Below are 56,037 nucleotides of genomic sequence, written 5' to 3'. Positions count from 1 at the left end.
GCGATTTGGGTTCGCGTTGTGCCTATCCCTTGCATTTGGGTTTGACCGAAGCAGGCATGGGCAGCAAAGGGATTGTGGCTTCAACCGCCGCGCTGTCTGTGTTGTTGCAAGAAGGCATTGGTGACACGATTCGCATTTCATTGACGCCTGAACCGGGGTCTTCGCGTACGCAAGAAGTGGTGGTGGGACAAGAAATCTTGCAAACGATGGGTTTGCGCTCGTTCACGCCGATGGTAACGGCTTGCCCTGGCTGTGGTCGAACTACCAGCACCGTTTTCCAAGAATTAGCGCGCGATATTCAGCAATATTTGCGCGAACAAATGACGGTATGGCGTTGGCAATACCCCGGTGTGGAAAGTTTAAACGTGGCGGTGATGGGCTGTGTGGTGAATGGTCCTGGTGAAAGCAAATTGGCAGACATCGGCATTTCATTGCCTGGTACAGGTGAAACGCCAGTTGCGCCCGTTTATGTAGATGGAGAGAGAAAAGTAACGCTCAAGGGAGACAATATGGCACAGGAATTTTTAGCCATTGTGAAAGAATACGTAGAAGAAAACTACGGGGTAGGCGGTAAAAAACGCAGCACAGCTAAAATCATTCCTATTAATCAAATCTAAGAACCTGTATTCACAAAAATGATAAAATATCTTTATGACTAGAAAATCCTACCCAACAGACTTAACAGATGCCCAATGGCAAGCGATTGAGCCACATTTTAACCAGCTACGCCACTACAAATGGGATAAACGTCAATTAGTGAATGCCGTTTTGTACATCACCAAAACAGGTTGCCAATGGCGTATGCTGCCCAATGATTTTCCACCTTATTCAACCGTATGGAGTTTCTATCGCAGAGCCAATCAATCAGGCTTATGGGATAGAATTCTTTTGGCATTGGTTCAAAAAAACGTTTAATCCATCAAAAACAAGCAATGCCAACTTATGCCATTCTTGATTCACAAAGTGTCAAAACAGCTTCTAGCGCACATGATAAAGGTTTTGATGGAGGTAAAAAAATCAAAGGTCGTAAGCGACATATAGCTGTTGATACGTTGGGTAATCTATTGTCTGTTGTGGTTCATGCAGCCAATATTCATGACACAAAAGCAGGTATTTTTGTAGCAAAAAAAGCGTTTGAGACCTATCCGAGTTTAAAAGGTTTCTGTGCGGACGCAGGTTATCGGAATACATTTGAGCGTGAAGTATCAGAGCAATTGGGTTTAACTGTTGAGATTTCAAAGAGAATTCAAGATATTTCTTGGCATATTCTGCCCAAACGTTGGATTGTAGAACGAACGTTTGCATGGTTAGGTTGGTCTCGACGTTTAGCAAAAGATTTTGAGCAGACGAATTTATCTGCTGAAAATTTTGTTAAACTAGGGTATATTTCACAAATATTAAAATTTATCAAATAGTTGTTTGTGAATACGGGTTCTAATTTTCAGGCTGCCTGATAAATTGACGCACACATCAAGGAAAATATATGGCACTACTAAAACCTAAAGAAAAAGACGCTAAACCCAAGCCTCATTCTCACGTTCATGAGTTATCTCATTTATTATTCCAGCTTTATTTAGCCAACAATAACCGTTTAGAACATAAAGTGTTTATCTATTCGTATCGCGGTATTTTGGGGGTGGAAACCAACCCGTTTCATTATGTAAGCGGCACACTACCGCCAAGCGTAAAGAAAACCTTGATTGTGCAAAATTTACCCGTCAGCGAAATGATACAAGCATTCATCACCCCGTTTGAATTAAACGGGGAAAAGATGTTTCAGCTTGATAACACCATTATTTACGGTAATAAAAACGGTTTACTGACGGAAATTAATCTAGCAGCCACCACCAATATAGAGAAATCTGAAAAGTATCAGCAATTTACTAAACTAGTGAAAGGTTTATTGCTGCAATTTCAACAATCTTGATTTTCCACAAAAAAATCGCTTGTTTGGATTGACAAACAAGCGATTTTTTTCAGGCTGCATTTTCATCAAAAATAAATTTTACTAACACTATTGACAAGTATTTTATTATCATAAATTTATGATTTAAAATGATTTTATAAAAATTGCCTATTTTTTAATCAAAAAAATATAACCTGTGATTTGATAAAGGTTTTCTCAATAAAAGCCAACTAAATTGCCCCTTTATCCACAGAGTTTGTGCATAAGTTTTGCAGCAAATTCGCCAACGGTTTCGGCATACCAAACGCCGCAAAATCACGCGGTAACACCCAAATCCCATTATTCACGCAGCCTGAAAACGTATTCGCACGATACGGAATAATTTCCAGCAAACGATGCGTTAAACGATGTGTCAGCGCAGGCAATTCTTCCAGCTCGTCAACCGTCACCCCTTCCCCCATTTGTGCCAACGAATCAAAAGTTGGCACACAATACAGCCCAGCCCAAATGCCACGCTGCGGACGTTTGTGCAACCAAATTGCCCCATCTTCGCGCTGCGCAATCAGCCAAAACAACGTTTGCTGCTGCACCGCCACCGCCGCTTTTTTGCGCGGCAATTCCGCCGTTAAATCCTGTGCCAACGCCTGACACATTTTGTTCATCGGACACACCTCACAACGCGGCTTGCTGCGCGTGCAAACTGTCGCGCCCAAATCCATTAAACCTTGCGTGTACGCAGGCATATCCGCCCGATTTTCAGGCAGCAATGATTCCGCTTTTGCCCACAAATCACGTTCAAATGCCTTATCGCTTGGATCGCCGTCCAATGCAAAAACGCGGCATAAAACCCGTTTCACATTGCCGTCCAAAATCGTTTCAGGCAGCCTGAAAGCAAAAGCGCAAATCGCGGCGGCAGTGCTACGCCCTACCCCTTTGAGCGATTCCAACTGCACGCGATTGGCAGGAAACGTGCCACCAAAATCGTTCACCACTTGCTGCGCGGCAAAATGCAAATTTCGCGCACGGCTGTAATAACCCAAGCCAGCCCAAAGCTGCAACACATCATCTTGCGGCGCGGCAGCCAAATCTTGCACCGTGGGAAACCGCGCCACAAAACGCGGATAGTAGTCCAGCACGGTAATCACTTGCGTTTGCTGCAACATGATTTCAGACAGCCAAACGCGATACGGGTCAGACACTTGCCAAGGTAAATGATGCCGCCCGTGCTGTTTTTGCCAAGTAATCAAGAGAGAAGAAAAATTCATTGTTATCCTATAAAAATGCAGCCTGAAAATTTGTTTTCAGGCTGCAATCACATCATCAATCCGCCAACTGCAACTGCTCTTCAACGTCCACACGAACCTGCTGCAACAACGTCAAATCATCAGCCAAACTCAGTCCCAAAGACGGCATCATCTCACGCAATTTTTCGTCCAACCCGTTCAGGCTGCCTGAAAAACATTTCTGCAACACTTCCACCATCGCATGAACCGAAGTAGAAGCCCCTGGGGACGCGCCCAACAATGCCGCCAGCGAACCGTCCGCCGCGCAAACCACTTCTGTACCAAACTGCAATTCGCCCGAACCTTGTGCGTTATTTTTGATGATTTGCACGCGTTGCCCAGCCGTAATCAATTCCCAATCTTCATCACGCGCATCAGGCACAAACTCACGCAAATCTGCCATGCGTTGCTCTTTGGTCAGCAGCACTTGTTCCATCAAATATTTGGTTAAAGCGACATTTTTACTCGCCGCCGTCAGCATGGTACACAAATTATTCGGGCGCACAGAAAGCGGCAAATCCAACAGCGAACCTTCTTTCAGAAACTTCGGCGTGAAACCTGCAAATGGACCAAACAACAGCGTTTTCTTACCATCCACAAAACGCGTATCCAAATGCGGCACAGACATCGGCGGCGCACCCACTTTCGCTTTGCCATAAACTTTCGCGTGATGTTTCGCTGCCACTTCATCGTTTTTACATTTTAAAAACAAGCCGCTAACAGGAAAACCGCCAATGTGTTCACTCTCAGGAATATGCGATTTTTGCAGCAAACTCAAGCTGCCGCCGCCGCAACCAATAAACACAAATTTCGCCAAATGCACACGCATTTCGCCCGTGTTTTCATCCACCACCGTCAGCGACCATCTGCCGTCTTGTAAGCGGTTCAACGCTTTAATACTTTGCGAATAATTCAGCGAAACGCCATTATTCGTTAAATAATCAAACAGTTTGCGCGTTAATGCGCCAAAATTCATATCCGTACCAGTGAGAATGCGTGTTGCCGCAATCGGCTGCGAATCCGTGCGCTGGTTCATCATCAACGGAATCCATTGCTGCAACGTTTCCGCGTCTTCTGCAAATTCCATGCCTGCAAACAATGGGTGTTGCGACAAAGCCGCGTGGCGTGTTTTCAAAAACTGCACGTCTTTTACGCCTGTTACAAAGCTCATGTGCGGCAAGCGGCGGATAAATTCGCGCGGCTCTTGCAGCTTGCCTTGTTTTACCCAATGAGCCCACGCTTGCAGAGACAAGTGAAATTTCTCGTTAATGCCCACGGCACGGTTAATGGTTACGCTACCATCGGATTGTTCGGGCGTGTAATTCAGTTCACACAGCGCGGCGTGTCCCGTGCCTGCGTTGTTCAGTTCGTGCGAACTTTCCAACGCTGGCGCAGACAGTTTTTCAAATACGGCAATGCTTTTTTCTGGTGCAAGTTCTTTGAGAAGTGTGCCTAACGTGGCACTCATAATGCCTGCGCCAATTAGCGCGATGTCGGTTTCTTGTGGGGTCATGGTTCGTCCTTTGAAGATGATGATTTTTTCAGGCTGCGATTGGTTTATGCAGCCTGAAAACTTATCTTAAAAAATCAATGTGCCATTTTCAGGCTGCATTTATTTCGCAATTTGCGTGTGAAAAATTGAAGTTTACCCCAAAATCTGTTTCAACGCCCGAAAATGCAGCCTGAAAACGCTTTTCCAAACTTTCAGGCTGCCTGAAATTCATTTAAAATACACGTTTACAAAATTTAGCACAGAACAGAAACACCGCATGAATCACGAAACCTTAGATTTAGCCCCCTATGCCGAACGCGCCTACCTAGAATACGCCATGAGCGTGGTCAAAGGACGCGCCTTACCAGCCGTGCAAGACGGACAAAAACCCGTGCAACGCCGCATTTTATTTGCCATGAAAGACATGGGTTTGGCGCACGGTGCAAAACCCGTGAAATCGGCGCGTGTGGTCGGCGAAATCTTGGGTAAATACCACCCACACGGCGACAGTTCCGCCTACGAAGCCATGGTTCGCATGGCGCAAGATTTCACATTGCGCTATCCGCTCATTGATGGCATCGGCAATTTCGGCTCACGAGACGGCGACGGCGCGGCGGCAATGCGTTACACCGAAGCGCGTTTGACCCCGATTGCGGAATTGTTGCTGTCTGAAATCAATCAAGGCACGGTGGATTTTGTGCCGAATTATGACGGCGCATTTGATGAACCCGTGTCGTTGCCAGCGCGTTTGCCAATGGTTTTGTTGAATGGCGCAAGCGGTATTGCGGTGGGCATGGCGACTGAAATTCCGTCTCACAATTTGAATGAAGTAACCCAAGCGGCGATTGTGTTGTTGAAAAAGCCGAATTTGGAAGTAGCTGATTTAATGAAATATTGCCCTGCGCCCGATTTTGCTGGAGGCGGACACATCATCACATCAGCGAAAGATTTGCAAAACATTTACCAGTCGGGCAAAGGCTCGGTGCGTGTTCGTGCGCGTTACGAGATTGACAAAATGGCGCGTGGACAATGGCGCGTGATTGTGTCGGAATTGCCACCGAATACGTCTGCCGCGAAAATTTTGGCGGAAATTGAAGAGCAAACCAATCCCAAACCCAAAGCGGGCAAAAAACAACTCAATCAAGACCAACTGAACACGAAAAAATTGATGTTGGATTTGATTGAAAAAGTGCGCGATGAAAGCGACAGCGAACACCCCGTACGCCTTGTTTTTGAACCGAAATCCAGCCGCGTTGAGCCTGAACATTTCATTAACACACTGATGGCGCAAACCAGTTTGGAAGGCAATGTGTCTATCAACCTTGTGATGATGGGCATGGACAATCGCCCAGCACAAAAAAATCTGAAAACGATTTTGCAAGAATGGCTGGATTATCGCGTGGCGACGGTTACGCGCCGTTTGCAACACCGTTTGGACGCGGTGGAAAAGCGCATTCACATTTTGGAAGGGCGCATGATTGCGTTTTTGCATATTGATGAAATTATTAAAGTTATTCGCGAATCGGACGAGCCGAAAGCGGATTTAATCGCTAAATTTAATTTGACGGAAATTCAAGCGGAAGACATTTTGGAAATTCGTTTGCGCCAGCTTGCGCGTTTGGAAGGGATTAAATTAGAAAGCGAATTGAACGCGTTGCGCGATGAACAAAGCAGCCTGCAACATTTGTTAGCCGATGAAAATGATAAGAAAAAATTGATTATCAAGGAAATGCAGGCAGACGCGAAACAATTTAGCGATGAACGCCGCACATTGGTGGAAGCCGCTGAACGCGCCACGCTGACGCAAACCACAGCCGATGAACCAATTACGCTGATTTTGTCGCAAAAAGGTTGGATTCGCGCTCGTGCTGGGCATGATGTGGATTTGTCGCAAATCGCGTTTAAGGAAGGCGATGATTTGCAACAAGTTTTGGAAACGCGCACGGTGCAGCCTGTGATTGTGTTGGACACGTTGGGGCGCAGCTATACGATTGACCCTGCCGATGTGCCGAAAGGGCGCGGTGATGGTGTGCCCGTGGGTTCGTTGATTGATGTGCAACACAATGCGAATGTGTTGGCGATGTTGGTTGGCGATGATAACGATAATGTGCTGCTGGCTAATTCGGGTGGCTATGGTTTTATCTGCAAAATGGCAGATTTGCATACGCGTGTGAAAGCGGGTAAGGCGGTGATGTCTTTAGAAGCGAATGAACACGTTTTGCAGCCTGAAAAACTGGATAATGCGGTTTTAATGCAGCCTGAAAGTTATATTGTAGTGGCGAGCGCGCAAAATCGTTTATTGGCGATTAGCATGGCGGAAATGAAATTGATGGCGAAAGGGCGTGGCTTGCAGTTGATGAATTTGCAGGACGATGATTCGCTGCTGCTGGCAAGCTGTGTGCAAACGGAAAGTTTCACGGCGCAAATTGTGGGCAAACGTGGCGGTTTGTCGTCTGAGCGTTTGAAAGTGGCGTATATTGTGGGCAAGCGTGGTCGCAAAGGGAAATTGCTTGATGTTTCAGGCAGCCTGAAAACGATTACTGCCTATGTTATGGAATAAGCGATGAAAAAGACAAAGCAACAATCTGCCAGCGAAAGTTGGCACGAGCAAAGCACTAGGCTGGTTAATCTGCTGAATATTGCGCGTGTATCCATCTTATTTTCCATGATGGTGCTGATTGTGATTATTCACAATTTGCGCGATTTGCCGATTCCGCACATAACCTCTACCTACACACCACTAGTCGAAAATGCCTTTGCGCTGGAAATTTGGTGTGCTGCTTATGGCTTTTTGATTGTGATGAGCGCCATTCGTCCGATGTGGCAAATCCAAGAAAACCGTGATATACCCAATGTCAGCTCAGTGATAGACATCACTTTTATGGTGGCATTAACGGCAATCGCAGGTGGTGTGTCATCTGGTTTTGGCATTTTGATTTTGCCGTTTTTAGCAACCGCTTGTATTTTAAGCTACGGCAAATTTCCCATCACATATGGCAGCTATGCTGTGTTGCTGGTGATGTCTGAAGCTATTTGGCGGCTGTATCCGTTTAACGATTTGGCTGACCGCGACAATCTGTCCATGCTCACAGGGCAAGGCTTGCTGATGATTGCCTGCTTTATCGTGCCAACTTTAACCTCTATCTGGGCGAAATACCTTTTCAGCGCGGACGATTCTTTGCAGTTTCACCGTTCCGCTTATGCCCGATTGAGCGATTTGAACAAACTGGTACTAAACCGCGTGCAAGAAGCCGTGATTGTGTTGGATAAAGGCGGACAAATTTGGTTACACAATCGCCAAGCCACACGTTATTTTCCAGACATCAAATCAGGCACAGAAGCCAAATTCTTGCAGCCATTGGTCAAACGCTGGCAAGCGAAACCCAAAACCACTTATGAAACCAATTTGGAAATCAACGAAGTATTGATGCACGTCCGCGCCGTTCCCGTTATCCGAGAAAATACCGAACTACTCACCCTCTTTATCCGTTCCGACAAAGAGCTCCAAATTGAAGCGCAAACCGTAAAACTCACCTCGCTCGGTTTACTCACTGCCAACTTAGCGCACGAAATCCGCAATCCCTTATCCGCTATGCGTCAATCCAATGGTTTGCTGCTGGAAATGGGGCAAGAAGAAGACAATCTGATGATTGAACGACTCAGCGGCATCATCGAAAAAAACATCGCACGCATTGATAAAATGATTGAAGACGTTTCCGCGTTGAACAAAAGCGATAGATTAAATCCAGAGCCCATTCACCTAATGAAGTTCTGGATGGGATTTGTGCAAGAGTTTCAACTCACCCGCCCAGAAGCCAAAGGCTGCCTGAAAATAGACATGGCAGGCGAAAGAATCGACGTAATTTTCGACCCTATGCACTTGCAGCAAATTATCTGGAATTTGTGTAACAACGCATGGCGACACAGCCAGCAACAAAAAGACAGCGTGGTAGTGAGCGTGCGACTCATGGGCACACAAACTGTATCCATTCGCGTGTGGGACGACGGGCCAGGTGTTGCGCCAGAAATGCAAGAACACCTATTTGAGCCATTCAACACCAACCAAGCCACAGGCACAGGATTAGGCTTATACGTTGCCCGAGAACTCGCCCACGCCAACCGTGGCGATTTAAGTTACCTACCACAAGTTAAATCATTTGAACTAATTTTACCGAGAAAAACAAAATGAGCCTAAATAGCCCTGTTTTAGTAATCGATGACGAAACCGACATCCGCGATTTAATGGAAATGACCCTCATGAAAATGGGGCTGCACGTAGACACCGCCGCAGGTGTAAAAGAAGCCATCAGCAAACTCGACACCAAACGCTATTCCCTAGTTTTAACCGACATGCGCATGCCAGACGGCTTCGGCTTAGAAGTGGTGGAACACATCACCAAGAAAAATTTAGACGTACCCATTGCCGTGATTACCGCCTTTGGCAACGCAGACCAAGCCGTGCAAGCCCTAAAAGTGGGCGCGTTTGACTATCTGCAAAAGCCGATTACGCTTTCACAACTGCGTACACTGGTAAAATCCGCCATTAAAGTGCAAGATGAAAACGTAGACATCAAGCCCGTTATTCAAGCCAAAGCCGCACCCAAAGCACCAGCCAAAACGCAGCCTGAAACCGAAGTCAGCACATTTGATTTTGACGTACCAGATTTGCCAGCCGCCGCGCCTGCACCAGCCGCGCCAAAACGCACCGCGCCCGTTCAGGCTGCCAAACCCATCGCGCCAGCAGCAGAAGCCCCCGTTTTACCCGTAACCATGCCAAACGAGCCACTGCTGAAAACCGAAGCCGATTTACCACGCCTACTCGGTTCATCGCCACAAATTGAAACCGTGCGCGGCTTAATCCGCAAACTCGCCCCAGCCAATGTGCCCGTGTACATTTCAGGCGAAAGCGGTTCAGGTAAAGAACAAGCCGCACGCAGCATTCACGAATTATCGCCACGCCGCGACAAACCATTCATCGCCGTAAACTGCGGCGCAATCCCCGAAAACTTAATGGAAAGCGAATTTTTCGGTTACAAAAAAGGCAGCTTCACAGGCGCAGACCAAGATAGACTCGGCTTCTTCCAACACGCTCACGGCGGCACACTCTTTTTGGACGAAGTTGCCGATTTACCGCTTGCCATGCAAGTGAAACTGCTTCGCGCCATACAAGAAAAAGCCGTGCGCCGAATTGGCGATGCGCAAGAAGTGAAAGTTGATGTACGCATTGTTTCCGCCACGCATAAAAACCTAGCCGCGCTCGTGGAAAGCGGCGCATTCCGCCAAGACTTGTTTTACCGCCTAAACGTGGTAACGCTCAACATGCCCGCCCTGCGCGAAATGCACGAAGACCTAGCAAACCTAATCCAACACCTGCTGCGTAAACACCATTCAGGCGAAATCAGCATGACCTCAGCCGCACGCGAAGCCCTGTTGCGCTACAACTACCCCGGTAACTTCCGCGAACTGGAAAACATTTTGGAACGCGCCGTCGCCCTATCCAGCGGCAACATGATTGACGTGGACGACCTACAAATCAACATCGCCCCACTTAACGCCGAAGCCGCCGACATTCCAGAAGGCAGCAATCAGCATCAAGTAATAAACGGCTTGCCCAATTTCCACATGGGCAGCACCCAAATTCAAGACTATCTTGATGATATTGAAAAACAAATTTTGGAATACGCGCTGCGTCTCACACAAGGCAACCGCACACAAGCCGCCAAAGTGTTAGGGATTAGCTTCCGTTCCATGCGCTATCGTTTAGAACGCTTGAATATTGATGTGGAATAAAGATCGCAGCCTGAAAAATAATTTTCAGGCTGCATTCTTGTTGAAAAACACCGTAGGTTGGGTTGGCAACCCGACATTTTCGGGCTGCATTTTTTGAAGTTTGCAGCCTGAAAATTCATTTTGCCAAATTTAAAGAAACATGGCGTTGCGCCGCCATACCCACGCTTCAGATTCGTGAAGCCCCACCTATTGCAGCCTGAAAAATATACTCGCCGACACCCACCGTTAAATTTTGAGAAAATAAACCATTACTTCAGTCGGCAAGCCGCCGACGCTCCATCACAACATTCGCAGCCTGAAAAATGCCCCAACTAATCCAAATCCTCCACCAAACCCCAAACCTCATCGCCGTAAACAAACCCGCAGGCATGCTCGTCCACCGCACATGGCTAGACCGCCACGAAACCCAGTTTCTCATGCAAACCCTGCGCGACCAAATCGGACAACACGTCTTCCCCGTCCATCGCCTAGACCGCCCCACTTCAGGCGTGATGCTCTTTGCTCTCAACCGTGAAACCGCCCACGCCCTCTCACAGCAGTTTGAGCAACACCAAATCCACAAAACCTATTGGGCAATCGTGCGCGGCTGGACAGACCCAAGCGGCACAATCGACCACCCACTCAAAGAACAACTAGACGACATCGCCGACTGCCACGCCAATCCCGACAAAGCCGCCCAGTCCGCCATTACGCACTACCAAACCCTAGCCCAAACCGAGCAGCCATTCAGCAGCAACAAAAAATTTCCCACTTCGCGCTATTCATGGCTCGCGCTCCACCCCCAAACAGGCAGAAAACACCAACTGCACCGCCACCTAAAACACATTTTTCACCCCATTATCGGCGACACCACCCACGGCGATTTAAAGCAAAACAAAGCCGTGCAACAATTTTGCGGCAACACACGCTTATTGCTACACGCCCGTTCACTCACGTTTTTGCAGCCTGAAAACCAGCGAATTATCGAAATTACCGCCCCTGTTGATGAACAATGGGCGCAAGTGCAACACGCATTTGGTTGGCAAACGATTGAACCACAACCGTAGGGTGTGCCCTGCGCACCAAACAATCAGGCAGCCTGAAAATAGTGCTGGTACACCCTACTCACATTGAAAAGCTGCCCAAAACCCCGTTTTACGCTAAACTATGCAGCCTGAAAATTTCTGAAAGACACCCCAATGACCCACCCATTCCGCCGTTCCCGATTCTTCCGCAACACCCTGCCCGAAGCCAACATTTCCGAACTCGGCAATATCCGCTCGCTGCACCTTGGCACGTCCACCATACAAAGCTCCATGAACGTAAACAATCCGCCCGAACTGGTTTTATCCTACAGCCGCGCCATGATGAGCTGGATGCTATTCGCCGAAGACGTGCCAGCGCACATTCTGCAAATCGGTTTAGGCGGCGGTTCGTTCGCCCGTTGGCTGGCAGAATATCTGCCTGAAAGCCCTCAAGTTTGCATAGAAATTAACCCACGCGTGATTGACATCGCCCGCACATCATTCTGCCTGCCGCCCGAAAATGACCAATTCCAAATCATCGAAGCAGACGGCGCGGAATATGTGCAAATCCTCAACCGCAGCACCGATTTAATCATGGTGGACGGCTTTGACGGTGTACAAATCATTGACGAACTCGTAGGCGAACCGTTTTTCCACGATTGCAGCCAAGCCCTCACTGAACGCGGCATTTTCGTCACCAACTGGTGGAGCGGCGACAAACGCTATCCGCTGTTCATGCAACGCTTGCGCACCATTTTTAGCAACCGCGTGTTGGAAGTGCCAGCCGCCACGCATGGCAATATTGCCGTGTTAGCGTTCAACAGCAAACCTGAATTGAATTTAGACAAACTGAAAAAACGCGCCAATCATCTGTCCGACCGTTTCGACTTGGATTTCGTCCGCATGCTGGCAGACGCAAAAGCGAGCAATGCACACAATGGCAAAGCGTTTCAATTTTAATTTTCAGGCAGCCTGAAAACGTAGGTCGGATACTTGTATCCGATAATCGCTGAAATTTAAAAATGTTGGATTCAAGAATCCAACCTACGAAACTTTCAGGCTGCAATCAATAAAACCATGCACGAAATCCCCATTCACAACCGCATACTCAAACCCCTTTTGCTGTTTAGCATTGCCCTCGCCTTCGTAGCAACCAGCGCATTTCTCGCCATAAACACCCCAAACTTATGGCGACACCTGTTTGCCGCCCTATTTTTCGGCATCGGCACAATCAGTTTCGCATGGAAACTCTTTAACCGCCGCCCCCAACTCGTTCTCAACGAAAAAGGATTGCAAATGAACGCCCTGTTTAACCAAATCCCCAGCCCCAAATTCATGCGGCTGCATCGCAACCAATTTTTCACATGGGACGAACTCGACATGAAAAAAACGTCCCAATACGACCAACAAGTATTATTACTGGCATTGGCACAAGGCAACCTAACCGTCCCCATTACCATGCCGCAACACAACCAAAAATTTCTCAAATGGGTTTACCAGCTTATTTATGCCGACACAGAAACCCAACGCATTCAAATCATTACACAGATAAAAACGGAAATTAGCCAATGATTACCCTAACCACCCTAAACAAAATGAAAGCCAACGGCGAAAAAATCACCATGCTCACCTGCTACGAAGCCAGTTTCGCCGCCCTAATGAACCGCGCAGGTGTAGAAATGCTGCTGATTGGCGACTCACTCGGCATGACCGTACAAGGACACAGCAGCACTCTCCCCGTAACCCTCGCCGACATGGTTTACCACACCGCCTGCGTTGCCCGCGCCAACACCAACGCCATGATAGTCGCCGACCTCCCCTTTGGCGCGTACCAACAAAGCAAAGAACAAGCCTTTGCCGCCGCCGTGCAGCTCATGCAAGCAGGCGCACATATGGTCAAACTAGAAGGCGGCGAATTTATGGCAGAAACCACCGCATTCCTGCAACAGCGCGGCATACCCGTTTGCGCCCACATCGGCTTAACTCCCCAATCCGTCAACGCACTCGGTGGCTACAAAGTGCAAGGCAAAGGCGAAGCTGCCGCGCAAGTGATGAAAGATGCCAAAGCCCACGAAGCCGCAGGTGCAGCGATTGTGTTGCTCGAATGCGTCCCCAGTGAATTAGGCAAAGCCGTTACCGAAGCCCTGTCCTGCCCCACCATCGGCATCGGCGCAGGCGTAGACACAGACGGGCAAGTGCTGGTTATGCACGACATGCTCGGCGTATACCACGGCAAAACTGCTAAATTCGTCAAAAATTTCATGGACGGGCAACCCAGCATTCAGGCTGCCGTGGAGGCCTATGTGCGCGAAGTGAAAGCGAAAACCTTTCCTGCTGCAGAGCATACATTTAGCGCGTAAAATTTTCAGGCTGCGTTCAGTAGGGTATGCCACGCGCACCAAAAAATGTAGCCTGAAACACATCACGCTAATTTTAACGGTAGCGTGGCATTGCGCCGCCACACCCACGCTTCAGGTTTGTGAAATACCCTTTTTTTGCGACCTGAAAATCAAATACCGTATAAACAAACACATCAAATCAACGTAGCCTGAAAGCCCCAAAAAATGCCCCAAGTCCTCGTTATCCAAGCCCAAAATTTAGCCACAATCTCCCTACCCCAAACCCAACAACACTTCACGCAGCCTGAAAAACCCACAGGCAGCACATGGCGCATACCCGTTCCCAACGATTTCAGGCTGCCCAAACACATCGCCGCAGAACTGCAAGCCGCCCAATGCGATTTCGCCGTGCTGCCTGATTTGCCGTTCAGCCATATCAAACTCATCGTCAGCGACATGGACAGCACACTCATCACGATTGAGTGCATTGACGAAATCGCCGCGCAAGCAGGTTTAAAAGACCAAGTTGCTGCTATCACCGAACGAGCCATGCAAGGCGAACTGGACTTTGAACAATCCCTACGCAGCCGCGTCGCCCTACTCAAAGGGCTGCCTGAAAGCGTGTTGCAAACTGTGTATGACCACGCGCTCAAACTCACAGACGGCGCAGAATATCTGCTGCAACAATGCCAACAAAACGGTGTGCGCTTTGTGCTAGTTTCAGGCGGCTTCACGTTTTTTACTGACCAACTGAAAGCGCGCTTGGGCTTTGAACACGCCTATGCCAACCAGTTTGAAATTGAAAATGGTTTGCTGACTGGGCGAGTGTTGAGGCGCGTAGTTGATGCACAAATGAAAGCAGAAGTTTTGGCGCAACACGCGGCGGAGTTGGGTTGCGAACCGTCCCAAATCATCGCGGTTGGCGATGGCGCGAATGATATTCCGATGATTCAAGTTGCAGGTTTTGGTGTGGCGTTTCATGCGAAACCGAAAACACAAGCGGCGGCGAAATTGGCGATTAACCATAATGGTTTGGAAGCTCTGCGCGGTTGGTTTGCATAAAGAAAAAGCAGCCTGAAAGTGTTTTTCAGGCTGCTTTTTTATGGAATGACGGATTAGCAAGCAGCGATAAACAGTGCAATAATGCACAAATAGCCCAAGCCCCAAATAATTGAGCGCAAAGTAGATTTATCGTTGGCATACGCCCAAATAAATGCCACACGCAACGCTAAAAAGGCAAACGCCCAAAAGTTAATCGCGTCTTGTCTAGCTTCGCCTGTGGCGTGAGCGATAATCACGGCGGCGGCGTAGATTGGCAGCACTTCGTAGCCGTTATTTTGTGCGGCGTTTAGGCGAGCGGCTTTGCCTGTGGCTTTCGCCATGAAATCGCGTGGGTAATGGTTGTTGGCTGGCGTAAAGTGGGCTAATTTTTTCGCGTATGCCGCGCAGAAAGCGTTGAGCAACGATAGGATTAGAATGCTGAAATAGGCGAATGTCATGGGTTGGTTTCCTTATAGATTCTACTTAAATTTAGTTGAAATTTAATATTTTAAAACCTAATTGCATATTAAATTTGAAATAATTTATTGATTTTTATTAAAATTTTTGTGGCTATCCTAGATAACTAGGATAAACTCGATTTTACTAACTGTTTTAAAATGGAACAAGAACTTTTATCTTACTGTTGTTAAAACACCATTCGCACTCCTTTAAATACAGCTCAAAATGCTCTTTAGGAATGCCGTTAAACTTGCGTAAATGACGTTTTGCTTGATTCCAAAAGTTCTCAATTCCGTTGATATGATTTTGTCGTTCAGCAAAATGTGTGCTGTGATTGATACGAAAACGAAGTTTCAGCGAAGCTAAAATGGCTTTGTCGCTTACATCTAATACATCATAGCTACGATAACAATCCGTATAAATCTTGCCATTTCGCTTCAAAAACCCAAATACAGCGACTTTTCCAGCAGCCCCGCGACCGCGTTTACCTTTTCGTTGTCCACCAAAATAACTTTCATCTGCTTCTACTTCGCCATCAAACATTTCTAAATGTGGACTGTTTTGATAGATAAGTAATCGTAAACGATGAAAATAATAGGCTGCGGTATTTTTATTAACACCTACTAACTCTGCTGCTGTTCTTGCGGTTACACCTGCGAAAAATAGCTCAATGAGTTTATTTTGTTTGTACTGACTTAGACGACTTTTTCGCATAGGGATAATTCTAACTTATAGTTGATTAAAATAAAAATGAGACAAGGCGACAACGCCCGCCGTGTGCGCGTGGCACATAAGAGCGTTGGAAACGCAGTATCATTGCGATTTTAGAACCTGTATTCACAAAAATGATAAAATATCTTTATGACTAGAAAATCCTACCCAACAGACTTAACAGATGCCCAATGGCAAGCGATTGAGCCACATTTTAACCAGCTACGCCACTACAAATGGGATAAACGTCAATTAGTGAATGCCGTTTTGTACATCACCAAAACAGGTTGCCAATGGCGTATGCTGCCCAATGATTTTCCACCTTATTCAACCGTATGGAGTTTCTATCGCAGAGCCAATCAATCAGGCTTATGGGATAGAATTCTTTTGGCATTGGTTCAAAAAAACGTTTAATCCATCAAAAACAAGCAATGCCAACTTATGCCATTCTTGATTCACAAAGTGTCAAAACAGCTTCTAGCGCACATGATAAAGGTTTTGATGGAGGTAAAAAAATCAAAGGTCGTAAGCGACATATAGCTGTTGATACGTTGGGTAATCTATTGTCTGTTGTGGTTCATGCAGCCAATATTCATGACACAAAAGCAGGTATTTTTGTAGCAAAAAAAGCGTTTGAGACCTATCCGAGTTTAAAAGGTTTCTGTGCGGACGCAGGTTATCGGAATACATTTGAGCGTGAAGTATCAGAGCAATTGGGTTTAACTGTTGAGATTTCAAAGAGAATTCAAGATATTTCTTGGCATATTCTGCCCAAACGTTGGATTGTAGAACGAACGTTTGCATGGTTAGGTTGGTCTCGACGTTTAGCAAAAGATTTTGAGCAGACGAATTTATCTGCTGAAAATTTTGTTAAACTAGGGTATATTTCACAAATATTAAAATTTATCAAATAGTTGTTTGTGAATACAGGTTCTTAATCCACTATAATTTGAATTTCCCTAGTTATCTAGGACAGCCCCTTATTTTTTCTCAAAGATATTAAAGGCAGCCTGAAAACATATTTCACACATTTTCAGGCTGCCTTTTAATCGTTATTTACTATGCGACTTCTTCGCGCTCACTTGGCGTTTTTTCGTTTTACCGCCACTATTCCGCGCTTTTTCATCTTTACGATTTTCACGTTTTGCAATCCGATTACTCAACGACACACGACGCAACGGTTTATTCTTCGTTTGTTCCGCCACTTCATCATACGGATTCTCCGACACATTATATTGAATCCGCAACGGCGTACCCTGCAAATTAAACGCCTTACGGAACGTCTGCGTCAGATAGCGCGTGTAGCTGTCGCCAATCGCGTGCAAGGAATTGCCGTGAATCACAATCACAGGCGGATTGCTGCCGCCTTGGTGCGCGTAACGCATTTTCGGGCGCACCAAACCAGCGCGCGGTGGCTGTTGGCGTTCCACTGCGCTTTGCAATACGCGCGTGATTTTCGGTGTTGGCATTTTGATAAACGCCGCATTATAGGCAGCCTGAATACTGTCAAACAAACCGTCAATACCCTTTTCTTTCAACGCAGAAATAAAATGAAGTTTCGCAAAATCAAGGAAATACAATTTCCGTGCAATATCGCGTTTTACTTGCTCGCGGCGTTCATCGGAAATGCCGTCCCATTTGTTCACGGCAATCACGAGCGCACGCCCAGCTTCCAATGCAAAACCCGCAATCGTCGCATCTTGGTCAGCAATATCCTGTTGCGCGTCCAACACCAAAACAGCCACATTCGCCGCCTCCACCGCTTGCATCGCCTTGATAACAGAGAATTTTTCTACCGCTTCATCAACCTTACCGCGGCGACGCACACCAGCCGTATCAATAATCGTAAACGGCTTATTATCGCGTTCAAAATCAATGTGAATACTGTCGCGCGTCGTGCCAGCCATATCAAACGCAATCACGCGCTCTTCGCCCAAAATCGCATTGACCAGCGTGGATTTGCCGACATTCGGACGACCAATCACAGCAAAAACAGGGTGTTTGTTTTCAGGCTCTTCATCACTCGCATCAGGGAAATTTTCCAGCACATCTTCAATTAGATAGTACACGCCGTCGCCATGCGCCCCCGAAATCACATACGGCTCGCCCAACGCCAATTCGTAAAATTCCGCCGCCAAAACAGGACGGTTACCGCCTTCGCCTTTATTCACCGCCAAAAACACAGGGCGCGGCGATTGGCGCAAACGGTCGGCGATGATTTTATCCTGCGGAGTCAAGCCAGTACGCGCATCTACCAAGAAAATGACCGCGTCCGCTTCATCAACGGCTTGCAGCGTTTGTTTTGCCATTTCATGCAAAATGCCACTATCCACAACTGGCTCAAAACCGCCTGTATCCACAACAAGATACGGTTTGCTGCCGACTTTGCCATGTCCGTAATGGCGGTCGCGTGTCAAGCCTGGTAAATCGTGAACAAGCGCGTCTTTGGTTTTGGTTAAGCGGTTGAATAAGGTAGATTTTCCTACGTTTGGTCTACCGACTAGGGCGATTGTGGGTTTCATGTTTTTTTAGTCTTTCTGTTTCAGGCTGCCTGAAAGGTAGGTCGGGCAGGCTTGCCCGACATTAGCAAGTTTTCGCGATTTGTCGGGCTACCAGCCTGACCTACAATTTTCAGGCAGCGAGCAGGTGCAAATTGCACATACTACGGTTTAAAAAATTAAGTGTGTTTACATATTTTCAGGCAGCCTGCACACTTTTTCAGGCTGCCTGAAAAATTATTTAGCCACCGCAACTCGTTTTCGGTTTACTCGCCAAAATATTAATCACTTTTTTCTCAGCTTTTTCAGGCTGCGTTGGCGTTTCATCATCTTCATCACACGGCGCATTAAATGAAACCGTTTCACTGTCAAACGCCAAATCGCCGCCGTGTTTCAAATTCTGACCGCGTTCCAAGCCAACAAAATCAAACAATTCCGTATCCACCAAATGAGACGGCACAACATTTTGTAACGCTGAAAACATCGATTCAATGCGACCTGGGAAACGTTTATCCCAATCTTTCAGCATATCGCCAATCACTTGACGCTGCAAATTCGGCTGCGAACCGCACAAATTGCACGGAATAATTGGAAATTCTTTCAATTCCGCGTATTTAATCAAATCTTTCTCTTTCACATACGCCAGCGGACGAATCACAATATGCTCGCCATTATCCGACACCAATTTCGGCGGCATCGCTTTCAATTTGCCACCGTAAAACATATTCAGAAACATCGTCGCCAAAATATCATCGCGATGATGACCGAGCGCAATTTTCGTGCAACCCAACTCTTTCGCCGTGCGATACAAAATGCCACGACGCAAACGGCTACACAGAGAACAAGTCGTTTTGCCTTCGTCCAACACGCGTTTCACGGTTGAATAAGTATCCTCTTCCACGATTTTGAACGGTACGCCAATGCTGGTTAAATATTCAGGCAACACATGCTCTGGGAAACCAGGTTGCTTTTGGTCAAGATTCACCGCCACCAATTCAAACTCAATCGGCGCAGACGCTTGCAGTTGGCGCAAAATATCCAACAGCGCGTAGCTGTCTTTACCACCCGACAAGCAAACCATGATTTTGTCGCCATTTTCAATCATGTTGAAATCGTTAATCGCATCGCCTACCGCATGGCGCAGACGTTTGTTCAATTTGTTATTTTCAAGTTCCGTTTTTGTTTTTTTAGACATGGTTGTATTCAAATAAAAAAGTAAACGCGCGATTATAAAATAAAGACTTCAGGCTGCCTATTGATAAAACAGAGTAAAGGGAATATGCTTAAATTTTTACATTTCATAAGGAGAAAATCATGACCACTTACCGAATTGCCCCCAGCATTCTTTCTGCTGATTTTGCCCGTTTGGGCGAAGAAGTCCGCAATGTAGCGGCGGCAGGCGCAGACTTATTGCATTTTGACGTGATGGACAACCATTATGTGCCAAATCTCACATTTGGACCGATGATTTGTGCGGCGTTGCGACCACATTGCAGCATTCCGATTGACGTGCATTTGATGGTTGAACCTGTGGACGAGATGATTAACCAATTCGCAAAAGCGGGCGCGGACATCATCACGTTTCACCCAGAAGCCAGCCGCCACGTTCACCGCAGTTTGTCGCTGATTAAAGATGCAGGTAAACAGGCAGGTTTGGTATTGAACCCCGCCACGCCCATTTACGTTTTGGAAGACGTGTTGGACAAATTGGATATGGTTTTGTTGATGTCGGTAAACCCAGGGTTTGGCGGACAAAGTTTCATTCCGCACACGTTGGAAAAAATCCGCCGCACTCGCGCTTTGTTGGACAAATATCAAGTACAAAGCGGTCGCCGCATCGCTTTGGAAGTGGACGGTGGGGTGAAAACCAGCAATATTGGCGAAGTGGCTGCGGCTGGCGCGGATACGTTTGTGGCAGGTTCGGCGATTTTTAATGCTGATGATTATGCGCGTGTGATTCAAGAAATGCGTGCTGAGTTAGCAAAAGCAGCCTGAAAAAAATCCCTTGTTTACAAGAAACAAGGGATTTTTTTTCAGGCTGCAAATTCCAAATTATCAATTAACCGCGTACTACCCAAACGCGCTGCCGCTAAAACCACCAAATCATGGTCGCCAACACGCGCCACATTCAGGCTGCTGGCTTCACGGATTTCCACATAATCCACCACCCAGCCATGCACTTCCAATTCCTTGCGCGCCGCCTGTTCATGCGCCACATAATCATGGTCGCCCGATTTCACTTTGTTCGCCAACTCAGTCAGCACACGATACAAACGCGGTGCTTCAGCGCGTTCCGCTTCGCTCAAATACTGATTGCGGCTAGACAACGCCAAACCATCTTCCGCGCGACCTGTATCCACAGGCACAATCTTAATCGGCATATTCAAATCAGCCACCATGCCTTGGATAATCGTCAGTTGCTGATAATCTTTTTTGCCAAAACACGCCACGTTTGCTTGCACAATATTGAACAATTTAGCCACCACAGTCGCCACGCCACGGAAATGACCTGGGCGGAACACGCCGCACAATTCATTTTGCAAATGCGGCGGCTCAACTTGGTAATCTTGAGAAACATGCGGATACAACTCCGCTTCATCAGGCGCAAACACCACCGCCACGCCAGCTTCTTTCAGTTTCGCTGCGTCTTGTTCCAAAGTGCGCGGATATTTGTCAAAATCTTCGCCTTGACCGAACTGCAAGCGGTTCACAAAGATGCTCACCACCACGTTTTCCGCTTCTTGTTTCGCTTGTTTCACCAAAGCCAAATGCCCTGCGTGTAAATTGCCCATAGTTGGCACAAACGCCACCGAACTGACACCAGCACGCCATTCGCGTAATTCTTTAATTGTATGAATAATTTTCATTTTTTACTTTCTCTGCGATTTTTTGTGAACCCCGTAGGTTGGATTCTTGAATCCAACATGCTTGTCAATACATGATTGTCGGATACAAGTATCCAACCTACGCGTTCAAGTTTTCAAAAAATCAAATTCAAAATTTTTCAGGCTGCAAAAATAAATTCAGGCTGCCTGAAAACCAAGCAGCTCGAATTATAGACCTATTTACTCGCCGTCAGAAACCTGTTCTGCGCCTTGCTTAGTCGGAATCGATTTTTGCAACATTTGCACATAATCTTCCACCAACGCATCGCCTTGCATTTGCGCCAACACTTGTTTCGCACTTGCTAACGCTTCAGGATTGTTTTCAGGCGTTTTAATCGTTTGCACTTCCACAATGCTCGGCGCATTTGGCATTTCCGCCACGATATACGCCGCTTTGCCACCTTTCGGATTCGCTTTCATCAACGCCGCATAGACGTTTTCAGGCAGCGTTGCGCGCGCTTGTGCAGGCACAACTTCTTGCGCTGGCGACCAAGCCATTGTCAGCGATTTACCTGCTTGCAAATCCGCCACCAATTTCGCTGCGTATTCTTTCGCCAAACGCATGCTTTCCGATTTCACAAATTCATCTTGCACTTGCGCTTTCACTTGCTCAAACGGCAAAGTGCTTTCAGGGCGCGTTTCTGTAGCACGAACAAACCAAATCACACCGTTCACGTTAATCGCTTCAGAATTGTGCTTTTTCGCAAACACTTCATCGCTAAACAACGCGTCCACCACAGGTTTTGGCACTTTCAGGCTGTCTGCGTTCACTTTCGTCAGCCATTCAGATTGGGTATTGAGCGTAACGCCCAATTTATCCGCCGCAGGTTTCAACGCGCCAGGCGAATTGAACGCTTCTTGCTCGAAATTCTCACGCAATGCATTCAACGCAGCTTGCGCTTTTTTCTCTTGCAAACTTTGGCGCAAGGTTTCTTTTTGCGACTCAAAATCCGCGCCCGCAATATCGGTTACGCGAACAATATGGTAGCCATAATCGCTTTCTACCACGCCACTCACTGCGCCTTTTTCCAGCGCAAACGCCGCGTCTTCCACTGCTTTACTGCCCACGCTGCCGTCTTGCGCGAATGAACCCAATTTACCGCCATTTGCCGCACTGCCCACATCTTGCGAATATTTTTTCGCTAATTCAGCAAATTGCGCTGGATTGGCTTTGGCTTCTGCTGCCACTTTTTCAGCCTGCTCTTTCGCTTTGGCGCGAGTGGCTGCGTCTGCAGATTTTGGCGCAGCAATTAAAATATGTGCAATTGTGCGTTTTGTTTTCAGGCTGCTTTGGTTTTCATCAAACGCTTTTTTCACTTCTTCATCGGTAACGCTTTGTTTTGCCGCCAAATCTTTGCTAGACAGGGTAACGTATTCAAATTTCACGCCTTGCTGTTGCAAATAATTTTTCTTATTCGCTTCGTAAAACTTCTTCAGCTCTGCGTCAGAGATTTTCACTTGGCTGACAAATTGCGCCAAATTTACTTCACTGGTGCGAATAGTACGCGGTGCGATTGTGGCGCGCAAAATTTGCATGGCTTGCGAATCTGCCGCTACGTTGTTGTTTAACATACGCAAAACGGTCATCGTTTGCATATTGCGGCGTTGCTCTTCCATGAACGCTTTTTCAGTTAAGTGTATGTTTTCCAAATATTGTTGGAATAAAGTTGGGTCAAACTTGCCGTCTGCGCCATGAAATTGCGGCGTATCTACCACGATTTGTTTGATTTGGTCGTCTGAAATCACGATGCCCATTTGCTTCGCACCCTCTAGCAGATATGCGCGTTGCACCAGTGATTTGAACACAGCGTTGCGGTCTGCTTGTCCGCCTGATGCTTCTACATTACGAACGGCGTTGTCTAAATCAAAACGGGTTACGGGTTCATCGCCAATTTTCACAATGAAATTGTTATCTGCGGCGGTTTGGTAGCCTGCGACACCAAATGCCATAAATGAAATACCAATCAAACCCATAATCACTTGGGCTAAGTTACGATGCTTTTCAATAGTATGAAACATAATGTTATCTTAAAAATAAATTAAAGATTGCAGCCTGAAAACGTTTTCAGGCTGCGTTATAAATTAAATACGCTCAGCAACGGCAAACGCAACCACCTGATTGCTGTCATCACTCAAGCTCAAATGAACACGCTCAATGCCTTGTTTTGCCAACCAATTTTTCAACTCGGTTTCGCACACAAATTCGGGTTTCCCCAAATCGTTATGCCCCACGCTGATGTTGCGAAAGCTCACGGGTTCACGAATGCCTGTGCCAACGGCTTTGGCAAATGCTTCTTTTGCAGCAAATCGTTTCGCTAAAAAATTGGCGGCGTTTGGGCAAGTAGCAAATTCGTGTTGCTCAATATGGCTGAGTAAGCGGCGTGGCAATACTTCGCCGTGTTTTTTATACATTGCTTCAATGCGTTGAATGGTTAAAATATCCGTTCCAATGCCATAAATCATGGGCGTTTCCTATTTTCAGGCTGCCTGAAAACGCGCGCGATACATGGCGTTTTTCATTTGGTGAATGGCTTCTGGCAAACCTAAAAACACGGCTTGCGCGATGATGGAATGTCCGATATTTAATTCTACGATTTGGGGAATTTGGGCAATCGGCGCAACGTTGTGAATGGTTAAGCCGTGTCCTGCGTTTACGGTGATGCCTAAGTTGGCGGCAAATTCTGCGGCAGCCTGAATGCGTTGCAATTCTTGTGCGCGAATGACTGGGGTTTCGGCATCTGCATACGCGCCTGTGTGCAATTCAATCACGCGCGCGCCTGCGTCATACGCAGCCTGAATTTGCGCTAAATCGGGCGCGATAAACAGGGATACGCGAATGCCTGCGGCGTGTAATTTTTCGGTGTAATGGCACACTTTTTCTAATTGCCCAATCACTTCCAAGCCGCCTTCTGTGGTGATTTCTTCGCGTTTTTCTGGCACGATACACACATCTTCAGGCTGCACTTTTAATGCGTTTGCCAGCATTTCTTCGGTCATCGCCATTTCTAGGTTTAGGCGTGTTTTGATGGCTTGTTTGATGGCGAACACGTCTTCATCTTTGATGTGGCGGCGGTCTTCGCGCAAATGTAAGGTAATCAAGTCTGCGCCATAAGTTTCGGCAGTTAATGCGGCTTCTAATGGGCTGGGGTAGTTCACGCCACGCGCGTTGCGTAGTGTGGCTACGTGGTCGATGTTCACGCCTAACAACATGGGGTTTTCCTTGTAATGAAAATAGCCGCAAAGTTTAGCATTTTTGCGGCTTTTCGTCATTGGGATTTGTTTTTCAGGCTGCAACGATTCATTATTTTTCGGAAAAACCTTACAAAAACGAGGGGCTATTTGACTTAACGCAAATAATTGTTCAAATATTGACTGATTTTCCCCAAATATTTTACTTCTTGACTTATATCAAAGCAGAATATTCTAAATTCTCCCATAATGCGCGACATCAACAGAGCAAAGCAGCAATTAGCCGCTGTTGAAGATTAAGTTTTTCTTAATTGTTTTCCTCTTGATGTGTGTGTGTTTCGGTGTGGACTTGTTCCACACCACTTTTTTTGCGTATTTTTTTGCAGCCTGAAAATGTTTTTCAGGCTGCATTTTATAGTGAATTAAAATAAAAATGAGACAAGGCGATAACGTCCGCCGTGTGCGAGTAGCACATAAGGACGTTGGCAACGCAGTATCATTACCATTTTAATTCACTATTTTTGCGCAGCTAACACACGTTTCACGGTATCCACCACCGCTTGCGTTTGCGCGTCAATTTCCATGTTGATTTTATCGCCGACTTGTCGCGTACCAAACAAGGTGCGCTGTAAAGTTTCGGGAATCAGATGAACATTAAATTCCCCATTTGCCACATCACCAATCGTCAGGCTACAGCCATCCAAACCAATAAAGCCTTTGGATAACACATAATCCGCAATATTTTCAGGCAGCCTGAAAAACAGCGTGCGATTGTGTTCTGATTTCTCAATCCGCACGATTTCTGTTTGCGTGATGATGTGTCCGCTCATCACATGACCGCCGATTTCATCGCCAAATTTTGCGGCGCGTTCTAAATTCACGCTGTCGCCCACTTTCAGGCTGCCTAAATTGGTTTTTGCCAAAGTTTCTGCCATTAAATCAAAGCGCACATTTCGTCCGTTGATTTGCGTGATAGTCAGACAGCAGCCATTGTGTGCGATAGACGCGCCAATTTGCAAATCTTTCGCCATGTGTTCGGGCAGTTCTACGGTGTGGCTGCGAAAGTCTGCGCTGGATTGCTCAATCGCCACCAGTTTGCCCATGCCTTGCACGATTCCTGTAAACATTTTTTGTCCTTATATATAGATGATGAAACGAGATTGTAGCAGTTTTCAGGCTGCATTATCCACGCAACGCTTGCCACACTTTCAACGCGTCCACCGTCTCACGCACATCATGCACACGCACAATTTTCGCGCCTTTTTCTATTGCAAACAACACCGCCGCCACGCTGCCTGAAACGCGTTCCATTGGGTTTTCGCGCCCTGTGATTTCGCCAATCATGCGTTTGCGCGACACGCCAACAAGGTGGGGCAGATTGTGGCTACTGCCCAGTTCGCCCAAATGCTGCATGAGCGCGATATTGTGCGACAGCGTCTTACCAAAGCCAAAACCTGCGTCTAACACAATCCGTTCAGGCGCAATGCCAGCCTGAATGCACACATCTGCGCGTTGCTGCAAATAATCTGCCACTTCACGCACAACATCTTGATAATTCGGATTGTTTTGCATATTTTCAGGCAGCCCTTTCATGTGCATCACGCAAACGCCTGCCGATGATTGCGCCAAAAGTGCTACTGAGCCTTCGTCTTCTAAGCCTTGCACATCGTTGATGATGTCTGCGAAACCGTGTGCCAACGCCAAGCGCATCACGGCAACGCGGCGCGTGTCCAAACTAATTGGCACGTTCCATTTGGCGATTTCGGCTAACACAGGTTGCACGCGTTGCCATTCTGTTTCGGGCGACACGGGCGCGGCGTTGGGGCGTGTGGATTCGCCGCCGATGTCTAAAATGTCCGCGCCGTCTGCTAGTAATTGTTCGGCGTGTTGCAAGGTGCTTTTCAGGCTGCTTGAATATGTGCCGCCGTCTGAAAAGGAATCTGGTGTGATGTTGAGAATGCCCATTATTTTGGGCGTGGCTAAATCGAGCTGAAATCGGGCGGTCTGCCAAATTGGGTTCATGTTAAGTCTCCTTGTAGAAAAAATGAAAATTGTAGCTTAAACGCAGCCTGAAAAACTATGTTTCTTTTAAACACATGACAAGCGTACATAATTTCACTACAATCCGCGCCTTTTATAACCTTTGGAAAAATTTGAATATGTACGATAATTCTCAATATTACGGCGCAATCAGTCGAGCTTTGCATTGGCTGATGGCGGTTGGTTTTTTGTTTATGTTGTTCACGGCTACGATGTGGAACATGGACGATAAATATTTCAGCTTGATGGGCGCACACAAAGCCGTTGGCGTGTTACTGATGGTTTTGGTGCTGGTGCGATTGGTGTGGGCGGTGCTGAACTGGACAAAACGTCCGTATGGCAATTTGGCGGTGAAATTGGGGCATTTGGCGTTATACGTTTTGATGATTGCCGTGCCGTTGGTTGGTTTGCTGCGTCAATATGGTTCTGGGCGTGAATTGAATGTTTTTGGCTTAGTGTTGATGGAAAAATCGGCGGACAAGATTGAGAGCTTGGTGCAACTGGGCAACGTGGCGCATGGAAAACTGGCTTGGGCGCTGTTTGCTTTGGTAGCTGGGCATATTGGCATGGCAGTTTTACATCAAATTAAGGGCGAAAAAATTATTAATCGCATGGCTGGTCGTTAAGAAAAAACAGCATTATCTTTAATCAGATAATGCTGTTTTTTGTTGTCAAACTTCTTTAGACAACCGTTCCAAATGCGCCAAACGCTTAGGAAATTCCTTCAGCAAATCGCGTTCATTGCGGCTAGACGACATCGCAAATCGCACATCATCTTGGCTAAACAGCAACCACGCACGTTTTTCGCGGACGTAAAACATAAATAACGTACCCAGCACCAAGAACAACGAACCGATGTAAACCAGCGTTGCACCCGGTGATTTCGTCATCTGCAAACCAGACATTTGCACTTGCTTAAACCCGTCCAGCTGCAGCAAAACAGGCGCATGAAAACGCGTCAGAGCGGTGTAACCGTCCAAGCTGTTTAGCAAAAATTGGTTGCGTTTTTCGCCAGCCGCTATTTCGGGCAAATGTGCGTCAGACAAAGCCATATCCAGCGCGATATTCATCGAACCATACAAAATTTGGTACATAAATTCGCCTGTGTTCGCCTGTTCTGCTTGCGGCACGGTTTTTTGAATATGCTCGTTAATCGCCACATAACCGCCTTCAGCAAATTGACGCAACAGATTTTCTACCGCCAATCTAAATTGCGGACGCATTTTTTCGCTGACCGACAGCACTGCTTTTTCCACGATTTGCGCCCGTTTTTCAGGCTGCAAAATCGTGTCGCGCAACGCCATAAAGCTGTCCACTTTGCCTTTTTCATCGGCAGGCAACATCAGCCAACGATACGAGTCGTTCACGTTGGCGCGTTCACCTGTGGCAAAAAAGAGTGCGCCTTCGCGTTGCAAGGGCAGCATATAGCTTAAATATTCATACGCCTGCCCTGCGTTGTCGCGAATTTTATAGGTAATGGTTGGGCCGACATTTTGGAATTTTTTGTCCTGCTTCACGCTGCGAATTTCATGCAACCGCTCGTTAGACATCGCTTCCAAATTTTCCACGTTGAACACGCGCAATTCGCCCAGTTCCAACTTATACGCGCCATTTTTGCCCAAATCCAAAGAAAATTGACGCTGCGACACCAGTTTCATGTTTTCAGGCTGCCCAATGCCACGCAAATTCCAGCTTTTCAGCGAAACATCAGAGCCGCCATCGCCATAACCGGCTTGGTAAATGGTTACGCCATTCATCGTTAAAGGATGATTCACGCGAATGGTTTTTTCCACGCGCTCGCCCGTCTTTTTATCGGTTACGACAATATCGCTGGCGAAATCTTTGGGCATGCCTGTGTTGTAAAAATCAATGTGGAATTTTTTCAGTTCCACCGTGAATGGTAATTTTTGCAACAGTAAGCCTTTGTCTGCATTGATAAACACTTGGTCAATCGTTTGCCCTTCGGTAACTTCTGCATTGCCGCGATACGATAAATTATGTTCGCTCAATGTGCTTTCAGGTTTGAAATCACGCGCATACATGCTACTCACATCGGGCTGAATTTTGCCGACTAGCATGCCGATTTTTAGCAGCAAATTGCTGTCAATCAAACCGCCCAAGCAAATCACAATCAGCGCAACGTGCGCCAAAATGTAGCCCCATTTGTTCATCGCGCCTTTTTTCGCTGCCAAAATCACGCTGCCGTCTTCGCGCTGTTCCAGTTTGGTTTGAAAACCGTTGATTTGCAGGTATTTTTGTGCAATTTCAGGTTTCAGGCTGCCTGAAAATGTGGCGGTGTGTTTCATGTGTGCCAAGGATTTTGCGGTCGCGTTCAAACGAAACGAGCGCATATCACGCAAATATTGCGGCGCGTTTCGCCACACGCACAAGCTGGTGGATAGCACCAAAAACACCATAATCAGCACAAACCAAGAAGAGGCATACACGTCAAACAGCCCTAAGAAACCGAAGATTTCTGCCCAGAATGGACCGAACTGCACTACATAGTTTTGCTGCGGTTGGTTTTGTTGGACGACTGTGCCAATCACGGATGCAATCGCCAAAATCGCCAATAACGCCACCGCAAAGCGCATGGAGCTGATGAATGCGAACCATGGTCGGCGGATAAGGGGAATGTTTTTTGAAGAAGCGTTTTTCATTTGTATCTCTCAATAAACAAATTCAGGCAGCCTGAAAGAATTTTCAGGCTGCCTGAAATCAATAAAACCTATTTCAAACCTTGAATAAAGTTCGCAACCGATTTCATATCTTCTTCACTCATGCGTTTGGCAATGTCTTCCATCATATTATTTGGACTTTTGCGCGCACCGCTTGCATACGCTTTCAACTGCGTAACCACATAATCCGCGTGCTGACCGCCAATGCGCGGATACGCATCAACCGCCGTGCCGCCTGCTGGCGTACCTGCACCATTTGGGCTGTGGCAAGACATACACGCAGGCACTTTTTTGTCTGCAATGCCACCGCGATAGATTTTTGCACCAGCAGCAGGGGTTAATTTAGGGTCTGCTTCGCCCGCTTTTGGCGCTTGTTTTGCAAAATAAGCCGCGGCGTTGGCAATATCTTCATCGCTCAAGTTTTGCACCATTGGCGCCATCATCGCAGAAGAGCCGCTTGTGCGTTTACTGGTTTTAATGTCTTGCGTTTGCTTGATGATATAGCTCGCGTGTTGTGAAGACAGTTTAGGATACGTTGGAATTGAGCTGTTGCCGTCCCCCGCATGGCAAGACGCGCAAACGGTTTCCGCCACCTGTTTGCCACGGACTAAATCAGCAGGTGCAGCCGATACTGTTGCGCAGATAATCAAACCTGCCAAAATCGTTAAACGTTTCATGGAAAATGCTCCTAATATTCATAAAGCAGCCGTAAACTGCTTGTATTTGTTATATACTTTCGGGCTAAACCCTATTTCACTTCTAAGTTTGCAGAAAGTAGCTTAGAAGCGTGATATTTTATACTAACTTCACACAAATTTACTAGCCATGAACTTATTTCAAAACGCAAAATTCTTCACAACCGTCAATCATCTGAAAGATTTACCCAACACTCCCGCAGAAATCGCCTTTGTGGGTCGAAGCAATGCAGGCAAATCCAGCGCGATTAACACCCTATGCAACCACGTCCGTCTTGCCTACGTTTCCAAAACACCTGGGCGCACGCAGCACATTAACTTTTTTGAGCTGACCAACGGTAATTTCATGGTGGATTTACCAGGCTACGGTTACGCACAAGTGCCAGAAGCCGTTCGCGCCCATTGGGTGAAACTGCTCGGCGATTATTTGCAAACACGCAAGCAACTGATTGGTTTGGTGCTGATTATGGACTTGCGCCACCCACTCAAAGCCTTAGACGTGCAAATGCTCAATTTCTTCGCGTTGACAGGTCGCCCTGTGCATATTCTGCTTTCCAAATCAGACAAACTTTCCAAAAATGAGCAAATCAAAGCCTTTGCCGCCGTGAAAAAAGCACTGAAACCATTTATGGAACGCCAACAAATCACCGTGCAACTGTTTTCTAGTCTGAAAAAACAAGGAATTGAAGAAGTGAACCAAGTGGTTTCACAATGGTTTGCAGATAATGAAACGCAGCCTGAAAACGAGATTGTTTCAAAATAAATAATCGCAGCCTGAAAAATCACTTTCAGGCTGCGATTTTTTTGCGACTTTATTCGACTTTATGTAACTACAACAATAACTTAGCGAAAACTTAAATCAATCCAGAATTGCAAGCATTTGCATAATCCAAAAACAAACCGCCATGCTAATTTAGAAATTGGCGCGGCGGTTTTTTTGCAACACATTTCCTATAACATACAAATCGTAGGTCGGATACTCGCATCCGACAAAAGCCCAATCGGCAAAATTGTCGGATTCAAGAATCCGACCTACAAAAAATTAACACAAAATCAAAAAAACATTTTTCAGGCTGCCTGAAACACACACACGAAAAGGAAATCTATTAAACCAAATCGCCAAATTAGTCCAACGCGAACTCATTACAATCGTGCAGGACATTGACACAAAAGGTGTTTATCCAGAAAATTCATGTACGAACTAGGCAAAATCAGCGGCTATCAATCCGTTGGCACAACCGAAGAAGGCGGCAACGGCTTGGGCTTGACCACGCAAATTTGGGCGAACATGGCGCAAACGGCAGGCGGTCATGTGATGTTTATCACGGACGCGGAACGTGAGGGCGTGTCGCTGAATCCTTGCCCTGAATTTTGCGCTTTGGAAGGTACGCGCACGTTTGCGTTGAAATTTGAAAATGTGTTTGTGCCGCATGAAGATGTGTTGGCTGAACCAGCGCAATTTGAAAATTACATCAAATCAATCAAGGCTAGCTTTATTTTGCTACAAATCGGCATTGGCGCAGGGATTATTGACGGCTGTCTGAAAGAGATTGAGTTGACAAACATGAGCAACGGCGAAGTAAATTTTTATTTGGATAATCAAATCGATGAGCTGGAAGAGCGTTTTCAGGCTGCGTTAAACAAAACCGTGAAGTTGGCAGACAAAGTTTGGGCAGGTTAAACCAGTATTTTGGAAACCTTGTAAACGCGCTTGGTGGCGGCGGAATTGGCGGCTTTGCATGCTGGGGCGAAAGGTTATTTGATGCGCAGTCCCGTTCAGCGTCGTATCCGTGAGGCGATGTTTGTGGCGATTGTTACACCAGCGACAAAACATTTGCAAAAAGAAATCAATGAATTGGAATTTATCGGCGAATATTCGATTTAAAACAAAACGCAGCCTGAAAACATTTTCATGCTGCTTTTTTATTTACACGAGAACAATATCATACTGCTCTTGAGTGTATTCCGTTTCCACTGACAACGAAATCGGTTTCCCAATGAAATCAATCAACATCGCCAACGATTGCGATTCTTCGTCCAAAAACAAATCAATCACTTTCGGCGACGCGATAATACGAAACTCACGCACTTCAAAGCGGCGGCTTTCGCGCACAATTTCGCGCTGAATTTCATAACACAAAGTTTGCGGCGTTTTCAGGCTGCCACGCCCTTGGCAAACGTGGCAAGGTTCACACAAAACGTGTTTCAAACTTTCGCGGCTGCGTTTGCGTGTGAGTTCAACCAAACCTAGGCTGGTAAAGCCATTGAGTGTAACGCGTGTGCGGTCAAAACTCAGAGCTTTGGCAAGTTCTTGCAGCACGGCTTCGCGGTGTTCAGGCAGCACCATATCAATAAAATCAATGATGATAATGCCGCCCAAATTGCGTAATCGCAACTCACGTGCGATGGCGTGACAGGCTTCCAAGTTGGTCTTGAAAATGGTTTCATCAAAGTTTTTCGCACCAACAAAACCGCCTGTATTCACGTCAATCGTGGTCATGGCTTCGGTGGTTTCAATGATGAGATAGCTGCCGAAATTGAGATTCACGCGTGGCTGCAAGGCGCGGTTGATTTCGCTTTCAATGCCGTAAGTTTCAAACAGGGGGCGTTCGCCGCGAAAGCGTTGGATTTTTTCGGACGCATTTTGCACATACAACGCGGCAAATTGCTGCATACGTTCAAAATTCATGCGTGAATCGACTAAAATTTCACGGGTGTTGTCATTGAACATATCGCGCAGCACACGCAAAACAAGCGGCAAATCGGCGTAAAGCAGTGTTTCGGGCGGCGATACTTTGGCTTGATTTTTGATGTTACTCCACACTTTGGTCAGGTAATCAATATCGGCTTGCAATTCGGCATCGGTGGCAGTTTCTGCGCTGGTGCGGATAATGTAGCCGTGGCAGGCGTTTTCAGGCAGCAAATTATTCAGGCGTTCACGCAAACCGTTGCGCTCTTCTTCGCCTTCAATACGCTGCGAAATGCCGATGTGTTCGTCTTGCGGCAAATGCACTAAAAATCGCCCTGCTAACGAAATTTGCGTGGACAATCGTGCGCCTTTGCTATTAATCGGGTCTTTAATCACTTGCACCAAAACGGTTTTGCCTTCAAACAAAACGTGTTCAATGCGTTGGTTTGATTCAGGATTTTGGCGTTGTTCAACCACGTCCATAATGTGCAAAAAGGCGGCGCGTTCCAAACCAATATCAATAAACGCGCTTTGCATACCAGGTAACACACGGCGGACAACACCGAGATAAATATTGCCGACTAAGCTGTGTTCGCGGTTGCGTTCAATGTGTAATTCACAGATGTTTTGCTCTTCCAAAATGGCAACGCGCGTTTCTTGTGGCGTTACGTTTACCAGCACCGTTTCGGGTGGGCGTGGCATATCTTTAGGTAGCGGAATCGTTTCAAAAGGTATCATTTTCTTGTTTTCCTAATAAAAAAATATTTTGCAATGCCAAGCAGACCAAGCATTGCAAAATATTTTCAGGCTGCGTGAATTATACCCCAATGCAATTCGCATTTCACTTCATTAAAAGTTTTCTGTAGAATTCATCTTTAATACTTGAAACAACAATAATAGCCCTTATATGGTGGCTGTTCATACAATATTTTTACTAGGAGACACACCATGTCTGATGAATCACCGATTATTTTTACTGACTCTTGCTGCGACAAAGTGGCTGAATTGATTGCGGAAGAAGAAAACCCTGAATTGAAATTGCGCGTTTTTGTAAACGGCGGCGGCTGCTCAGGTTTCCAATACGGTTTCACTTTTGACGAAATCAAAAATGATGATGATTTTGAAATCGTGAAAAACGGTTTGGTTTTCTTGGTTGACCCAATGAGCTACCAATATTTAGTTGGTGCGGAAATCGACTACACCGAAGGCTTGCAAGGTTCTCAATTTGTGATTCGCAATCCAAATGCAGAAACAACTTGCGGTTGCGGTTCTTCATTCTCGGTTTAAGTGTAAAATCATTAAAAAGCTGCCTGAAAGAGAGTTTCAGGCAGCTTTTTTGCTGTATGATTTTTGTCTTTTAATATAAATCCCAAAGGATTTCTGCAATGAAAAAATTAATTTTGTCAGCCGTTTTATTGGCAACACTTTCAGGCTGCGGTATGGGCGTGAGCGATAGCGGCGTGTCTTTGGGTGTGGGTTTGGGTGGTTCGATTGGTCGCTATGTGGGTTTGGGAACAAGCATCAATATTCCATTGACGTTTGACCGCAACAAAACCAGCACAACGGATTCTGTGTCAAACGGCGGTATCAATGTGATTGAAAACCAAATTGTTACGTATTTTGACGCACAAGGCACGGCAACGGATAGCGCAGTAAAAGGCGGTTTCTTCCGTAAACTGATTAACAAAGAGAAAGACGGTTTTTTGGTGCAAGACTTCTATTCTACTGGCGAAAAACGCTCAGACCCAATGCTGCTTTCTCGTGAAGATGCGTTCTCGTTCCGCGCGCACCCAAGCGATGGCACTTACACAACTTATGCGATTAACGGCAATATTATGCAGCAGTACAACTACAAAAAAGGTGTGGTGGTTAAATAGGTGATTAAAATCTCAATGATACTGCGTTGCCAACACCCTTATTTGCCACGCACACACGGCGGGCGTTGTTGCCTTGTCTCATTTTTATTTTAATCAACTATTACTAAAACGCAGATGTAGGTCGGATTCTTGAATCCTACATTTTCAGAGATTTGAGAAATTGTTGGATACAAGTATCCAACCTACAGCGAAGCAATAGTAAAACGCAGCCTGAAAAACATTTTTCAGGCTGCTTTTGATTATTTCGCTGCCACTTCAAGCACACAGCCGCCATGAATTTGTTTATTCGGCTGATTCATAACCGCACTCGGATTCACAGGCGGCGCACCATAGCATGAAACCGATGAAAGCGAGTTTTTCGGCGACCCTTGAATAATCTTGTCGCTATACACCAAATACGCAAACGCTTTGCGCTTCACATCGTAATAACGCACGATTTGCAAGCTCTTAAAGGCAAAGCTGGCGTTGCGTTTAAACACTTGGCGCGGTTTGGTAACCACGTTTTCATTGTACTCAATCATAGACGCGGATTGCACACAAGAAACAGACGCATCGCTCGCGTCTTCTTCCAGATTCACGGTTTCTTTCAAGCCGCCTTTTTTCGCGTAAGACAAGAAGCACGACACGCCACGCACATCAGGGTCGTCAAACGCTTCCACTTCAATGCGGTCGTTTTTGCCCAGCATATTGAAAACGGTGGACGCTTCGCCGATTTTGTCGGTTTCTTTGCCACAAGCGGCGAGCAAAACGGCGGCAAGCGTTGCCCATAACATTTTTTGTTTCATCATGTTTTCCTTTAGAATAAATCGCCCAGCACCAAAACGGGGAGCATAATTGCGCCACTAGCTGCATCTACCGCCAACGCGAGCGGCGTGAGCAACACATTTCGAGCCAGTTTTTCAGGCTGCAATTCAATTTTAGTGTTCAGCAAAACGGCTTTCACGGGAATGGTATACGGCAGCGATGTGATGTTTTCAGGCTGCGTGGGTTTGGGTGTGTAAACCTGCCCTGTTATCGCAAAACATTTGCGGTAATGCCCTGCGCGATATTGTGCTTGAAATCCAAGCGATTGCAGCGTTTTCACGTCGGCATTTTTGGCTTGATAGTCCAAACAAAAATCGCTGGTGAAATGGTTTTTGTCTATCAATCGCACAGGCAAGGCGCGTAATTTTTCGCCGCGATAAGGGGCGGTAATCCGATATTCATACGGCGTTTGCAGCACGGCAATCAGCTCTTGTGAGATCTTGGGGTGAACAGCATACCAGTAATGTTTGCCGAGTAACATCAGGCTGCCTGAAGTGTTGTCTCGCGCAAAGGCGTTGATGCTTTCGCTTTGCACTTTGTCGAACTTGATTTGCGCGTCCACGGCACGGTCGGCATCATAAACGCCGCCGTTCCAAATCACGGAGGTGCAGGCGTTTAAACTGAGCGCGGTCAAAATAATGGAAATTTTGGCTTTCAACATGGTTTTCAGGCTGCGTTATTTGGGTAAATAGGTGTCTGGATTAACGGATTTGCCATTCACGCGAACTTCAAAATGCAAGACGTTGCGTCCATTGAGCGTGCCAACTGTGGCGATTTGTTGCCCTGCTTTCACAAGCGCGTTTTTTTGTACCAACATTTTTTCGTTGTTGCTGTATGCGGTTACTGTGGATTTATTGTGTTGAATCAACAGCAAATTGCCGTAACCTGCCACGTCGTTGCCTGCATACAAAACAATGCCGTCTGCGGCGGCAACTACGGGCGTGCCTTGTCGCGCGACAATATCAATGCCGTAAGTGCTGTCTTGATAATTACGGATGATGTAACCGCCGACAACAGGGAGCTGCATTTGGTTGATGGTGGATTCGTAAACAGGGGTTGGCTGGGCGGTATCAGTGTTATTTGTGAACTCTTTTCGTGCGCCTAAGCGTGCGCTTTTTGAGACTTGCAATACTTGCCCAATGATAATGGTGTCGCTTTTTAGTTTGTTCCAACTGCGCAAATCGGATACGGTTACGCCTGAGCGTTGGCTAATGTGTGAGAGTGTGTCGCCTGATTTCACGCAATAATAGCCGCGTGGTGGTTTGGCACAACTGGCAGTTTTTTTGCTGGCACAGGCGGAAAGTAGAACGGAAACTGCAATCAAGGAAAGTAAAGAATAAGTACGTTTCATAAAGCTCCTATTTTCAGGCTGCCTGAAACACGTTGGCTGCCTGAAAATATTAAAATAAAGAAAGTGCTTATTATACAGTCAAATAATTGCCTTTACTGCTTTTTACAAGCTCAATCCCTTGTATTTACGCGTTATCTGCCCTATTTTTACATTACTAATTTTTCAACCACTCAAGGATTACGCACCATGCAATATTTGGGCATTACCCTGTTGTTCTTCATTTTTTTAGAGATTTTTTCGATTGCTTTTGTGAGTAAAGCGATTGGCGGATTGGCGGCGTTTGGGCTGATTATTTTGTTTTTTATGCTGGGTTCGTTCATCATGCAACGCAGCGCGGGTTTGAGCAAATTGATGATGGCTGGCGGTTTATTTAAAAGTGGCGGACGCTTGTCGTTTTACCAAATGCTGTATCCTGTTCGCATTCCATTTGCGGCGTTTTTGCTGATGATGCCAGGATTTTTCTCAGATTTGATTGCACTGATTTTGTTGCTGCCGTTTGGTAGCGCAAGCAGCGATGATAACGCCAGCACCACGCAGCAATCAGGGCAATTTGGCAGTTTTCAATACCAAACTTATCGCAGTACATCTCATGCCAATGATGATGTGATTGAGGGTGAATTTACCGTGAAAAATGGTAAAACGCAGCCTGAAAAACGCTCGGTTTCTGATGACAATATTATTGAACACAAACCTTAATAAAAAAACCGATGTTTCTTTTGAAACATCGGTTTTTTGTGCGATTAACTGGCGCGCATAATATTGTAAACACCTGACAAATCATACACTTTATAACGCGCAGGCTCTTTACGATTGCTGCCTGCATAGCTCAACGTAACGCCCAATCGTTTCGATTTATCAACCCAGCCGATGAACATGCCACTGTGTTCAATATTGTTGTAACTATAATTCACGTGGTAAATCCAATCGCCCGCACGCAATTCATTTGGATTGACAAATTCCCCTTTAATATTGCCTTTAAACGTGGTTACACGAGCATTGCGAGGCACACCAGCGCGCGTCCAAGCAGCGTCCAAATAATCCCAGCAGCCCCCTTTCACAATCGCACGTTCTGTCAGCGACATTTGACGTGTGGTCGCCAAAACATCGCGCACTTTTCCTGAGCTGCTTTGCTCCGCTCTCAAAATCACACTCAATAAATCGTAATCTTGATAAGTGGTTGCCGAATTGCTTTGGCGAATGGATTGATTAGAACGAGTAACAGCAGGTTCTGTTTGTGTGCGTGCTGTGGAACAAGCAGGCAATGTCAATAACACAGCTAAACTAACTATTATTTTTTTTAGTTTCATTTAATTCCTTTCAGGCAGCCTGAAAAAACAAGGCTTTGATGTGTTAATAAAATAAAAAAAGCAGCCTGAAAATTATAGCCAAAATTTTCAGGCTGCCAAACTATTTTAAAGTAACTTCACTAAAACCAATTCAGGATTGTCCCAATTATCCAACAAAATGGCTTTTACTCGCGCTTGCCACAGTTCGCCAAAACGCGCCAATTGTTCCGCTGTCGCTTGACCGCTCACTGCCAATGGCATGATTTCACGCATTTCTGGCGCAAACGGCACAATCTTGCCGTTAAACGAAACCGCCACGCTCGCGCCTATGTCTTTGCGACGCAACACCAATTCTTCTGCAATATCCGCATCAAACGCCAGCAAATCGCGTCGTGAAAAACGACCATGTGCGCCAATGCCTGCAAAACCTGTTCCTGCTGCCGCGCCTGTGAGCAATTGCGCAACCGTTGCGGTTACACCTACCGTGCCTTCTGCACGTCCGCCACGCATCGCCACTTCAATATTGCCGCGTTCTGGCGTTGCGTTTGGATACAAGGCTTGCAGACCTTTCACAACCATCACATACGCGCCTGCAACGGTTGGACAAGAATGTCCGCACAATTTCACAGCATCGATGTAGCTGTATTCCAGCACGCCATCGGGTGTCGCGCCCAAAAATTGCGCCAATGGGTCGCGTAGTTGAATGGCTGGGACTTGAGATAAAAATGGCAGTAAGTTCATGACAGTTTCCTTTTGGATTGAGAAAATATTTTTCAGGCTGCAATGTATCAGCAATGACCGACCACGCAATACCGCGATGGCAACACAAATCGGCTATGCGCTGGGTTGCCTTTTGGAAAATCTACAGAATCTGGCAAATAGAAAACGCCGAGGTGTCCGCCATACATGGATTCAGGAAACTTCACATTTTCCAGCAACGACAAAGTGTTACGCAATGGTCTATCTTTTTCGTCTGCGTTAATGATGCCAAAAAAGCAATCGGCTTCGTTGTTTGACAAACTATACGCTTGGTGGGTTTTCGCTAGATACGCAATGCCATCTTCCCCTTGAGGCAGTTCATCTTCACCCAAAATAAGGTCTTTCAGGCTGCCTTGAGGCTCTTGCCACGTAACCGATTCATTGCGCGGATTGAATACCACCCTACCATCGGTATGAACTTCAAGCGTTGCTTTTGGGTTTGATGAAGATTGGTCATGCACAATTTTTGGCAGCGTATAACTATTGCCACGTGCGCAAACAGGAGATTCCTCGCTTGTATTCAGCACAGGAATATCATTTGGCAAACCTAATATTTCTTGACGACTGCCACCCGTTAGCCATACCGCCGCAAATTTTGTATTTTTAGTGCGACCTACCTGCCAAAGCGTTGGGTAACGGCTATTAAACACCAGCACCACAGGCAAATCGGGCGAATGGATATACGCCAACGCACCGTAAGTTATCCCGCCACTTTTGTGGTCGTTTTTTCAACTGAAACGAAACGCGTATGCCATCGCCTAGATTAGATGCAGCCTGAAAACGCCAATGCTCATCGTTTGTATGGTTATCTATTTCAAGATTTACACAAAGTATCCTGTTTGGTATTTTCAACAACGATAGTATAAACCTTGCCATGCCGTTTTAAAATGCCAAAAACAGCGACTTTACCAGCCGCACCGCGACCGCGTTTACCCTTACGTTGTCCACCAAAATAGCTTTCATCCAGCTCAACAGAACCATCAAAAACTTCATCTGCTTGAAGCTCCAAATGATAAGCGATAACTTGGCGGATTTTGCGGTAAAACAAGGCTGCCGAATTGGAGTTAATCTCCAACAAATTAGCAGCTGAACGAGCGGTAACTTCGAGTACAAAAAATTCAAGTAATTTCTTTTGTACTTTTTTGCTTAGTTTACAGTTTGTTATCTTCATTTTTGTAGGGTAACATAACTGCTAATCTAAGACAGCCCCTTGATTTAAGTCAAATAGAAAGCAGCCTGAAAGTTTCAAGCTGCTTTTTTCTTTAACTTTATTTACACCATACTTGCTCAATACTTTAAATATAATTATTAACTGATTATTTTTAAAAAATATTTTTATTTATTTATATAACCTGCCATAGGTGCAAGAATGAACTTATCTTTTTTCTGTATCAAATCAATCATTGTGTTCATTCTCTCGCAGCCTGAAATTTTCTTGAACAGACGCCATCGCGCACGCACGCGCCTTATCAATCTGCTCACTAATCTCTTTCGGTTTATCCGCAAACGCACGCGCAATTGCTGCCGTGTCCACACTTTGCGCTGCCGCTAACACTGCCAACCAATGTTCACGCTGCGGATACGACGCGTCTTGCCAACCCAAACGCCCTTGCTGGTCTGCCATGCACACATTTAACACAGCCTGAAAACGCTCAGGGCGGCGAAATGCGTCCATTTCTTTCAGCACTTTCAACACCTTTTTCGCATCTTTAATCGCGCCAACTTGGTGCAAACGAATGTGAAATTTGCACACCAATTCCGCTAATTCCGCGCAGTTTTTTGGCACTTTCCAACGCGCATTCACGGCACGGACACCGTCCACACCACGCATATCATGCCCAATGTGTTTTGGCAAAATATCCTTTGGCGTGAGTGCCTTACCCACATCGTGCAACAAAGCCGCGTATCTTTCAGGCAGCCTGAAAGTCAAATCCGCCGTGCGTTGCAACACCAAAAGCGTGTGTTCGCCCGAACAAATTTCAGGGTGATAATCCGCCCGTTGCGGCACACCAAACAGCGCATCGACTTCAGGCAACAGCACGCGCAACGCGCCACATTCGCGCAAAATTTCAATCATTTGGCGCGGCTGCTTTTCCATTAAACCTTTGGCAAATTCCTGCCAAACGCGTTCCGCCACCAGCGCGTTCACTTCGCCATTCACCACCATTTCGCGCATTAATGCCATGGTTTCAGGCGCAACCGCAAAACCGTATCGCGCGGCGAATCGGGCAATCCGCAAAATCCGCACAGGGTCTTCCGCAAACGCTGGCGAAACGTGGCGCAAAATTTGGTCGCGCAAATCCGCTTTTCCGCCGAATGGGTCGATGATGTTGCCGTGTTCGTCTTCTGCCATCGCGTTTATCGTTAAATCACGGCGCAACAAATCTTGTTCCAGCGTAACCGATTCATCTGCATGAAACGCGAAACCTGCGTAGCCTTTGCCCGTTTTGCACTCGGTTCGTGCCAGCGCATATTCTTCGTGCGTTTGTGGGTGCAGAAACACGGGAAAATCTTTGCCCACAGCCTGAAAGCCTTGTTGCAGCAGCGTTTCGGCATTCGCGCCAACGACTACCCAATCGCGGTCTTTCACGTTTAAACCCAGTAATTTATCGCGTACTGCGCCGCCGACTAAGTAAATTTGCATGGTGTTTTCCTGTATAAAAATTGCCCCACGTTTTTCAGGCAGCCTGAAACATGGGGCTTTTTTGTTTGTGTTTATTGTGGCGGTAGTCTGCGCGAGCGTTTGGCTGGCACTAAATCGCTTCGTGCGAGCAACATCAGGCAGCCTGTAAAAATCATGCCGAGCGCAAACACGGGCGAAGTGGGGTAATCGTAGTTGTTCACAATATAAATCGCGCCGCCGATATAAGCCAGCAAGGGCGCAGATACGATGGATTGTTTGTTGATACCGTCAAAAATCAGCACCAACGCGCCCACCGCCATTAGCGTAAACGCCACAATATCTGCCGTACTCGGAAATAAATTCACGCTATTGAGAAACCACAGCGTACCTACAATAATCAAAAACAGGGGCATCATTAAAGGCTGTTTCATAATTTCCTTTCAAGCAGCCTGAAACGCTTATAAAGTCCCCACCTTTGGCATTTTTCTGCGCCATGTGCTGCTCGCAAGCTCAACCTACTTCATGTACGTAGTCGCTTGCTGCGCTGCTATGGCTTTGAAAAATACTCAAATCTGGGGCTTTATAAACGTTTCAGATTACTTACGTTTCGGGTCATCAGGACGCAATTCTGCCACTAATTTATCCAAAATGCCGTTAATAAATTTATGGCTTTCATTGCCGCCAAATGTTTTCGTCACTTCAATCGCTTCATTGATGATAACGGGATAAGGCGTTTGTGGCATTTCTTTCAACTCGTGCGTTGCCATCAGCAAAACGGCACGTTCCACAGGGTTAATCGTGTTTTCATCGCGGTCTAAATGCAAGCGAATCATGTGCATGTATTCGCGCTGATTGTTGTACGCGCCAAAAAATAGTTGGGTAAACAATTCCGCATCGGCGTTTTTGAAATCGCCGTGTTCACGAATATTATTGGCGATTTCAGGCGCAGGTGTTTTGTTCAAAGCGGCTTGATACAAGGCTTGCACCGCAAATTCACGCGAACGACGGCGTGGGGTTTTAGAGGTTTTACGTTCAGTCATCTTATGTTTCCAATTTTTCAGGCAGCCTGAAAATTATTCTTCTGCCAAAGCGTTCAATAAATTTGCCATTTCAACGGCTACAATCGCGGCATCAGTAGCTTTTTCAACCACGCGCACTTGCGCTTGTTCATCGTTTTCAGTCGTCAAAATCGCGTTGGCAACAGGGATATTGAAGTCCAAACCCACGCGCGTAACGCCTGAGCCTGATTCGTTTGACACCAGTTCAAAGTGGTAAGTTTCGCCGCGAATCACTGCACCAAATGCCAACAGCGCGTCAAATTGTTCGCTCGCTGCCATGTTTTGCAACACCAAAGGCACTTCCAATGCGCCTGGTACAGTTGCCAATGTGATGTCTTCGTCTGCCACGCCCAATTCAATCAGTTTTTTACGTGCCACTTCTACCATTGCGCTGCCGATTTCGTTGGTAAAACGGGCTTGCACGATACCGATTTTCAAATTTTTGCCGTCTAAATTCGGTTGGATTATTTTCATCGTTGATTCCTTAAGTTTTCAGGCTGCCCTATTCCTGTGGCTGCCAATCTGTTACGTTTACATAATCCTGCGCATCGTCGTCCCATTCCCACGCGCCTTGTTTTTCTGCCAGCAATGACTTGATTTCAGGACATATTTCCAATGCTTCGTTCAAGGGGATGGTAATGAAATTGTCAGGATTATTCACAAAATCATCATCTTCCGCACCGCTAAACAATCGCCAGCCGCTATCCTGTTCAAACGCGGCTGCTTCACGATACATGAAACCGACCATGTTGTTTTCATCGCTAACTTGGCGGCTGACCACGGCATAATTCAGCGCAGCAGACAGGGCTTGTGCAAAGGGATTATTCATAGGTACTCCAATTCAAAGGCGCGATTATACGCGATTTCAGGCAGCCTGAAAAAGTTGTATACCGTCTGCACTCAAAGTTTCAGCAATTTGCTGCGCTGTGCCGTGCTGCCCTATTGGATAATCAGGGGCGATTTCGGCAAGCGGTTTCATCACAAAACTGCGCTGATGGGCGCGTGGGTGCGGCAGTTGCAAAATATCGGTGTCGCGCGTTTCATGGTTGAAATCCACGATGTCTAAATCCAAGGTGCGCGGTGCATTGCGAAAACTTCGTTCACGCCCAAATTGCTGCTCGATTTTGTGCAACACAGTTAGCAGAATTTCGGCGGTGCAATCGTCTGACACTTGCGCGATGGCGACTGCGTTGATGAAATCGGGTTGGGCTGCATAACCGACTGGCGCGGTGCAATACAGCGATGACGTTTTCAGGCTGCAAATTTCAGGCTGCGTAGATAAAACGACGATTGCTTGACGGACTTGTTCGGCTGGGTTTTGCAAGTTACTGCCCAACGCAATAATGGCTGTTTTCATGTTTCAGGCTGCCTATTTGGTTTTGAAAAACTGGGTTTGTTTGTCGCGCTGAAAAAATACCAGCCCAGTAGTACGAAAAATGAAATCCCGAATTTGCCTGTTACGAAACTGAAAACGTAAATCACGGCATACACACCAGCCCAAATCCAGTTCTCTTTGGCTAATTTTTCTTCGCCCAATGCTTTCCATTTGAGCGCGTGTAAAACTGCGCCAAATGCTGTGCCTAGCAAAAGCGACCAGTTCGCGGCGGCGTTGGGATTCCACAATGGTGGCAAATCCATGTATTCGTCATCATCGGCAGTTTCTTCGCTTAATGGGGCGATTTTGGGTCTGTTTATGGGTGTCGCAGCCTGAAAAAATTCGGGATATTCGCTTTTCAGTTTGGCGTTGTAACGCTGGCGCACATCGGGAACGAGCAACCATTCTTGCACGGCTTTAATCGCGTTGGCGTTTTGTGCGTTGTTTAACACAGCCTGAATGGTGGCTGGGCTGGCGTTATGCGGCAATTGTAGGATTTGGTATAGATTTATCATGCAGCTCTCCTTTCAGGCTGCGTTTGGGTCATCCAAAACTAAGCAATAATGTGCTAACAATCGTGGCCAATACAGCAAACACGATAATGCCTAAAATCAATAGGAACACGGCGAGCCACCAACTGCGTTTGTCGTAATCATTGTCAAATTCGTTGCTGAAAAATTCTGTTTGCTTTTTGCCTAGCGTTTGATACCACGCGATGACTAAGCCGATTTGAATACCTAAACCAACGTTCAAGCCTATCAAGGCAATCACGAACAAAACGGCAATGCTCGCGCCTGCCCAAATCCAGTTCTGCTTGGCTAAATCGTCTTCGCCTAATGCTTGCCAGTTTTTCGCGTGAATGATTGCGCCAAACGCAACATTGCTAAAAATCGACCACCACATAGCAGCTTTGGGATTCCACAATGGTGGCAAATCCATGTATTCGTCATCATCGGCAGTTTCTTCGCTTAATGGGGCGATTTTGGGTTTGGCTACGGGTTCGGCAGCCTGAAAAAATTCGGGAAATTCGCTTTGCAATTTGGCGTTGTAACGCTGGCGCACATCGGGAACGAGCAACCATTCTTGCACGGCTTTGGCGGTTTTCGCATCAATCGCGTTGGCAGATTGTGCGTTTTCTAACGCAGCCTGAATCGTGGCTGGGCTGGCGTTTGGCGATAGTTTTAAGATTTGGTATAAGTTAATCATTTGAGTTTCCTCTTTTCAGGCTGCGTTTAGCGAGTATGTTTCATTAAGCGTTGTTTCTCGCGTTTCCAATCGGCTTCTTTGCTGGATTCGCGTTTGTCGTGCAATTTTTTACCTTTGGCAAGCCCAATTTCTGCTTTGATTCGTCCGCGTTGAAAGTGTAAGTTGAGCGGCACAATGGTGTAGCCTGAGCGTTCGGTTTTGCCGATGAGTTTGTTAATTTCGCGTTGATTTAGCAGCAATTTTCTTGGGCGAACTGGGTCTGGTTTAACGTGTGTAGATGCAGTTGGCAGAGCGGTGATGTGGCAGCCGACTAGGTAGAACGCGTCTCGTTTCCAGTAGATGTAGCTTTCTTTGAGTTGTATGCGCCCTGCGCGAATGGCTTTTACTTCCCAGCCTTCTAAAACTAAGCCTGCTTCTATTTGCTCTTCTATGAAATAGTCGTGAAAGGCTTTGCGGTTGTTTGCTATAGACATTTGTTATCCTATTCTTTATCTTGTTTGACTAATTTTAACAGAATTATTGAATTATGAATGGTTTGGTGAAAATAAAAATGCAGCCTGAAAGTTGTTTTCAGGCTGCATTTTAAACAATTAAATCACTTCACAATTGCTTGGCTGATTAGTTTTTGCGGCACCTGTTAAGTTTTTACACTTATAAGTTGTGCCGCTATTATCCATCCAAATCCCATATTTATAAGTAGGCTGTTTAGGTGATGCTTGTAAAAACAATTTGCTACCATCAACAGTTCGAGTAAGTGTGTAATATTGATTGGTAATATTATTGATTGAGTCCTGCGCAGCATTACCAATATCAAGCTCACGTGGATTAGTGAGCTTTTGAGCTTCAATTTCTTGCTTAATTGTCAATAACTGCTGCTTCGCTTCTGCCAAACGCGTTTTTTCTACATATGACTGATATTGAGGCATAGCAACTGCTGCCAAAATCCCAATGATGATGATTACAACCATCAACTCAACCAATGACATACCTAATTGTTTTTGCTTCATATTTTATACTCTTATCATGGAAGATATAATTCAATATAACTTTGCAAAGTTACCAATGTATCTTTATTGTTACCTTGTGCTCGTGATGTAATACGGAAATAATCTTTTGCCTCACCTGTTTTCGCATCAGTTATTTTATTGCCTAAGTATTCAATAATATAACGGACTTTACCATTCTCAGCAGTAAAACATTTCTTGTTAGCTTCACATACTTTATCCAATACAGTTTCACCTAATGAGCATGCTTGCTCTGGATTCTTCGCACAACGTTCCCAGGCTGAATTTTTGGTCTTCACAACGACTAGTTTAAACTGATTAGTACCGTTTAAATTACTTACATTTTCTAAGGCAGGTAAGCAATAACCACCATCACAGTTTACTGTAAAATTTGTTACAGAACCTGAATTCTTACTTAGTTTATAAATATTTTCTTCGCCTGCACGCAAACCTTTTTCAGCGAGAGAAACTGCTAATTTTCTATCTGCTTCGTTAGTACTTGCACGCATTTCTGTGGTTGCTGATTGTGTGGTTACCATTACCAATAAAGCAATAACCAACATTAATATCAGCACCATAAATAAAGAAAAGCCTTGATTTTTATTTTTCATATTTATCCTTAACTAGAGAATATCCCTGCACATGAATTACCACTACGAATTGTAGCATTAATAATATAATCAATATCTGTTGTGCTATCTGGATAATTATATTTCAAATTCAATCGCACAATAGTAGGCAATGCTTTTTTATTAAGTTGATTACTAAAGACAAAATGTTCTTTATTAAGAGTAGTTGTTAAATCATTTCCACATCCTTCAACATATCCGAAAGTTGGTGTGAGCGATTGAACATTCTGTGCTAACAATTGAGGACCTTGCCAGTTACCTGAAGCATCTAAATCATATCGAAGTAGACTGCTCACACCGTTTACCCTGCCGACTACATATGCAGCACCATAGTATTTACTCACAATCAATTCTGCTGAAATGCCATTACTATCACTACTTCCCAAAGCATTTGCTTGCTTAGATGCAAATGTAATCGAATTACTGTTAGACCCCGTAGGCTTAGCCGTTACAGCAGCTAGACAACTACTCACTACTAAATCACCCTTTTGCGTAACAGTTTGTTGCAAATCTGGGTCATTGCTATAGTTACCTACCTTGATAGTATTTAAAGTATAGTTATTTGATGAGTCACGTGAAATACTATCCACCACTTCAGCTGAACCTTTACCATAGATAAATGCAATTGCCTTACCTTTAAAAGTAATATTAGTTAGATTGAAACCAGCCTGTTGCGCTTGTTGCTGAGAAATTAATCGCACGCCATATCCATCATTTTTGGTAGTGTCTAATTCTAATTGTCGAGTTGCCCCATTCTCTATACGAGGAAAATTACTTGTTCCTGAACTCCTAGTACTATTAGTACTATAGCAGCCAAATGAACCTGTATTTCGTGCATCACGTGTAACTAAAGAAGCTGCATTTCGCAAATTTTGTTGAACGTCTAACCTTCTTTGTGCATTACTATTTAATTGACGTGTAATAACGTATGTGCCACCTGCTGCTGTAATCACAATCATCGACAAGGCACTAGCAACCAAAAACTCAACCAGCGTGAAACCAGCATTTCGTTTACTTTTTAGCATAAGATTTCGTTTCATTATTTTTATTCTTTCTCATTAGTTAGCGACTTGTAACATATACACGTGTGCGGTGGTATTACCACCTTTGCCAGAACCATTTGCTCCTTCCATCAGCCACGCCACTTTGATTACCGTGCTTGGACCACCGTTCTTATCGCATTTACCATCCATCTTTCCGCTATCATCTACTGTTGGCATATCCGGACTTTCCTTGTCCGCGCAAATGATATAACTAATTGATGTTATATTAGGTGCTTGTGAACTCAAAATATACTTAAATTCTTCAATTTGGTTTTGAGCTAATGCTTCCTTAGTAATTTTTGTTCCAAATGCTAACACTGCAGGTTTCGGCTCTTTATTAATTTGGATAGATTTTACAGCTGATTGCGTATACTTAGAATAATTACGCTGATAATTTTGATCTTTTTTAGTAATGGTCGAATTAATCTGCATACCTTCTGCTAACGACTCAGCTGCTTGAGAAATAATACTTCTATTTTCTGCTTCAGAAATGCTAGCCACAGAACGAATCTGTGCGGCCATCAATGCCAATACACCAAACGTTAGCAAGAAAACAGAAATCATTACTTCAATAATTGTAGAACCGCGAACGGATTTTTTTGAAAAATACATTTTAAAATCTCTTGAAAGTTTAAATTACGATTTAACTGCACGAGAGCATACTTCAGCCATATCACCTGTAGATTTATCCTTGCTTTGTGTTGTTCTACTAGCTGTTGCAACAGGATTACAAGAAGTTGCAGAACCACTTGGAGTAACAATCACAAAACGAGAAGGTGCATTAGCACGTGCCGAGTCTGAAATTAGAAATCGTACATAATTAGAGCCTAATGTACTACTTGTAGATAAAGCAGAATATGAAGAAACTGCTGAACCTGGTGTTCTAAAACCAAACATGCCATTTGGCATAAAAATAAACTCATTTCCTGGTGTTACATTACAGTTATTTTGGTTAAACGGGCAAGCGTCAATTTTAAATGAAACTGTTTGTTTGCTTAAGTTGCCATTAATAGAAATTGTTCTTAAAGCAACGTCTGTATTAGCTTCATAAGTCCCATTCTTATTTTTATCCGCAAAAGCCATCATGCCGCTACCATTAGTCATCGCGGTAGCATTACACGCGCCTGTTGGGCGCCCATCGCTTCGTACATTTACACCGCAAATAATAACCGGTGTATTCATACGAATCGACTCACCCTTAGCAAATCGAAATAAATTAGCGATTTGTTCCGCACGATTAATCACTCGCGTATTCGCAACAAATTTACTCATACTTGGCAGTGCAATGGCAGCCATAATTGCCATAATTGCCACAGTTACCATCAGTTCCAATAGCGTAAAACCATGTATTTTTCGATGTTTTAACATATTCAATGCCACTCATTTATTATTAAATTTTAATCAGAATCTGCCACATTTTCTGGGATATAAGCAGCATTTTCAAATTTTGTAAATTGCCCCATAAAAGTGAGAAACACACGACCCGTCGGGCCATTACGGTGCTTCCCGATAATACATTCCGCCAATCCTTTAAATTGACTTTGTTCTTTTGTGTAATACTCATCGCGGAACATGAACATAATCAAATCTGCGTCCTGCTCAATCGCACCCGATTCACGCAAATCCGACATCATCGGGCGCTTATCCGTGCGCTGTTCCACCGTACGCGACAACTGTGACAACGCAATCACAGGCACTTGCAATTCTTTCGCCAACGCCTTAAGAGAACGAGAAATCTCACCCAATTCAGAAGCACGGTTATCACTGCGACCCGAACCTGACATCAACTGCAAATAGTCAATTACAATCAAGCCCAACTTACCATCAAATCGGCGAGCCAATCGACGAGCGCGAGCACGCAATTCCAATGCGGTTAAACCAGGAGTTTCATCAACAAACACAGGTGCATCAGATAATTTCGCCACTGCTTCATTCAAGCGTTCCCAGTGCTCATCTTGCAAATTACCATTTTTCAGAACGCTTTGGTCAAGCCGCCCAACAGAACTCAGCATACGCATTACCAACTGAGCAGCACCCATTTCCATGGAAAACACCGCAACAGGTAATTTATCGTTAATTGCAATATTTTCTGCGATATTGATAGAAAATGCTGTTTTACCCATTGACGGACGACCTGCCACAATAATCAAATCGCCAGCCTGCAAACCAGAAGTCATCTTATCTAAATCGATAAAACCTGTTGAAACACCCGTTACCGCACTAGGATTATCACGTTGATACAAAGCATCAATACGCTCAATATTTTGCCTCAACAAATCAGGCATTTCCAAGAAACCTTGTTTTGATTTTTCAGTGCTTTCTGCAATTTGGAAAACCTTGCTTTCCGCTTCATCAAGCAACTGCTCCGCCGTTCTGCCTTGCGGATTAAAGGCACTTCTAGCAATTTCTGTTCCAACCTCTGCTAATTGGCGCACCACCGAGCGTTCACGCACAATTTCTGCATAACGGCGAATATTGGCTGCAGACGGGGTCGTCTGCGCCAATGTAACCAAATAATCAAAACCACCTGCTTGCTCTAATTGTTCATGAAGCTTCAATTCATCCTGCACGGTAATCACATCGGCAGGACGGCTTTCGTTGATTAAGTTAGAAATTGCACGAAAAACAAGGCGGTGTTCGTGTCGATAAAAGTCTGTTTCTACAACCAAATCTGCCACTTTATCCCACGCGGCATTCTCCAGCATCAAACCGCCCAACAATGATTGCTCGGCTTCGATTGAATGCGGTGGTAAATTCAGGCTGCGAACTTCGCTGTCATCGCTTTGAGAGGGGTTAAAATTATCCATGGCTTCCACTTTGTTTTAATAACTAACATTTTACGGCACTAACAAGATTTTCAGGCTGCCTGAATATTCTAGCAGCCTGAAAACGCACGATTATTGGTTTTTCCAACGTGCTTGTGATTCACGAATTACTTCTTTTGCCTCTTCCACATCGCCCCAGTGTTCCACTTTAGTTGTACTAGGTTTTTTCAAATCTTTATAGTGATTGAAGTGGAATTCAATTTGTTTAATCAACTGCTCTGGCAAATCAGCCAAAGTTTTAATCGCATTGCCTGTATCGCGGTCATCAGCAGGAACAACCACTACTTTATCGTCCACTTCGCCATCGTCCACAAATTTCATCACGCCAATCACGCGCGCTTCCATGTAGATACCTGTTGGCAACGGTTGCTTAGTGATAATCAACGCGTCCAATTCATCGCCATCTTCGTCCAAAGTTTGTGGAATGAAGCCGTAGTTTGTTGGTTTTGCGAACACTTGTGGCTCAACGCGGTCTAATTTCATCACGGCGTTTTTTCTGTCCCATTCGATTTTGTGCGTGCTGCCTTCTGGGATTTCTACCACTACGTTGATGATGCCACCATCTACGTCGCCAGCGTCTAAAATTTGATTAAAGTCTGCCATTTGTTTCTCCTGTAAAACAAGGTTAAATGAAACGGCGATTATAGCGAAATGCAGCCTGAAAGCATAGTTTTATCTTTTCAGGCTGCGTGCGTAGTAAAACCACAAATCATTTGCCAAACAAGAATGGTTTGCATTATGATTATATGTTATGAAAACTAAACCTTTACTCAAAACCGCCGTTGTTGCCGTTGTGGCTTTAGCGCATGCTGGTTTAATCGCTTTATCGTGGCAAGCTGCCAAAACAGCCGATATTATCGAGTCTGGCACGCTAACCATGGTGGACTTAGGTTCACTAGGCGATAGTGGCGAACCAGCAGCCGAAAGCGCACCTGCACAATCTGCGCCTCCGCCCCCTCCTCCACCTGTTCAGCAAAAGCAGCCTGAAGTCGTGAAGCCAAAAAAAATCACGCCGCCAGAGCCACCTAAACCTGTTGAGCAGCCAAAAGTTCAAGCTGTGGTTCGCAATGACAAGCCTGCGGATACTCTGCAGCCTGAAAAGGTTGAACCGCCCAAACCCAAACCCGTTGAGCCGCCTAAACCTGTAGAACAACCTAAGCCTGCTGAGAAACCGAAACCTGTTACTGAGCCTGTCAAACCAAGCAAAGTAACCGCACCTGAAAACACAAACACCAGCAGCACAGGTTCAAACACGTCTGCCAACTCAAATAACTCAATCAATTCAGGCAGCGGCAGCAGTAACAGCAAAAATGTGAATACTGCTGGCTCTGGCACGGGTGGAACGGGTGGCAAAGGCAGCGAAGGCAACGCAAGCGGTAAAGGCAATGCAGGCACTGGCACAGGCATGAACGCGAATCACAGCGTCGTTGATGGCGGTGCGAAACGCATGACACCCCCAGCCTACCCTCCTCGCGCATTGGAAAACAATGAAGAAGGCACGGTTAAACTAGAAATCGTGGTTTCGCCAGACAAAAGCGTGAAGAGCGTGAACGTGGTCAAATCTAGCGGTAGCACCGCGCTGGATAACGCCGCTAAAGCAGCCGTTCGTCGCGCAAGCTACACGCCGAAAAAAGTAAACGGCGATTTTGTGCCAACGCGTTTCACGATTAGCATTGAATTTAACATTGCTGACGCGGAATAATTTTTCAGGCAGCGTGAAAACTGCTTTAACTTTATCAATGAAAGTAAACACATGAATTTAGGATTAGTATTTAAAAGTGGCGACCCAGTTTTGATTGGCGTTTTTCTTTGTTTGATTGCCATGAGCATCGCCACATGGACAATTATCTTGTTACGCAGCCTGAAACAAATCAGCACCAAAAAAGCCAATCGTACGGCCAAACAAGCCATTTGGTCTTCAGCCGATTTAGAAGCTGCCGAGCAACAAGCCAAACAAATTGAGGCGCCCATCAGCGAATTGTTTTTGGACGGCTTAAACGCCAATCGCCGTTTCAATGCCACACAGCAAGACATGCTTTCTGCTAGCTTGCCACGCAACGCCTATTTAGAACGCGAATTGCGCCACAGCACAGGCAAAATCTTGAGCCAATTTGACGGTGGCATGATTGTGTTGGCAACTGTGGGTTCAACTGCACCGTTTATCGGTTTGTTGGGAACGGTTTGGGGGATTTACCACGCCTTGATTAACATCAGCAAAAGCGGTCAAATGAGCATTGCCGAAGTATCAGGTCCAATCGGCGAAGCATTGGTAGCGACTGCGGTGGGTCTGTTTGTGGCGATTCCAGCCGTGTTGGCATACAACTTCTTTATGCGTAGCAACAAAAAATTGTCGCGCACCATTCACAACTTCGCGCATGATTTGCACGTTCAGTTAATCAACGGTAAACAAGCAGATAAGGAATAAGCCATGTCTTTTGGTTCTTTTAACGATGACGGCGACGATTCGCCAATGAGCGAAATCAACGTAACGCCTTTAGTAGATGTGATGTTGGTGTTGCTGATTGTGTTCATGATTACCATGCCTGTGCTGACGCATTCTGTACCTTTGAATTTGCCAATTGCGAACAAGCAAGGACAAGCTGACACCAAGAAAAATGTGAAGCCCATGCAAATCTCTGTGAATATTTCAGGACAATACGTTGTAGGTGCAAATTCAACCACACCAGTTGATTTAGATGCGCTTCGCAAAGAATTTGAAGCCATAGCCAAACAAGACCCTGATACGATTATCGCAATTGCTGCTGATAAGAACGTGGCTTATGAACACGTTGCCAACGTTCTCAATTCAGCACGAGAAGCAGGATTAAGCAAAGTATCTTTTGATATGGAAGCAAAATCAGGAAAATAAAGTTTTCAGGCTGCCGAATGAATATTCAGGCAGCCTGAAAACTTTATGGCAGGTCGGATTCTTGAATCCGACATTTTTCAGGCTGCAATATAGCAGCGCAATGCCACATTGCAGCCTGAAAACAAATCTTAACAATCTCCGTCCCATAACCTATAATACCCACCCCAAAATTTTCCGCAGCAAAATCATCATGCCATACACCCAATTTCTCGCAGACGAAACCGCCACCATTCAATTCGGCAGACAATGCGCCGCCCTATTCCGCGCCCCCGCCATCGTTTACCTAAACGGTGATTTAGGCGCAGGCAAAACCACCTTCACACGCGGCTTACTGCGCGGCATGGGACACACAGGCACAGTCAAAAGCCCCACCTACGCCATTGTAGAAAGCTACACGCTGCCTGAAATCACCATCAACCATTTCGATTTATACCGTTTCTCCACCGCCGAAGAATGGGAAGACGCAGGTTTAGACGACCTCACCCCCAACAGCCTCTGCCTAATCGAATGGGCGCAACAAGGCAGCGATTACGTCCCAGCCCCCGATTACATCATCGAATTTACCCACCAAGACAACGGGCGACAATGCATCATTCACGCCCAAACCCCAAACGCCCAAAAGGAACTTGCACAATGGCAAACAACATACTCAACCGCCGCAAACTAATTACCCTAGCAGCAGGTTCACTGTTTGCCAAAGCCGCCGTTTCCGCCACCAAAAAGCAGCCTGAAAACAGCGTTGTCTCCAACAAAATCACCGCAGATAACAATCGCGCCAAAATCATCATTGAAACCGAGCAACGCCCCAGCTATCAGCACTTCACCAACAGCAAACCCGCGCAACTCGTGATTGATTTAAACAACGTCAAAAATAATAACGCGCTCAAATCACTCAGCAAGAACATTCAGGCTGCCAAAAGCTGGATTAACAACGTGCGAATTGGTCAAAAAGACGAAAACACCCTACGCATCGTGTTCGACTTAAAACGCCCCGTAAAAGTCAAAGCAAGCAGCCTGAAAAATCAATTGCAGCTTGAACTTACCGCCGCCAACCAAGCCAACACCAGCGCAAAACCCGCCAACACCAGCAAAGCCCGTCGCCCCATCATTATGATTGACGCAGGACATGGCGGCAAAGACCCAGGCACAACAGGCGCAGCAGGCAGCAAAGAAAAAACCATCGTTCTCGCCACCGCGCAAGAACTCAAACGCCAATTAGAAAGCAAAGGTTACGCCGTCCACATGACACGCATTGCTGACAACTTCGTGCCGCTCACCACGCGCCGCCAACATGCCCACAGCGTAAACGCCGACATCTTCCTTTCTATCCACGCCAACGCGTCCGATGTCAGCAACTTACGCGGCGCAGATGTTTTCGTGTGGGGTCGCGCCAACAGCGAACGCGCGCGCAAACTCGCCCAATCCGAAAACGGCGCGGACTTAGTGGCAGGCTTGCCCAGCGTTGGCAATAAAGATGTGGACGCGATTTTGACCGACATGATGCAAGCGCAAACCAACGCCGATAGCACACGTCTTGGCAACTTAATCTTGCGCCACATTTCACGCACCGCGAAAGTGCGCAAAAGCACGGTGGAAACAGGCGATTTTGTTGTATTGCGCTCGATTGACGTGCCGTCTGCGCTGATTGAACTCGGTTTCTTGTCAAACCGCGAAGAAGAGAAGCAGCTCAATTCCGCAGAGTTTCGCCGCAAATTAGCTGTGGCTATTGCCAACGCCGTGCAGCAATATTTGAAAGCGAATAATCGGGGTTAGTTTTCAGGCTGCCTGAAATATTGAAAAATATTTCACGGTTCAAAAAATCTTGCTAACATCAAAACTTCTCTAACCCAACAGGAGCCATTCCATGAAGAAATTTCTTATCAGCCATGATGTTTATTGGCGCGTTTGGTGGACTGAGTCAGTCAGCAATGGCATGTAATCCAATCGACCCAAATTATAATGCTTGTGTTTATCACAATATTATTTTGCCGCAACAACAGCAAAATAATGGTTATAACAATAGTGGTTACAATCGTCCTGCAATGAACTAAAAACGGCAAACCCTTTTTCTTCCAAAAAAAACTATCAATCTACTGATGGTTTTTATGATTCAAAAGGCAATCGACAAAGCTATGTTTTTGGCGGCGCACAGAACGACGCAATCAACGCCTGCAATGACATTTATTTAGGTTTGTATAAACCATGCAAATTGAGTGTAGAAGGCACTAGTTTCCATATAAGATAGTTTTTTAATATTCAGGCAGCCTGAAAAAATAATTTAACCCATTTTAACAAAATGGTGCTACAATCATTTGACCTGTTTCAATTCCGAAACAGGTCAAAATATTTTCAGGCAGCCTGAAAATATTTTGTTTTATTTTTTAGAAAAGGAACGACTTTTATGAAGTTGAAGAAATATTTAGCACTTGCTGTCTCGTGTGCTGTGCTAAGCGCTTGTGGCGGTAGCAGTGGCAACTCAGCAGCCCAAACTGGTTCTGCACCAGCCAATAACAATAACGCAACCGCTTCCGCACCAGCAGGCAAAGTTTTGCGCGTTGGCACAAACGCGGAATTTGCCCCGTTTGAATCATTAACCGAAACCAAAGAAGTTCAAGGTTTTGATATTGAC

64 protein-coding genes and 3 pseudogenes (2 of these 67 cut by a window edge) are annotated in these 56,037 nt (G+C 45.7%); 28 read left to right on the top strand and 39 right to left on the bottom strand.

All coding sequences use genetic code 11. The features are described 5' to 3' along the window. From ispG to QEO93_RS01205, 4 genes are all read left to right on the top strand, one after another. A protein-coding gene (gene ispG, locus QEO93_RS01220) for a flavodoxin-dependent (E)-4-hydroxy-3-methylbut-2-enyl-diphosphate synthase (RefSeq protein ID WP_032137597.1) crosses the window boundary here: on the top strand, positions 1-617 show its end. It extends 649 nt beyond the left edge of the window; the window shows 617 of its 1,266 coding nt (coding positions 650-1,266); its start codon lies off the left edge, out of view; it ends in the stop codon at positions 615-617. 34 nt (positions 618-651) lie between these two features. Then, positions 652-915, top strand: a complete 264-nt coding sequence (locus tag QEO93_RS01215) for a transposase (protein ID WP_003789867.1) — start codon at positions 652-654, stop codon at positions 913-915. A gap of 17 nt (positions 916-932) precedes the next feature. After that, a complete protein-coding gene (locus QEO93_RS01210; protein ID WP_085815393.1) occupies positions 933-1,415 on the top strand; it encodes an IS5 family transposase in 483 nt (160 codons plus the stop codon). A 68-nt stretch (positions 1,416-1,483) separates the two neighbouring features. Beyond that, positions 1,484-1,927, top strand: a complete 444-nt coding sequence (locus QEO93_RS01205; RefSeq protein ID WP_179184649.1) for a hypothetical protein — start codon at positions 1,484-1,486, stop codon at positions 1,925-1,927. 209 nt (positions 1,928-2,136) lie between these two features. Here QEO93_RS01205 and mutY read toward each other — a convergent pair whose 3' ends face one another. After that, positions 2,137-3,171: an A/G-specific adenine glycosylase gene (mutY, locus tag QEO93_RS01200; protein ID WP_032137297.1), complete on the bottom strand. Its 1,035-nt coding sequence runs from the start codon at positions 3,169-3,171 to the stop codon at positions 2,137-2,139. A gap of 55 nt (positions 3,172-3,226) precedes the next feature. After that, complete coding sequence (gene mqo, locus QEO93_RS01195; RefSeq protein ID WP_032137298.1) at positions 3,227-4,702, bottom strand: malate dehydrogenase (quinone); 1,476 nt, start codon at positions 4,700-4,702, stop codon at positions 3,227-3,229. Positions 4,703-4,958: 256 nt separating this feature from the next. Here mqo and parC point away from each other — a divergent pair, with 256 nt between their 5' ends. From parC to serB, 8 genes are all read left to right on the top strand, one after another. Continuing rightward, the gene (gene parC / locus QEO93_RS01190) at positions 4,959-7,241 is read left to right on the top strand and encodes a DNA topoisomerase IV subunit A (protein ID WP_032137299.1); all 2,283 of its coding nucleotides are present in this window, start codon (positions 4,959-4,961) and stop codon (positions 7,239-7,241) included. Between the two features lie 3 nt (positions 7,242-7,244). Further along, on the top strand, positions 7,245-8,870 hold the full coding sequence (locus QEO93_RS01185; RefSeq protein ID WP_032137300.1) for a sensor histidine kinase: 1,626 nt from the start codon (positions 7,245-7,247) through the stop codon (positions 8,868-8,870). Continuing rightward, the gene (locus QEO93_RS01180) at positions 8,867-10,471 is read left to right on the top strand and encodes a sigma-54-dependent transcriptional regulator (protein ID WP_032137301.1); all 1,605 of its coding nucleotides are present in this window, start codon (positions 8,867-8,869) and stop codon (positions 10,469-10,471) included. The genes QEO93_RS01185 and QEO93_RS01180 overlap by 4 nt, the downstream gene beginning before the upstream one ends. Before the next feature lie 302 nt (positions 10,472-10,773). Then, a complete protein-coding gene (gene truC / locus QEO93_RS01175) occupies positions 10,774-11,517 on the top strand; it encodes a tRNA pseudouridine(65) synthase TruC (RefSeq protein WP_032137302.1) in 744 nt (247 codons plus the stop codon). A gap of 132 nt (positions 11,518-11,649) precedes the next feature. After that, a complete protein-coding gene (locus tag QEO93_RS01170; RefSeq protein ID WP_032137303.1) occupies positions 11,650-12,435 on the top strand; it encodes a polyamine aminopropyltransferase in 786 nt (261 codons plus the stop codon). A 117-nt stretch (positions 12,436-12,552) separates the two neighbouring features. Next, positions 12,553-13,047, top strand: coding sequence for a hypothetical protein (locus tag QEO93_RS01165; protein ID WP_032137304.1), 495 nt, complete (start codon positions 12,553-12,555; stop codon positions 13,045-13,047). Beyond that, positions 13,044-13,835 (top strand): 3-methyl-2-oxobutanoate hydroxymethyltransferase, encoded by a 792-nt coding sequence (gene panB / locus QEO93_RS01160; RefSeq protein ID WP_032137305.1) that lies wholly within the window; start codon positions 13,044-13,046, stop codon positions 13,833-13,835. The genes QEO93_RS01165 and panB overlap by 4 nt, the downstream gene beginning before the upstream one ends. Before the next feature lie 204 nt (positions 13,836-14,039). Continuing rightward, a complete protein-coding gene (serB, locus tag QEO93_RS01155; RefSeq protein WP_032137306.1) occupies positions 14,040-14,876 on the top strand; it encodes a phosphoserine phosphatase SerB in 837 nt (278 codons plus the stop codon). Between the two features lie 53 nt (positions 14,877-14,929). On the opposite strand, the gene QEO93_RS01150 is transcribed toward serB, so the two are convergent. Both QEO93_RS01150 and QEO93_RS01145 read right to left on the bottom strand, forming a co-directional pair. Beyond that, a complete protein-coding gene (locus tag QEO93_RS01150; RefSeq protein WP_032137307.1) occupies positions 14,930-15,313 on the bottom strand; it encodes an MAPEG family protein in 384 nt (127 codons plus the stop codon). 125 nt (positions 15,314-15,438) lie between these two features. Continuing rightward, positions 15,439-16,028: pseudogene (locus tag QEO93_RS01145) on the bottom strand (transposase). Positions 16,029-16,175: 147 nt separating this feature from the next. Here QEO93_RS01145 and QEO93_RS01140 point away from each other — a divergent pair. Together QEO93_RS01140 and QEO93_RS01135 are read left to right on the top strand one after the other, a co-directional pair. Beyond that, complete coding sequence (locus QEO93_RS01140; RefSeq protein ID WP_003789867.1) at positions 16,176-16,439, top strand: transposase; 264 nt, start codon at positions 16,176-16,178, stop codon at positions 16,437-16,439. Between the two features lie 17 nt (positions 16,440-16,456). Continuing rightward, positions 16,457-16,939: an IS5 family transposase gene (locus QEO93_RS01135; RefSeq protein ID WP_085815393.1), complete on the top strand. Its 483-nt coding sequence runs from the start codon at positions 16,457-16,459 to the stop codon at positions 16,937-16,939. A gap of 138 nt (positions 16,940-17,077) precedes the next feature. Here the strand turns inward: QEO93_RS01135 and der are convergent, their stop codons facing one another. Both der and ttcA read right to left on the bottom strand, forming a co-directional pair. Then, on the bottom strand, positions 17,078-18,547 hold the full coding sequence (der, locus tag QEO93_RS01130) for a ribosome biogenesis GTPase Der (RefSeq protein WP_032137435.1): 1,470 nt from the start codon (positions 18,545-18,547) through the stop codon (positions 17,078-17,080). A 217-nt stretch (positions 18,548-18,764) separates the two neighbouring features. Further along, complete coding sequence (gene ttcA, locus QEO93_RS01125) at positions 18,765-19,718, bottom strand: tRNA 2-thiocytidine(32) synthetase TtcA (protein ID WP_032137436.1); 954 nt, start codon at positions 19,716-19,718, stop codon at positions 18,765-18,767. Positions 19,719-19,837: 119 nt separating this feature from the next. On the opposite strand from ttcA, the gene rpe reads away from it, so the two are divergent. After that, positions 19,838-20,518, top strand: a complete 681-nt coding sequence (gene rpe / locus QEO93_RS01120; protein ID WP_032137437.1) for a ribulose-phosphate 3-epimerase — start codon at positions 19,838-19,840, stop codon at positions 20,516-20,518. 38 nt (positions 20,519-20,556) lie between these two features. On the opposite strand, the gene panC is transcribed toward rpe, so the two are convergent. The 7 genes from panC to folP all read right to left on the bottom strand — a co-directional run bounded on the left by panC (position 20,557) and on the right by folP (position 26,619). Then, positions 20,557-21,390, bottom strand: a complete 834-nt coding sequence (gene panC, locus QEO93_RS01115; RefSeq protein WP_032137438.1) for a pantoate--beta-alanine ligase — start codon at positions 21,388-21,390, stop codon at positions 20,557-20,559. Between the two features lie 198 nt (positions 21,391-21,588). After that, positions 21,589-23,427, bottom strand: a complete 1,839-nt coding sequence (locus tag QEO93_RS01110) for a SurA N-terminal domain-containing protein (protein WP_032137439.1) — start codon at positions 23,425-23,427, stop codon at positions 21,589-21,591. 63 nt (positions 23,428-23,490) lie between these two features. Next, entirely contained in the window at positions 23,491-23,871 is a 381-nt protein-coding gene (gene acpS / locus QEO93_RS01105) for a holo-ACP synthase (protein WP_032137440.1), read from the bottom strand. Positions 23,872-23,886: 15 nt separating this feature from the next. After that, on the bottom strand, positions 23,887-24,618 hold the full coding sequence (gene pdxJ / locus QEO93_RS01100) for a pyridoxine 5'-phosphate synthase (RefSeq protein WP_032137481.1): 732 nt from the start codon (positions 24,616-24,618) through the stop codon (positions 23,887-23,889). A 258-nt stretch (positions 24,619-24,876) separates the two neighbouring features. Next, positions 24,877-25,008 (bottom strand): hypothetical protein, encoded by a 132-nt coding sequence (locus tag QEO93_RS01095; protein WP_281251085.1) that lies wholly within the window; start codon positions 25,006-25,008, stop codon positions 24,877-24,879. Between the two features lie 104 nt (positions 25,009-25,112). Beyond that, positions 25,113-25,724: a riboflavin synthase gene (locus tag QEO93_RS01090; RefSeq protein ID WP_032137441.1), complete on the bottom strand. Its 612-nt coding sequence runs from the start codon at positions 25,722-25,724 to the stop codon at positions 25,113-25,115. Between the two features lie 55 nt (positions 25,725-25,779). Further along, positions 25,780-26,619: a dihydropteroate synthase gene (folP, locus tag QEO93_RS01085; RefSeq protein WP_032137442.1), complete on the bottom strand. Its 840-nt coding sequence runs from the start codon at positions 26,617-26,619 to the stop codon at positions 25,780-25,782. 137 nt (positions 26,620-26,756) lie between these two features. On the opposite strand from folP, the gene QEO93_RS01080 reads away from it, so the two are divergent. Beyond that, complete coding sequence (locus QEO93_RS01080; protein ID WP_032137482.1) at positions 26,757-27,263, top strand: cytochrome b; 507 nt, start codon at positions 26,757-26,759, stop codon at positions 27,261-27,263. Positions 27,264-27,308: 45 nt separating this feature from the next. Here QEO93_RS01080 and QEO93_RS01075 read toward each other — a convergent pair whose 3' ends face one another. Both QEO93_RS01075 and QEO93_RS01070 read right to left on the bottom strand, forming a co-directional pair. After that, positions 27,309-29,297, bottom strand: a complete 1,989-nt coding sequence (locus tag QEO93_RS01075) for a cytochrome c biogenesis protein ResB (protein ID WP_032137443.1) — start codon at positions 29,295-29,297, stop codon at positions 27,309-27,311. Between the two features lie 68 nt (positions 29,298-29,365). Next, positions 29,366-29,992 carry a c-type cytochrome gene (locus tag QEO93_RS01070; protein WP_032137444.1) on the bottom strand — a complete coding sequence of 209 codons (627 nt, stop codon included), beginning with the start codon at positions 29,990-29,992 and terminating at the stop codon, positions 29,366-29,368. Between the two features lie 148 nt (positions 29,993-30,140). On the opposite strand from QEO93_RS01070, the gene yihA reads away from it, so the two are divergent. Together yihA and QEO93_RS01060 are read left to right on the top strand one after the other, a co-directional pair. Beyond that, positions 30,141-30,773 (top strand): ribosome biogenesis GTP-binding protein YihA/YsxC, encoded by a 633-nt coding sequence (gene yihA, locus QEO93_RS01065; protein ID WP_085815476.1) that lies wholly within the window; start codon positions 30,141-30,143, stop codon positions 30,771-30,773. Between the two features lie 310 nt (positions 30,774-31,083). After that, positions 31,084-31,895 (top strand): annotated as a pseudogene (locus QEO93_RS01060) (hypothetical protein). Between the two features lie 42 nt (positions 31,896-31,937). Here QEO93_RS01060 and rng read toward each other — a convergent pair. Beyond that, positions 31,938-33,437, bottom strand: a complete 1,500-nt coding sequence (gene rng, locus QEO93_RS01055; protein ID WP_157686325.1) for a ribonuclease G — start codon at positions 33,435-33,437, stop codon at positions 31,938-31,940. Between the two features lie 210 nt (positions 33,438-33,647). Between rng and erpA the strand changes: the two genes are divergently transcribed. Both erpA and QEO93_RS01045 read left to right on the top strand, forming a co-directional pair. Beyond that, the gene (erpA, locus tag QEO93_RS01050; RefSeq protein ID WP_032137447.1) at positions 33,648-33,986 is read left to right on the top strand and encodes an iron-sulfur cluster insertion protein ErpA; all 339 of its coding nucleotides are present in this window, start codon (positions 33,648-33,650) and stop codon (positions 33,984-33,986) included. A 98-nt stretch (positions 33,987-34,084) separates the two neighbouring features. Continuing rightward, a complete protein-coding gene (locus tag QEO93_RS01045; protein ID WP_032137448.1) occupies positions 34,085-34,576 on the top strand; it encodes a NemA protein in 492 nt (163 codons plus the stop codon). A gap of 239 nt (positions 34,577-34,815) precedes the next feature. On the opposite strand, the gene QEO93_RS01040 is transcribed toward QEO93_RS01045, so the two are convergent. Genes QEO93_RS01040 through QEO93_RS01030 form a run of 3 tightly spaced genes read right to left on the bottom strand, consistent with a single transcriptional unit; the run spans position 34,816 to position 36,731 of the window. Then, complete coding sequence (locus tag QEO93_RS01040; RefSeq protein WP_032137449.1) at positions 34,816-35,361, bottom strand: CreA family protein; 546 nt, start codon at positions 35,359-35,361, stop codon at positions 34,816-34,818. A gap of 11 nt (positions 35,362-35,372) precedes the next feature. Further along, complete coding sequence (locus tag QEO93_RS01035; RefSeq protein ID WP_032137450.1) at positions 35,373-36,041, bottom strand: hypothetical protein; 669 nt, start codon at positions 36,039-36,041, stop codon at positions 35,373-35,375. 15 nt (positions 36,042-36,056) lie between these two features. Then, a complete protein-coding gene (locus tag QEO93_RS01030) occupies positions 36,057-36,731 on the bottom strand; it encodes a peptidoglycan DD-metalloendopeptidase family protein (protein ID WP_032137451.1) in 675 nt (224 codons plus the stop codon). 186 nt (positions 36,732-36,917) lie between these two features. Between QEO93_RS01030 and QEO93_RS01025 the strand changes: the two genes are divergently transcribed. After that, complete coding sequence (locus QEO93_RS01025; protein WP_032137452.1) at positions 36,918-37,427, top strand: FxsA family protein; 510 nt, start codon at positions 36,918-36,920, stop codon at positions 37,425-37,427. 44 nt (positions 37,428-37,471) lie between these two features. Here the strand turns inward: QEO93_RS01025 and QEO93_RS01020 are convergent, their stop codons facing one another. The 20 genes and pseudogenes from QEO93_RS01020 to QEO93_RS00925 all read right to left on the bottom strand — a co-directional run bounded on the left by QEO93_RS01020 (position 37,472) and on the right by QEO93_RS00925 (position 51,142). Next, positions 37,472-38,038, bottom strand: coding sequence for a hypothetical protein (locus QEO93_RS01020; protein WP_032137453.1), 567 nt, complete (start codon positions 38,036-38,038; stop codon positions 37,472-37,474). A 105-nt stretch (positions 38,039-38,143) separates the two neighbouring features. Next, on the bottom strand, positions 38,144-38,758 hold the full coding sequence (locus QEO93_RS01015) for an FmdE family protein (RefSeq protein ID WP_032137454.1): 615 nt from the start codon (positions 38,756-38,758) through the stop codon (positions 38,144-38,146). A 47-nt stretch (positions 38,759-38,805) separates the two neighbouring features. After that, positions 38,806-39,465 (bottom strand): hypothetical protein, encoded by a 660-nt coding sequence (locus QEO93_RS01010; RefSeq protein WP_032137455.1) that lies wholly within the window; start codon positions 39,463-39,465, stop codon positions 38,806-38,808. Positions 39,466-39,602: 137 nt separating this feature from the next. After that, positions 39,603-39,947: pseudogene (locus QEO93_RS01005) on the bottom strand (transposase); the annotation flags it as partial. Positions 39,948-40,172: 225 nt separating this feature from the next. Beyond that, on the bottom strand, positions 40,173-41,420 hold the full coding sequence (locus QEO93_RS01000; RefSeq protein ID WP_032137456.1) for a multifunctional CCA addition/repair protein: 1,248 nt from the start codon (positions 41,418-41,420) through the stop codon (positions 40,173-40,175). A gap of 71 nt (positions 41,421-41,491) precedes the next feature. Then, on the bottom strand, positions 41,492-41,830 hold the full coding sequence (locus QEO93_RS00995) for a hypothetical protein (RefSeq protein WP_179184647.1): 339 nt from the start codon (positions 41,828-41,830) through the stop codon (positions 41,492-41,494). A 165-nt stretch (positions 41,831-41,995) separates the two neighbouring features. Continuing rightward, positions 41,996-42,439 carry a transcription antitermination factor NusB gene (nusB, locus tag QEO93_RS00990; protein WP_032137458.1) on the bottom strand — a complete coding sequence of 148 codons (444 nt, stop codon included), beginning with the start codon at positions 42,437-42,439 and terminating at the stop codon, positions 41,996-41,998. Positions 42,440-42,472: 33 nt separating this feature from the next. Next, positions 42,473-42,931, bottom strand: a complete 459-nt coding sequence (gene ribH / locus QEO93_RS00985; RefSeq protein ID WP_032137459.1) for a 6,7-dimethyl-8-ribityllumazine synthase — start codon at positions 42,929-42,931, stop codon at positions 42,473-42,475. Between the two features lie 28 nt (positions 42,932-42,959). Then, on the bottom strand, positions 42,960-43,286 hold the full coding sequence (locus QEO93_RS00980; protein WP_032137460.1) for a DUF2185 domain-containing protein: 327 nt from the start codon (positions 43,284-43,286) through the stop codon (positions 42,960-42,962). 36 nt (positions 43,287-43,322) lie between these two features. Continuing rightward, positions 43,323-43,814, bottom strand: a complete 492-nt coding sequence (gene folK, locus QEO93_RS00975) for a 2-amino-4-hydroxy-6-hydroxymethyldihydropteridine diphosphokinase (RefSeq protein WP_032137461.1) — start codon at positions 43,812-43,814, stop codon at positions 43,323-43,325. Then, positions 43,811-44,347: a hypothetical protein gene (locus tag QEO93_RS00970; RefSeq protein ID WP_052368766.1), complete on the bottom strand. Its 537-nt coding sequence runs from the start codon at positions 44,345-44,347 to the stop codon at positions 43,811-43,813. Before QEO93_RS00970 ends, folK begins: the two co-directional genes overlap by 4 nt. A 28-nt stretch (positions 44,348-44,375) precedes the next feature. After that, the gene (locus QEO93_RS00965; protein WP_032137462.1) at positions 44,376-45,038 is read right to left on the bottom strand and encodes a hypothetical protein; all 663 of its coding nucleotides are present in this window, start codon (positions 45,036-45,038) and stop codon (positions 44,376-44,378) included. Between the two features lie 26 nt (positions 45,039-45,064). Next, a complete protein-coding gene (gene smpB, locus QEO93_RS00960) occupies positions 45,065-45,511 on the bottom strand; it encodes an SsrA-binding protein SmpB (RefSeq protein ID WP_032137463.1) in 447 nt (148 codons plus the stop codon). Positions 45,512-45,628: 117 nt separating this feature from the next. Then, positions 45,629-46,045: a type IV pilin protein gene (locus QEO93_RS00955; protein WP_052368767.1), complete on the bottom strand. Its 417-nt coding sequence runs from the start codon at positions 46,043-46,045 to the stop codon at positions 45,629-45,631. Positions 46,046-46,059: 14 nt separating this feature from the next. After that, positions 46,060-46,653 carry a pilus assembly PilX family protein gene (locus QEO93_RS00950; RefSeq protein WP_032137464.1) on the bottom strand — a complete coding sequence of 198 codons (594 nt, stop codon included), beginning with the start codon at positions 46,651-46,653 and terminating at the stop codon, positions 46,060-46,062. Positions 46,654-46,661: 8 nt separating this feature from the next. Continuing rightward, a complete protein-coding gene (locus QEO93_RS00945; protein WP_032137465.1) occupies positions 46,662-47,711 on the bottom strand; it encodes a PilW family protein in 1,050 nt (349 codons plus the stop codon). 18 nt (positions 47,712-47,729) lie between these two features. Next, positions 47,730-48,326 (bottom strand): type IV pilus modification protein PilV, encoded by a 597-nt coding sequence (gene pilV / locus QEO93_RS00940; protein WP_032137466.1) that lies wholly within the window; start codon positions 48,324-48,326, stop codon positions 47,730-47,732. A 24-nt stretch (positions 48,327-48,350) separates the two neighbouring features. Further along, a complete protein-coding gene (locus QEO93_RS00935) occupies positions 48,351-49,082 on the bottom strand; it encodes a GspH/FimT family pseudopilin (RefSeq protein WP_032137467.1) in 732 nt (243 codons plus the stop codon). Between the two features lie 29 nt (positions 49,083-49,111). Next, a complete protein-coding gene (gene dnaB, locus QEO93_RS00930; protein WP_032137468.1) occupies positions 49,112-50,521 on the bottom strand; it encodes a replicative DNA helicase in 1,410 nt (469 codons plus the stop codon). Positions 50,522-50,611: 90 nt separating this feature from the next. After that, complete coding sequence (locus QEO93_RS00925) at positions 50,612-51,142, bottom strand: inorganic diphosphatase (protein ID WP_032137469.1); 531 nt, start codon at positions 51,140-51,142, stop codon at positions 50,612-50,614. Positions 51,143-51,290: 148 nt separating this feature from the next. On the opposite strand from QEO93_RS00925, the gene QEO93_RS00920 reads away from it, so the two are divergent. The 7 genes from QEO93_RS00920 to QEO93_RS00890 form a co-directional block, all read left to right on the top strand. Beyond that, complete coding sequence (locus QEO93_RS00920) at positions 51,291-52,241, top strand: energy transducer TonB (RefSeq protein ID WP_032137470.1); 951 nt, start codon at positions 51,291-51,293, stop codon at positions 52,239-52,241. A 51-nt stretch (positions 52,242-52,292) separates the two neighbouring features. Then, positions 52,293-52,964 carry a MotA/TolQ/ExbB proton channel family protein gene (locus QEO93_RS00915; RefSeq protein ID WP_032137471.1) on the top strand — a complete coding sequence of 224 codons (672 nt, stop codon included), beginning with the start codon at positions 52,293-52,295 and terminating at the stop codon, positions 52,962-52,964. Between the two features lie 3 nt (positions 52,965-52,967). Then, positions 52,968-53,408, top strand: coding sequence for an ExbD/TolR family protein (locus QEO93_RS00910; RefSeq protein ID WP_032137472.1), 441 nt, complete (start codon positions 52,968-52,970; stop codon positions 53,406-53,408). Positions 53,409-53,598: 190 nt separating this feature from the next. Then, complete coding sequence (gene tsaE, locus QEO93_RS00905; RefSeq protein WP_032137487.1) at positions 53,599-54,075, top strand: tRNA (adenosine(37)-N6)-threonylcarbamoyltransferase complex ATPase subunit type 1 TsaE; 477 nt, start codon at positions 53,599-53,601, stop codon at positions 54,073-54,075. Next, positions 54,042-55,181: an N-acetylmuramoyl-L-alanine amidase gene (locus tag QEO93_RS00900; protein ID WP_179184646.1), complete on the top strand. Its 1,140-nt coding sequence runs from the start codon at positions 54,042-54,044 to the stop codon at positions 55,179-55,181. The genes tsaE and QEO93_RS00900 overlap by 34 nt, the downstream gene beginning before the upstream one ends. 113 nt (positions 55,182-55,294) lie before the next feature. Next, positions 55,295-55,459 carry a hypothetical protein gene (locus QEO93_RS00895; protein WP_167331714.1) on the top strand — a complete coding sequence of 55 codons (165 nt, stop codon included), beginning with the start codon at positions 55,295-55,297 and terminating at the stop codon, positions 55,457-55,459. Between the two features lie 350 nt (positions 55,460-55,809). After that, positions 55,810-56,037: the start of a basic amino acid ABC transporter substrate-binding protein gene (locus tag QEO93_RS00890; protein ID WP_032137473.1), read on the top strand. Its footprint extends 591 nt past the window's final position; only the first 228 of its 819 coding nucleotides appear in the window; the start codon lies at positions 55,810-55,812; its stop codon lies off the right edge, out of view.

The sequence above is a fragment of the Kingella negevensis genome, assembly GCF_030177895.1.
GTDB lineage: Bacteria > Pseudomonadota > Gammaproteobacteria > Burkholderiales > Neisseriaceae > Kingella_C > Kingella_C negevensis.
Note: the sequence above shows the minus strand (reverse complement) of the source record. Positions and strands in the feature narration are given on the sequence as shown.

Excerpts from the sequence above, each read along its gene's own strand:
- QEO93_RS01215 (WP_003789867.1), top strand. The coding sequence starts at position 652 with ATGACTAGAAAATCCTACCCAACAGACTTAACAGATGCCCAATGGCAA.
- QEO93_RS01210 (WP_085815393.1), top strand. The coding sequence starts at position 933 with ATGCCAACTTATGCCATTCTTGATTCACAAAGTGTCAAAACAGCTTCT.
- QEO93_RS01205 (WP_179184649.1), top strand. The coding sequence starts at position 1,484 with ATGGCACTACTAAAACCTAAAGAAAAAGACGCTAAACCCAAGCCTCAT.
- mutY (WP_032137297.1), bottom strand. The coding sequence starts at position 3,171 with ATGAATTTTTCTTCTCTCTTGATTACTTGGCAAAAACAGCACGGGCGG.
- mqo (WP_032137298.1), bottom strand. The coding sequence starts at position 4,702 with ATGACCCCACAAGAAACCGACATCGCGCTAATTGGCGCAGGCATTATG.
- parC (WP_032137299.1), top strand. The coding sequence starts at position 4,959 with ATGAATCACGAAACCTTAGATTTAGCCCCCTATGCCGAACGCGCCTAC.
- QEO93_RS01185 (WP_032137300.1), top strand. The coding sequence starts at position 7,245 with ATGAAAAAGACAAAGCAACAATCTGCCAGCGAAAGTTGGCACGAGCAA.
- QEO93_RS01180 (WP_032137301.1), top strand. The coding sequence starts at position 8,867 with ATGAGCCTAAATAGCCCTGTTTTAGTAATCGATGACGAAACCGACATC.
- truC (WP_032137302.1), top strand. The coding sequence starts at position 10,774 with ATGCCCCAACTAATCCAAATCCTCCACCAAACCCCAAACCTCATCGCC.
- QEO93_RS01170 (WP_032137303.1), top strand. The coding sequence starts at position 11,650 with ATGACCCACCCATTCCGCCGTTCCCGATTCTTCCGCAACACCCTGCCC.
- QEO93_RS01165 (WP_032137304.1), top strand. The coding sequence starts at position 12,553 with ATGCACGAAATCCCCATTCACAACCGCATACTCAAACCCCTTTTGCTG.
- panB (WP_032137305.1), top strand. The coding sequence starts at position 13,044 with ATGATTACCCTAACCACCCTAAACAAAATGAAAGCCAACGGCGAAAAA.
- serB (WP_032137306.1), top strand. The coding sequence starts at position 14,040 with ATGCCCCAAGTCCTCGTTATCCAAGCCCAAAATTTAGCCACAATCTCC.
- QEO93_RS01150 (WP_032137307.1), bottom strand. The coding sequence starts at position 15,313 with ATGACATTCGCCTATTTCAGCATTCTAATCCTATCGTTGCTCAACGCT.
- QEO93_RS01140 (WP_003789867.1), top strand. The coding sequence starts at position 16,176 with ATGACTAGAAAATCCTACCCAACAGACTTAACAGATGCCCAATGGCAA.
- QEO93_RS01135 (WP_085815393.1), top strand. The coding sequence starts at position 16,457 with ATGCCAACTTATGCCATTCTTGATTCACAAAGTGTCAAAACAGCTTCT.
- der (WP_032137435.1), bottom strand. The coding sequence starts at position 18,547 with ATGAAACCCACAATCGCCCTAGTCGGTAGACCAAACGTAGGAAAATCT.
- ttcA (WP_032137436.1), bottom strand. The coding sequence starts at position 19,718 with ATGTCTAAAAAAACAAAAACGGAACTTGAAAATAACAAATTGAACAAA.
- rpe (WP_032137437.1), top strand. The coding sequence starts at position 19,838 with ATGACCACTTACCGAATTGCCCCCAGCATTCTTTCTGCTGATTTTGCC.
- panC (WP_032137438.1), bottom strand. The coding sequence starts at position 21,390 with ATGAAAATTATTCATACAATTAAAGAATTACGCGAATGGCGTGCTGGT.
- QEO93_RS01110 (WP_032137439.1), bottom strand. The coding sequence starts at position 23,427 with ATGTTTCATACTATTGAAAAGCATCGTAACTTAGCCCAAGTGATTATG.
- acpS (WP_032137440.1), bottom strand. The coding sequence starts at position 23,871 with ATGATTTATGGCATTGGAACGGATATTTTAACCATTCAACGCATTGAA.
- pdxJ (WP_032137481.1), bottom strand. The coding sequence starts at position 24,618 with ATGTTGTTAGGCGTGAACATCGACCACGTAGCCACACTACGCAACGCG.
- QEO93_RS01095 (WP_281251085.1), bottom strand. The coding sequence starts at position 25,008 with ATGCAGCCTGAAAAACATTTTCAGGCTGCAAAAAAATACGCAAAAAAA.
- QEO93_RS01090 (WP_032137441.1), bottom strand. The coding sequence starts at position 25,724 with ATGTTTACAGGAATCGTGCAAGGCATGGGCAAACTGGTGGCGATTGAG.
- folP (WP_032137442.1), bottom strand. The coding sequence starts at position 26,619 with ATGAACCCAATTTGGCAGACCGCCCGATTTCAGCTCGATTTAGCCACG.
- QEO93_RS01080 (WP_032137482.1), top strand. The coding sequence starts at position 26,757 with ATGTACGATAATTCTCAATATTACGGCGCAATCAGTCGAGCTTTGCAT.
- QEO93_RS01075 (WP_032137443.1), bottom strand. The coding sequence starts at position 29,297 with ATGAAAAACGCTTCTTCAAAAAACATTCCCCTTATCCGCCGACCATGG.
- QEO93_RS01070 (WP_032137444.1), bottom strand. The coding sequence starts at position 29,992 with ATGAAACGTTTAACGATTTTGGCAGGTTTGATTATCTGCGCAACAGTA.
- yihA (WP_085815476.1), top strand. The coding sequence starts at position 30,141 with ATGAACTTATTTCAAAACGCAAAATTCTTCACAACCGTCAATCATCTG.
- rng (WP_157686325.1), bottom strand. The coding sequence starts at position 33,437 with ATGATACCTTTTGAAACGATTCCGCTACCTAAAGATATGCCACGCCCA.
- erpA (WP_032137447.1), top strand. The coding sequence starts at position 33,648 with ATGTCTGATGAATCACCGATTATTTTTACTGACTCTTGCTGCGACAAA.
- QEO93_RS01045 (WP_032137448.1), top strand. The coding sequence starts at position 34,085 with ATGAAAAAATTAATTTTGTCAGCCGTTTTATTGGCAACACTTTCAGGC.
- QEO93_RS01040 (WP_032137449.1), bottom strand. The coding sequence starts at position 35,361 with ATGAAACAAAAAATGTTATGGGCAACGCTTGCCGCCGTTTTGCTCGCC.
- QEO93_RS01035 (WP_032137450.1), bottom strand. The coding sequence starts at position 36,041 with ATGTTGAAAGCCAAAATTTCCATTATTTTGACCGCGCTCAGTTTAAAC.
- QEO93_RS01030 (WP_032137451.1), bottom strand. The coding sequence starts at position 36,731 with ATGAAACGTACTTATTCTTTACTTTCCTTGATTGCAGTTTCCGTTCTA.
- QEO93_RS01025 (WP_032137452.1), top strand. The coding sequence starts at position 36,918 with ATGCAATATTTGGGCATTACCCTGTTGTTCTTCATTTTTTTAGAGATT.
- QEO93_RS01020 (WP_032137453.1), bottom strand. The coding sequence starts at position 38,038 with ATGAAACTAAAAAAAATAATAGTTAGTTTAGCTGTGTTATTGACATTG.
- QEO93_RS01015 (WP_032137454.1), bottom strand. The coding sequence starts at position 38,758 with ATGAACTTACTGCCATTTTTATCTCAAGTCCCAGCCATTCAACTACGC.
- QEO93_RS01000 (WP_032137456.1), bottom strand. The coding sequence starts at position 41,420 with ATGCAAATTTACTTAGTCGGCGGCGCAGTACGCGATAAATTACTGGGT.
- QEO93_RS00995 (WP_179184647.1), bottom strand. The coding sequence starts at position 41,830 with ATGAAACAGCCTTTAATGATGCCCCTGTTTTTGATTATTGTAGGTACG.
- nusB (WP_032137458.1), bottom strand. The coding sequence starts at position 42,439 with ATGACTGAACGTAAAACCTCTAAAACCCCACGCCGTCGTTCGCGTGAA.
- ribH (WP_032137459.1), bottom strand. The coding sequence starts at position 42,931 with ATGAAAATAATCCAACCGAATTTAGACGGCAAAAATTTGAAAATCGGT.
- QEO93_RS00980 (WP_032137460.1), bottom strand. The coding sequence starts at position 43,286 with ATGAATAATCCCTTTGCACAAGCCCTGTCTGCTGCGCTGAATTATGCC.
- folK (WP_032137461.1), bottom strand. The coding sequence starts at position 43,814 with ATGAAAACAGCCATTATTGCGTTGGGCAGTAACTTGCAAAACCCAGCC.
- QEO93_RS00970 (WP_052368766.1), bottom strand. The coding sequence starts at position 44,347 with ATGATAAATCTATACCAAATCCTACAATTGCCGCATAACGCCAGCCCA.
- QEO93_RS00965 (WP_032137462.1), bottom strand. The coding sequence starts at position 45,038 with ATGATTAACTTATACCAAATCTTAAAACTATCGCCAAACGCCAGCCCA.
- smpB (WP_032137463.1), bottom strand. The coding sequence starts at position 45,511 with ATGTCTATAGCAAACAACCGCAAAGCCTTTCACGACTATTTCATAGAA.
- QEO93_RS00955 (WP_052368767.1), bottom strand. The coding sequence starts at position 46,045 with ATGAAGCAAAAACAATTAGGTATGTCATTGGTTGAGTTGATGGTTGTA.
- QEO93_RS00950 (WP_032137464.1), bottom strand. The coding sequence starts at position 46,653 with ATGAAAAATAAAAATCAAGGCTTTTCTTTATTTATGGTGCTGATATTA.
- QEO93_RS00945 (WP_032137465.1), bottom strand. The coding sequence starts at position 47,711 with ATGAAACGAAATCTTATGCTAAAAAGTAAACGAAATGCTGGTTTCACG.
- pilV (WP_032137466.1), bottom strand. The coding sequence starts at position 48,326 with ATGTATTTTTCAAAAAAATCCGTTCGCGGTTCTACAATTATTGAAGTA.
- QEO93_RS00935 (WP_032137467.1), bottom strand. The coding sequence starts at position 49,082 with ATGTTAAAACATCGAAAAATACATGGTTTTACGCTATTGGAACTGATG.
- dnaB (WP_032137468.1), bottom strand. The coding sequence starts at position 50,521 with ATGGATAATTTTAACCCCTCTCAAAGCGATGACAGCGAAGTTCGCAGC.
- QEO93_RS00925 (WP_032137469.1), bottom strand. The coding sequence starts at position 51,142 with ATGGCAGACTTTAATCAAATTTTAGACGCTGGCGACGTAGATGGTGGC.
- QEO93_RS00920 (WP_032137470.1), top strand. The coding sequence starts at position 51,291 with ATGAAAACTAAACCTTTACTCAAAACCGCCGTTGTTGCCGTTGTGGCT.
- QEO93_RS00915 (WP_032137471.1), top strand. The coding sequence starts at position 52,293 with ATGAATTTAGGATTAGTATTTAAAAGTGGCGACCCAGTTTTGATTGGC.
- QEO93_RS00910 (WP_032137472.1), top strand. The coding sequence starts at position 52,968 with ATGTCTTTTGGTTCTTTTAACGATGACGGCGACGATTCGCCAATGAGC.
- tsaE (WP_032137487.1), top strand. The coding sequence starts at position 53,599 with ATGCCATACACCCAATTTCTCGCAGACGAAACCGCCACCATTCAATTC.
- QEO93_RS00900 (WP_179184646.1), top strand. The coding sequence starts at position 54,042 with ATGGCAAACAACATACTCAACCGCCGCAAACTAATTACCCTAGCAGCA.
- QEO93_RS00895 (WP_167331714.1), top strand. The coding sequence starts at position 55,295 with ATGATGTTTATTGGCGCGTTTGGTGGACTGAGTCAGTCAGCAATGGCA.